This window comes from Litchfieldella anticariensis FP35 = DSM 16096, from assembly GCF_000409775.1.
GTDB classification, from domain to species: Bacteria; Pseudomonadota; Gammaproteobacteria; order Pseudomonadales; family Halomonadaceae; genus Litchfieldella; species Litchfieldella anticariensis.
The window spans coordinates 1-55913 of the sequence record NZ_KE332397.1; the positions used below are offsets into that span (position 1 = coordinate 1).

A 55913-nucleotide genomic window follows, 5' to 3' on the forward strand; every position below is an offset into this window, starting at 1 on the left:
GTCATCGTCAGGCACTTCTTCCGACCCCCCAGCCTTACAGAGGCTGGGGGGTTTTGCGTTGGGCCGAAGATTTTCAGGCGGATTCGAGTCCCTGCAAGCCGCCACTTTGGTCGCGAGCGTTCCCGGCGTTGGCTTCCATCCGCTAGAATAGGGCTTTTCCCGGCTGGGGCAATTGTCATGACCATCGGTGACCTGATTCGCTTGCTGAGCGATGGTGACTTCCACTCTGGCGAGCAGTTGGGGGAGCGCCTTGGCGTATCGCGTACAGCGATATGGAAGCAACTCAAGAAGCTCGAGGCCATGGATATACCGCTGGAGGCTGTCAAGGGACTTGGCTATCGGTTGGCTGAGCCTCTTGAGCTGCTTGACGGACCAGCGATCGTTTCCAACTTGTCACGTGATGGGCGTCGTCATTTGGCCAGGCTGTTCGTTGAGGAGGCCTTACCTTCGACCAATCTGTATCTGCGTGAACGCTTCGAGCAAGGTGCTGGCCATGGTGAAGTTTGCCTGGCTGAGAGTCAAAGCGCCGGCCGTGGGCGCCGAGGTCGAGGCTGGGCCTGCCCTTGGGGGCACGGCTTGCTGCTGTCCATTGGTTGGCGTTTCGAGAGCGGTGCGGCCGCTTTGGAGGGGCTGAGCCTGGCAGTGGGGGTTGTCGTTGCCGAGGTGCTGGAACGACATGGCATGCAAGTGGCATTGAAATGGCCAAATGACATCTTGGTGGAGCGGCACCACTCTTATCGGAAGCTGGCTGGCATCTTGCTGGAAATAAGTGGAGATGTAGCAGGCCCCTGCGAAGTTGTGGTGGGATTAGGGATCAATGTCTCGTTACCGGAGGCCATTCGTGCACAGATCGACCAGCCGGTTGCGGCTGTGCACGATGAACTGCCGGAACTCTCGCGCAATCAGTTAGCGTCCGAACTTGTCGAGGCGTTGCTGACATTGTTGGCTCGTTTCGAGGCAGAGGGGTTCGCTCCCTGGCAGTCACCCTGGAACCAGCGAAACGCTCATGCCGGAAAAGAGGTGGAGGTCATCCAGGGGCCAAGCCGATACACGGCAGAGGTCGACAGTGTGGATGCGGCAGGTAATCTGCTGGTACATACCCGTGCAGGCGTTGAACGGCTTGCCGGTGGAGAGATTAGCTTGCGTGGACGCTCATGATTCTGGATCTCGACATTGGCAATACGCTGTCGAAATGGCGTCTCAAGGATACTGCCAGCAGCGAGATTCGCTCTCGTGGAGCGGTCTGGACGCGTGAGGAATGGCGTCCCGGGTCGGATATTCCTGATCTGGATGTCGTCGAAGCGGTTCGCATATCCAGTGTGGCGCGACAGACGGTGCTGCGTGAAACGGTAGGGCTGTTGCGCCGCCAGGTCGGGGCGGTCTACGTGGCCCGCTCCACAGCCGAGGCTCTCGGTGTCACCAATGGCTATGAAGAACCGAGTCGCTTGGGGGTGGACCGCTGGATGGGGGCTTTGGCCAGCTATCAGTTGGCGGGTGGGTGTTGCAGTGTGGATTGTGGCAGTGCGATCACCATCGACTTTGTCCTCCCCGGTGGTCGACATCTGGGGGGGTATATCCTGCCGGGTTTGCGTTTGATGAAAGAGAGTCTCCAGTTGGGGACGCGCAATGTGGCGATCGACCCAGACAGCGAAGCTGATGAACTTCTAGCGCCTGGCAAGAATACCGTCGAGGCGGTCAATCATGGCATTTACATGGCGGCAGTCAGCGCCGTCAACCGTATCTACAGCGAGGTGTGCGACCGTGAGGGCGTAGCCTTGCCGTTATTATTGACCGGCGGTGACGCCAGGGTCGTGTCTCGAGGCATTCGGGTACCTCATGCGGTATGGCCGGATATGGTCTATGGCGGCCTTGAAGCTTGCTTTCCGTTGACTGCTGCCGAACGTGCTGGACGTATGTCGGGAGCGCCACGGGTGCCGGCTCCAGTGGCGCTGGAAAAAATTCGCGCCGGGCTTGCATTCTCGATGATGCTTTGACACAATTTCGCGCGTTCGCAGCAGTAGTGCCGCCGGGAATGATTCCGGGAAGTTGAGATAAGCGCTTGACAGTGCTGTGAAAAGCGGTAGAATGTGCCGCCAGTTGGAGGGGTTCCCGAGTGGCCAAAGGGAGCAGACTGTAAATCTGCCGCGAAAGCTTCGAAGGTTCGAATCCTTCCCCCTCCACCAGTTTTGCCGAGACGCTTTTGCTAGTTCGGCTGCGGAAGTGGGTAGGCGGGTATAGTTCAATGGTAGAACCTCAGCCTTCCAAGCTGATGATGCGGGTTCGATTCCCGCTACCCGCTCCAGATCTTGCAAGGTGTTGCGCTCATGTAGCTCAGGGGTAGAGCACACCCTTGGTAAGGGTGAGGTCGACGGTTCAAATCCGTCCATGAGCTCCAAATTGAAAAAAGGCGAGCGGTGGCTCGCCTCAGACTGCTGACGAACCCCGCATTTTTTGCGGGGTTTGTGTTTCTACGCTCGCGTTCTTTGCTCGCGACGGAAGGGAGCGCTACAACACGATTTATCTCTCGAGAGGCAGAAAATGGCGCTCTCAAGCGAGTATGGGGCTTCCTGAAGGTGTCGCTGGAAGGAAAATTCGACGACCGGGCCCCTCTCAGGCCGCCAAGGCCATTTTCTTGAGGTTCTGCGCTGCCGCACAGAGCAAGGCCTGCTCTCGCATTCCAGCGATTCCCCGCATGCGAGCATAGCGGTACCCATGGAGTTGCTTGGCATCTGCGAAGCTGCGCTCCACCGTCTCCTTGCGGCGCTCGTAAATTCGTTTGCCTACCGGCTCCAGCCGGCGGCTCCCCACCCGCTCCTTGGCGTCTTCCCAGACGTGGCGAGTCACCGTCTTGCGGTAGTGTTGATTGCGTGTGCAAGTCGCTAGGCGTGGGCACTCCCGGCACCAGACCGGGTCCGAGTGGTAATGACGATAGCCTTCCCGGTTGGTAGTCGCATAACGCAGCGTCTGGCCTTCTGGACAGCGGTAACCGTCCTGATCGGCGTCATACACGAAGAGGCGTTTCGGCATCATGCCTTTCGGCTTGCTGGGCCGACAATAACCGATCACACCGTAAAGTTGGCGCTTCTCCAACCCTTGGCAAATCGCGGCGGTAAAGTAACCGGCGTCCACCCCAACGGCGGCCAAATCGAATCCAAAGCGTCGGCGTTGGCGATCCAGCCGCTCCAGGTAGGGCACGCTGTCGTGCACGCTCGCGGGCGTGATGTGCACATCGGTGATGATGGCGTGCCTGCCATCCACCGTTCGGTGATCCAGGTAGAAAAACCCCTTGGGCTTGCCCTCCCGCACCATGTAGCCGCTGTCGGGATCGGTATCACTGATCTTCTTGGCGGTGGGCTCGGGTTCCGCCTCTCGACGAGGCGGCAGCGGCTTTTTTCCGTGAGCCTCCCGATCGGCGACCACCGCCTCTTCCAGCTCTGCCAGATAGGCCTGCGGTGTCGTCTCCACCTCCTGCATCGTGAAACGACGGCGATTGGCATTGGCCTTGATGTGGGTGCTGTCGGTGTACAGGACACGACCGCCCACCAGGCCCTGTTGCATCGCCTGCTCCACCACATGATCGAACAGTCGCTGCGCGATATCGCTGTCACGGAACCGCCGGCGCCGGTTCTGGCTGAAGGTCGAGGCGTCCGGCACCTTGTCGGTCAGACGCAAGCCCAGGAACCAGCGATAGGCCACGTTCACCTGAAGCTCGCGGACGAGCTGGCGCTCGCTGCGAATGCCGAACAGGTAGCCGATGAACAGCGCCTTGAACAGGAGAACGGGATCCAGCGCGGGGCGACCGTTGTCCTCGCAGTACAAGTGACGGGTCTCGTCGCGGATAAAGGAGAAGTCGATGATGGCATCGATGCGCCGGAGCAGATGATCGGAAGGCACCAGCTCTTCCAGCGTGACCATCTCCAGCTCGTGTTGGGTAGGACCGGGATCTTTTAGCATTCCCTAATAACAACAAAGTCCTGGCCGAAGGGCCAGGACTTTGTCAGCAATCTGAGGCGAGCGGTGGCTCGCCTTTTCTCTTTCCCGGTACTGCCGGGGTTGTCAGTGGGGCGTGTATCCGCTATGATAGCGCCCGCTGTTGCGCGGGTTGCCTGCAAAAGGCGTGCGCAGGCGTTGTATAGGCCAGTAGCTCAATTGGCAGAGCAGCGGTCTCCAAAACCGCAGGTTGGGGGTTCGATTCCCTCCTGGCCTGCCAGTCTTCCCCAGGCTGGCGAGATCTCATATACTGTCATGTTTCGATTGCTGCACCCTGAGGAGTCTCGTTTTCATGAAACATAACGCCGAGGTGCAGGAGTCGCGCCACGACGGGCTCAAGTGGGTGGTTGTCGTCACTCTCCTGGTGGTTGCTGTCGTCGGTAATTCTTATTTTGCCGATCAGGCCATTCTCTACCGTGTGCTGGGAGTGGTGGCAGTATGCGCTCTGGCCGCCGTGGTGGCGCTGACCACTGCCAAGGGGCGTAGTCTGGTTGAGCTGGCTCGTAGCGCGCGCAAGGAAATTCAGCGTGTTGTGTGGCCGACCCGTCCTGAGACTGTGCAGACCACCGCTATCGTGCTGGTGGCCGTGCTAGTGGTCGGTCTTATGCTATGGCTAATCGACACCCTTCTTGGCTGGGCGATGTCCGGCGTCATTGGTTAGGAGATTCCATGTCCAAGCGATGGTATGTCGTGCATGCCTACTCTGGCTTCGAAAAGCATGTCATGCGCTCTCTCATTGAGCGCGTGAAGATGTATGGCATGGAAGATCGCTTTGGCGAGATTCTGGTGCCTACCGAAGAAGTCGTCGAAATGCGTGACGGCAAACGCCGCAAGAGTGAGCGCAAGTTCTATCCCGGCTATGTATTGGTCGAGATGGAGATGGATGATGCTACTTGGCACTTGGTTAATGAAACACCTCGCGTCATGGGGTTCATTGGTGGGACCAAGGAAAAACCGGCACCGATTACCCAGAAGGAAGCCGATGCCATTCTGCGCCGTGTTCAGGATGGTACAGACAAGCCACGCCCGAAGACCGTGTTCGAGCCAGGGCAGTCTGTGCGTGTCGTTGATGGCCCCTTCGCTGATTTCAATGGTGTCGTCGAAGAGGTCAACTACGACAAGAATCGTCTACAGGTCAGCGTGCTGATCTTCGGGCGAGCGACGCCCGTCGAGTTGGAGTTTTCTCAAGTCGAGAAAGAGTGAGTCTGGGCTTGGCATAACGCAATTCATCACTCGAGTCGCCGAGGCGGCTCGATTAATCCGGGGAGCCGAAAGGCGCTACTACCCAACTGGAGTCCATCATGGCCAAGAAAGTACAGGCTTATATCAAGCTGCAGGTTGCAGCGGGTAAAGCCAACCCGAGTCCCCCCGTCGGCCCCGCACTGGGTCAGCACGGTGTCAATATCATGGAGTTCTGCAAGGCGTTCAACGCAGCAACCCAGGAGATTGAGCCCGGTCTACCGACGCCGGTGGTGATCACTGTCTATTCAGACCGTAGTTTCACCTTCGTCACCAAGACGCCGCCTGCAGCTGTCCTGCTTAAGAAAGCCGCTGGTATCAAGTCCGGCTCGGGTGAGCCGAACAAGAAGAAGGTCGGTACTGTCACTCGCGAGCAGCTCGAGGAGATCGCCAAGACCAAGGAGCCGGATCTCACGGCTGCCGATCTCGATGCTGCCGTGCGTACCATCGCCGGTAGTGCCCGTAGCATGGGCCTCAACGTGGAGGGCCTCTGATCATGGCTAAATTGTCCAAGCGCGCTCAGATGATCCGCGAAAAGGTCGATGCCTCCAAGGTCTATCCTATCGATGAGGCCGTTGCTTTACTCGCTGAGATTTCCAAGGTCAACTTCAAGGAGTCCTTGGACGTTGCTATCAATCTCGGCGTCGATCCGCGGAAATCCGATCAAGTCGTGCGTGGCGCTACCGTGATGCCCAATGGTACCGGTAAGGATGTGCGCGTGGCCGTATTTACCCAAGGCGCCAATGCCGATGCCGCCAAGGAAGCCGGTGCTGATATCGTCGGCATGGACGACTTGGCCGAGCAGGTCAAGAAAGGGCAACTCGACTTCGACGTGGTCATCGCTTCACCGGATGCCATGCGTGTCGTCGGTCAGTTGGGGCAGATCCTTGGGCCGCGCGGCCTGATGCCGAACCCCAAGGTCGGTACCGTGACGCCCGATGTGGCAACCGCGGTCAAGAACGCCAAAGCAGGCCAGGTACGTTTCCGTACCGACAAGAACGGTATCATTCATACCACCCTGGGTAAGGTCGACTTCGATGCGGCTGCCATTCGCGGCAACCTGGAGGCGCTGGTAAGCGACCTCAAGAAGCTCAAGCCGAGCACTTCCAAGGGCATTTACTTCAAGAAAATGACCCTGTCCACTACCATGGGTCCGGGTATTACCGTCGATCACAGCGCTTTTGTGTGATTGGTGGGCAATAGGCAGTAACTTTGCGGTCCCCGTGCGCTGTTTTGACAAGTGCAGGCGGGGCACCGTCAAAGACCGCAGGTGCCGCCCTTCCAAAGGCAGGGTGGCTTAATCTTCCCTCTGGGGAATGCCTGCGCAGATGGTGTGGCCGCCAGTGCGCTGGTGTGCACCATCACCCAAGAGTCCTTCGCCGCGTGGTGAAGGGCAGATGGTAACCACCGGGGTTTGCAGTGTATTCGTTACGCAGTTGCCCCGGCACGAAGGAGTGAACACAGTGGCACTAGCTCTCGAAGGCAAGAAGGCAATCGTTGCCGAGGTCAGTGAAGCCGCCAAGGACGCTCTCTCCGTTGTAGTTGCCGATTCTCGCGGTGTGGCCGTTGGCGCAATGACCGACTTGCGCAAACAGGCTCGCGAGAATGGCGTGCAGATCCGTGTTGTCCGCAACACATTGGCACGCCGCGCCCTGTCAGGTACTCCTTGGGAGTGCCTGGACGAGACTTTCTCGGGTCCGACGATGTTGGCTTTCTCTTATGAGCATCCGGGTGCTGCCGCCCGTCTGTTCAAGGAATTTGCCAAGACGCAGAAGGACTTCGAAGTCAAGGCGTTGGCCTATGAAGGTGAGTTCATCCCGGCGTCCGATCTTGATCGGCTGGCAACTCTGCCGACGTACGATGAGGCGATCGCCAAGCTGATGTCCGTCATGAAGGAAGCTTCTGCCGGCAAGCTGGTTCGTACCCTCGCTGCGTTGCGCGACCAGAAGCAGGAACAAGCCGCCTGAGCGGCGGAAGATTGCTTCAGCGCACGCGCTACTGATACACCGAGCCCTTGCCCTTCAGGCTGCAAGGCTCCGCAAAGTTTAGGAATACGAAAATGGCACTGACCAAAGAAGACATCATCAACGCCGTCGCCGACATGTCCGTGATGGAAGTCGCTGAGCTGGTTTCTGCGATGGAAGAGAAGTTCGGCGTTTCCGCCGCTGCCGCCGTCGTGGCTGGTCCGGCTGCCGCTGGCGAAGCTGTCGAGGAACAGACCGAGTTTGACCTGGTGCTGACCGCCGCTGGCGACAAGAAGGTCAACGTGATCAAGGTGGTTCGTGAGATCACTGGCTTGGGTCTGAAGGAAGCCAAGGGTGCCGTCGACGGTGCTCCGGCGACCATCAAGGAAGGCATGTCCAAGGACGATGCCGAGGAAGCCAAGAAGAAACTGGAAGAAGCTGGCGCGTCTGTGGAGCTCAAGTAACCCTTGTGTCCCAAGGCTTTGCGCGCTGCGTAAGCTTCCACGGCTGGTGGCGGGATGCCCGCTGCCGGCCTTTTTCTGTTGTTACTAGCCGGCGACCATTGTGGTCTAGCCGCTAGTCGAATTCCGACGGCGAGCTCTCAAAGAGGGCTTGCCGTCAGCGCCTGACGGAGTCGAATCCGTTCGGTGGCGCCGACACGCATCGGTCACCCATGGTGAACAAGCTGGGGAATACAGATGGCTTACTCATACACTGAGAAAAAACGCATCCGCAAGGATTTCGGCAAACTGCCCCAAGTGATGGATGTGCCTTACCTGCTGGCCATCCAGCTTGATTCCTACTACGACTTTCTCCAGCAGGATCGTGCGCCGGAAGAGAGGCTCGAGGTCGGTCTGCATGCCGCCTTCAAGTCCGTGTTTCCGATCGAGAGCTTTTCAGGCAATGCCGCTCTCGAGTATGTCAGCTACCGCTTTGGCACCCCGGCGTTCGACGTCAAGGAGTGCCAGTTGCGGGGCGTCACCTACTCGGCACCACTGCGGGTCAAGGTTCGCCTGATCATCTACGACAAGGAGTCGTCGAACAAGGCGATCAAGGACATCAAGGAGCAGGAAGTCTACATGGGGGAAATCCCCCTGATGACCGAGAACGGCACCTTCGTTGTTAACGGGACCGAACGCGTCATCGTTTCTCAGCTGCACCGCAGCCCGGGTGTGTTCTTCGATCATGACAAGGGCAAGAGTCACTCTTCCGGCAAGCTGCTCTATTCTGCTCGCGTGATTCCTTACCGCGGCTCCTGGCTGGATTTTGAGTTCGATCCGAAGGACAACGTCTTCGTGCGTATCGACCGTCGCCGCAAGTTGCCGGCTACGGTGTTGCTGCGTGCGTTGGGCATGAGCGCCGAGGAAATCCTTGACACCTTCTTCGACACCAGCACCTTCCATGTCGAGCAGTCTGGTTTTTCGGTGGATCTGGTCCCGTCACGCCTGCGTGGCGAAACGGCGACGTTCGATATCAAGGACGTCGATGGTGAAGTGATCGTCGAGGAAGGTCGCCGTATCACCCAGAAGCATATCCGGCAGATGGAAAAGTCGGGCCTCGAGCGCCTCGAGGTGCCGATGGAGTACCTGTTCGGCAAGATCTTGGCGAAGGATCAGGTCGACCCCAATACCGGCGAGTTGATCTGTGAATGCAATACCGAGGTCACCCCCGACCTGCTCGAAAAGCTGGCCAAGGCGGGGATCACTACGCTCGAGACGTTGTACACCAACGACCTCGACTGTGGGCCTTTCGTCTCCGATACCCTCAAGCTGGATACCACGCGTACCCAGTTGGAATCGTTGGTGGAAATCTACCGCATGATGCGCCCTGGCGAGCCCCCGACCAAGGAGGCTGCCGAGACGCTGTTCAATAATCTGTTCTTCACCGAGGATCGTTACGATCTCTCCGGTGTCGGTCGCATGAAGTTCAACCGCCGTCTGCGTCGTGAGAGCGACACCGGCTCGGGGGTGCTGGACAAGCAGGACATCCTCGATGTGCTCAAGGAACTGATCGCGATTCGCAACGGTTTCGGTGATGTCGACGATATCGACCATTTGGGTAACCGCCGCATTCGCTGCGTCGGTGAAATGGCCGAGAACCAGTTCCGTGTGGGCTTGGTGCGCGTCGAGCGTGCGGTCAAGGAACGTCTGTCCATGGCCGAGAGCGAAGGCCTGATGCCGCAGGACCTGATCAATGCCAAGCCGGTAGCAGCGGCGGTCAAGGAGTTCTTCGGTTCCAGTCAGCTTTCTCAGTTCATGGACCAGAACAACCCGTTGTCCGAGGTCACCCACAAGCGTCGCGTCTCGGCGCTCGGTCCGGGTGGCTTGACCCGTGAGCGGGCGGGCTTCGAGGTGCGTGACGTGCACGCCACGCACTATGGGCGCCTGTGCCCCATTGAGACCCCAGAAGGGCCGAACATCGGCCTGATCAACTCGCTGGCTACCTACAGCCACACCAATAGCTACGGCTTCCTCGAGACCCCGTATCGCAAGGTCGTGGATCGCCAGGTGACGGATGATGTCATGCACCTGTCGGCCATTGAAGAAGGTGACTTCGTCATCGCTCAGGCATCGGCCACCGTTGACGAAAGCGGTAAGCTGGTCGATGACTTGGTACAGGTCCGTCACCGCGGTGAGACCACCTTCATGACGCCGGACAAGGTCACCTTGATGGACGTGTCACCGCGTCAGGTGGTGTCGGTGGCTGCGGCGCTGATCCCGTTCCTCGAGCACGATGACGCCAACCGCGCGTTGATGGGCTCGAACATGCAGCGCCAGGCAGTGCCGACTCTCCGCGCCGACAAGCCGCTGGTCGGTACCGGCATGGAGCGTTTCGTGGCGCGTGACTCTGGTGTCTGCGCCGTGGCGCGCCGCGGCGGGGTCATCGATTCGGTCGATGCCAAGCGTATCGTGGTGCGGGTCAACGAAGACGAGATCATCGGCGGTGAAGCTGGCGTCGATATCTACAACTTGACCAAATATGTGCGGTCCAACCAGAACACATGCATGAACCAGCGCCCCATCGTGCGCCCCGGTGATGCGGTGGCGCGCGGCGATATTCTCGCTGACGGTCCGTCCGTCGACATGGGCGACCTGGCTCTGGGTCAGAACATGCGTATCGCGTTCATGCCGTGGAACGGCTACAACTTCGAGGACTCGATCCTGGTGTCGGAGCGAGTGGTGCAGGAGGATCGCTTCACCACCATTCACATTCAGGAACTGACCTGTGTGTCGCGCGACACCAAGTTGGGGGCCGAGGAGATTACCTCGGATATTCCCAACGTGGGTGAGTCTGCGTTGTCCAAGCTCGACGAGGCGGGTGTGGTTTACATCGGTGCCGAGGTTGGGCCTGGTGACATTCTGGTAGGCAAGGTCACGCCCAAGGGCGAAACCCAGTTGACTCCGGAAGAGAAGCTGCTGCGTGCCATCTTCGGCGAGAAGGCTTCCGACGTGAAGGATACCTCGCTGCGTGCCCCAACCGGCATGCGTGGCACCGTGATTGACGTACAGGTGTTCACCCGCGATGGGGTGGAGAAGGATTCTCGGGCTCTGGCCATCGAGCAAATGCAGCTCGACGAAGTGCGCAAGGATCTGCAGGAAACCTATCGTATCGCTGAAGATGCGACCTTCGAACGTCTCAAGCGCACCCTGTCCGGACAGGCGGTCAATGGCGGTCCTCAGCTCAAGAAGGGCGATGTGCTCAGCGACGAGTACCTTGAGGAACTGCCGCGTCAGCAGTGGTTCAAGCTGCGTCTGCAGGACGAGTCGCTCAACGAGCTGCTGGCCCAGGCTGATGAGCAGCTCGAGAACCGCCGCAAGGAAATGGACGAGCGCTTCGAAGACAAGAAGCGCAAGCTCACCCAAGGCGATGATTTGGCGCCGGGCGTGCTCAAGATCGTCAAGGTCTACATGGCGGTCAAGCGTCGTATTCAGCCAGGCGACAAGATGGCTGGTCGTCACGGTAACAAGGGTGTTATCTCGGCCATCATGCCGGTCGAGGATATGCCTTTCGATGAAAACGGCGAGCCGGTTGATATCGTCCTCAACCCGCTGGGTGTGCCATCACGGATGAACGTCGGTCAGGTACTCGAGACCCACTTGGGGATGGCGGCGCGTGGCCTAGGCATGAAGATCGAGCGCATGTTGCGTGAGGCTCGTGAGCAGCAGGTGGGTGAGATTCGTGAATTCCTGGGCAAGATATACAACTCGCCCGGTACACGCATCGAGGATCTCGACTCGCTCTCCGATGACGAGATCATTGCCCTGGCGAAGAACCTGCAGGGTGGTGTGCCCATGGCTTCACCGGTGTTCGATGGTGCCAAGGAGCATGAGATCAAGCAGCTGCTCAACCTGGCCGAGCTGCCGGAGTCCGGGCAGATGGCCCTGTACGATGGCCGTACCGGCGAACCGTTCGACCGTCCAGTGACGGTGGGCTACATGTACATGTTGAAGTTGAACCATCTGGTCGACGACAAGATGCATGCGCGTTCCACTGGCTCTTACTCGCTGGTTACCCAGCAGCCGCTGGGTGGCAAGGCGCAGTTTGGTGGCCAGCGCTTCGGTGAGATGGAGGTTTGGGCCCTGGAAGCTTATGGCGCAGCCTACACCCTTCAGGAGATGCTCACGGTCAAGTCCGACGACGTGGAAGGTCGTACCAAAATGTACAAGAGCATCGTCGATGGCGACCACACCATGCAGGCGGGCATGCCGGAGTCCTTCAACGTGCTAGTGAAGGAGATCCGTTCGCTGGGCATCGATATCGAGCTGGAAAGCTGAGCGCCCGACGTACTTGTGAATGACGGTCCGCGGGGGTGGAGCTGTTCCCACCCCCGCCCATGACAACTCCGCTACGGAGCCGACCCATGAAAGATTTGGTGAAAGTCCTCAAATCGCAGGCACAGTCCGAAGAGTTCGACGCGATCAAGATCACGCTCGCGTCACCGGACATGATTCGCTCCTGGTCTTACGGCGAGGTCAAGAAGCCCGAGACCATCAACTACCGTACCTTCAAGCCGGAGCGTGACGGCCTGTTCTGTGCCAAGATCTTTGGCCCGGTAAAGGACTACGAGTGTCTGTGCGGCAAGTACAAGCGCATGAAACATCGCGGCATCATCTGTGAGAAGTGTGGCGTAGAGGTGACCAAGGCCGCGGTGCGTCGCGAGCGTATGGGCCACATCGAGCTGGCTTCTCCAGTGGCGCACATTTGGTTCCTCAAGTCGTTGCCGTCGCGTATCGGTATGTTCCTCGACATGACGCTGCGCGATATCGAGCGCGTCCTCTACTTCGAGAGCTTTGTGGTCATCGATCCGGGCATGACCACCCTTGAGCGTGGTCAGTTGCTCAACGACGAGCAGTATTTCGAGGCGCTGGAAGAGTTTGGTGACGACTTCGATGCACGCATGGGCGCTGAAGCCGTCCAGGCACTGCTCAAGGACATCGATCTGGATGAGGAGATCGATCGGCTGCGCGAGGAGATTCCGCAGACCAACTCCGAGACCAAGATCAAGAAGCTGTCCAAGCGCCTCAAGCTGTTGGAAGCTTTCAGCAAGTCCGGCAATGACCCGGCATGGATGGTCATGGAAGTGTTGCCGGTGCTGCCGCCCGATTTGCGTCCGCTGGTACCACTCGACGGTGGCCGTTTTGCGACCTCGGATCTCAACGATCTGTATCGCCGGGTGATCAACCGCAATAATCGTCTCAAGCGGCTGTTGGACCTCAATGCGCCGGACATCATCGTGCGCAACGAGAAGCGCATGCTGCAGGAATCCGTCGATGCCCTGCTCGACAACGGGCGTCGTGGTCGCGCGATTACCGGCTCCAACAAGCGTCCGCTGAAGTCGTTGGCCGATATGATCAAGGGCAAGCAGGGGCGTTTCCGTCAGAACCTGCTGGGTAAGCGTGTCGACTATTCCGGCCGCTCGGTGATCACTGTAGGGCCGACCCTGCGTCTGCATCAGTGTGGTCTGCCCAAGAAGATGGCACTGGAACTGTTCAAGCCGTTCATCTACTCCAAGCTGCAGACCACTGGCCAGGCGTCGACCATCAAGGCCGCTAAGAAGATGGTCGAGCGTGAGTTGCCGGAAGTGTGGGATATCCTCGCCGATGTCATCCGCGAGCACCCGGTATTGCTCAACCGTGCGCCGACCCTGCACCGCTTGGGTATCCAAGCCTTCGAACCACTGCTGATCGAAGGCAAGGCCATCCAACTGCACCCATTGGTGTGTGCCGCGTACAACGCTGACTTCGATGGTGACCAGATGGCGGTCCACGTGCCGCTGACCCTGGAAGCGCAGCTCGAAGCCCGGGCGTTGATGATGGCCACCAACAATGTGCTGTCACCGGCTAATGGCGAGCCGATCATCGTGCCGTCCCAGGACGTGGTGCTGGGTCTGTATTACATGACGCGCGAGAAGATCAACGCCAAGGGCGAGGGTATGGTGTTCGCCAACCTCAATGAGGTCGAGCGTGCCTTTGGTACCCAGAGTGTATCGCTGCACGCTCGGGTCAAGGTGCGTTTGACCGAGTATCTGCCCGACGAGGAGGCCGGTGAGCTGGTCGAGAAACACTCGATCTTCGACACCACCGTTGGTCGTGCGCTGCTGTTCCGTATCCTGCCCAAGGGTGCGCCCTTCGAGTTGGTCGATCAGCCGATGAAGAAGAAGGCGATTTCCAGGCTGATCAATGAGGTCTATCGCCGCGCCGGTCTCAAAGAGACGGTGATCTTCGCCGACCAACTGATGTACACAGGCTTCCGCTTGGCCACGTGGTCTGGTGCTTCCATCGGCGTTAACGATTTCGTCATCCCCGAGTCCAAGAAAGGCATCGTCGATGCCGCCGAGGATGAAGTGAAGGAAATCGAGGATCAGTTCTCCTCCGGCCTGGTGACAGCGGGCGAGAAGTACAACAAGGTCATCGACATCTGGTCCAAGGCCAACGACAAGGTCGCCAAGGCGATGATGGCGGGTATTTCCAAGGAAACCGTCATCGACCGCGAAGGTAAGGAGGTAGAGCAAGACTCCTTCAACAGCGTGTTCATCATGGCTGACTCCGGGGCGCGTGGTAGTGCCGCTCAGATCCGTCAGTTGGCGGGGATGCGTGGCCTGATGGCCAAGCCTGATGGCTCGATCATCGAGACACCGATTACCGCCAACTTCCGCGAGGGGCTGAACGTACTGCAGTACTTCATTTCCACGCACGGGGCGCGTAAGGGTTTGGCGGATACTGCACTCAAAACCGCTAACTCCGGTTACCTGACTCGCCGCTTGGTTGACGTGGCCCAGGACTTGGTGATTACCGAGACCGATTGTGGCACCGAAGAGGGCTTGACGCTGCACCCCATCATCGAGGGTGGCGACATCATCGTCTCCTTGGCGCAGCGCGTGCTGGGGCGTGTCGTGGCCCAGGATGTCATCGATCCGGCTACTGACGAGGTGCTGATACCCAAGGGCACCTTGCTTGATGAGGCTTGGTGCGCTGACCTCGACACCATGGGTGTCGATGAGATCGTCGTGCGCAGTACCATTACCTGTGACACCGCTCATGGCGTGTGTTCGTCCTGTTACGGTCGCGATCTGGCGCGCGGGCATCAGGTCAATATCGGCGAGGCCGTAGGTGTCATTGCTGCCCAGTCGATCGGGGAACCGGGTACCCAGTTGACCATGCGCACGTTCCACATCGGTGGTGCGGCATCGCGTGCCTCTGCGGTGGATAGCGTTCAGGTCAAGCATGGCGGCAGGGTGCGTCTGCACAACATCAAGTCAGTGGAGCGTGCCGACGGCAAGTTGGTGGTGGTATCTCGCTCCAGCGCCTTGGCAGTGGCCGACGAGCATGGTCGCGAACGCGAGTATTACAAGCTGCCCTACGGTGCCGAGCTCTCTGTCAAGGATGGTGAGGCGGTTGACGCAGGTCAGGCAGTGGCCAAGTGGGATCCGCACACCCACCCGATCGTCGCCGAAGTCGAGGGCAAGGTGCAGTACATCGACATGGAGGAAGGTATCTCCATCCACCGTAGTGTGGACGAGATGACTGGCCTGTCGTCGATCGAGGTGATCGAGTCGGGAGCCCGCCCTGCAGCGGGGCGCGACAAGCGGCCGATGATCATGCTCGCCAACGAAGCCGGCGAACATGTAGCGCTGCCGGGCTCCAACACGCCTGTGCAATATCTATTGCCCGGCAATGCCATCGTTTCCGTCGACGACGGTACGAAGATCGGCATCGGCGAAATCATCGCCAGGATTCCGGTCGAAGCGTCCGGTACCAAAGACATCACCGGGGGTCTACCGCGTGTTGCCGATCTATTCGAGGCACGCAAACCCAAGGAGCCAGCGATTCTCGCTGAGGTTAGCGGTGTGGTCAGCTTCGGTAAGGAGACCAAGGGTAAGCGGCGTCTGACGATCACCCCTGAGTCCGGTGATCCGTTCGAGATGCTGATCCCCAAATGGCGTCAGATCGCGGTATTCGAAGGTGAGACGGTCGAGCGTGGTGAAGTGATCTCCGACGGTCCGAGCAATCCTCACGACATCCTGCGTCTGCTGGGTGTCGCGGAGCTCGCCAAGTACATCACAGCTGAAGTGCAGGAGGTTTACCGTCTGCAGGGTGTGGGCATCAACGACAAGCACATCGAAGTCATCGTGCGTCAGATGCTGCGCAAGGTCGAGATCACCGATGCGGGAGACTCGAGCTTCATCACTGGCGATCAGATCGAATTGGTGAGAGTGCTGGAGGAAAACGCGCGACTGGTCCAGGACGAAAGGTTCCCGGCCAAGTACGAACGCCTGCTGCTGGGTATCACAAAGGCGTCACTCGCCACTGAGTCCTTCATCTCGGCGGCTTCCTTCCAGGAGACCACACGAGTGTTGACCGAAGCGGCGGTGACCGGCAAGCGTGACTACCTGCGCGGTCTGAAGGAAAACGTGGTGGTGGGACGTCTGATCCCAGCCGGTACCGGCCTGACCCACCACGCGGAGCGCAAGCGTAAGCGTGAAGACGCCGAGCGCACGCTCCAGCCGTCGGCTTACGACGTCGAGCAGGAGCTGGGCGCCCAGCTTACTGCGCTCGATGCCGATGACGACGATATCTAAACGATTGTCATCTTGGCCGGTGCCCCTGGGGCGCCGGCCTTGACGGCGATTGCGACGAGACAGTAGAATGCGCAGCCTTTAATAGTGGGGTGGGTACGTCCATGCCCATTATAAAAGGCTAAGGCAACCATTGGAGTCAGCTACAGACCATGGCAACGATCAATCAGCTCGTGCGCAAGCCGCGCAAGCGCCCTGTCGTCAAGAGCGACGTGCCGGCGCTGCAGGCCTGCCCGCAAAAGCGCGGTGTCTGCACCCGCGTGTACACTACCACCCCGAAGAAGCCGAACTCGGCGTTGCGTAAGGTATGCCGTGTGCGCCTGACCAACGGTTACGAGGTGTCTTCCTATATCGGTGGTGAAGGCCACAACCTTCAGGAACACTCCGTGGTCCTGATTCGTGGGGGCCGTGTCAAGGATTTGCCGGGTGTGCGTTATCACACCGTCCGCGGTGCTTTGGACACTTCTGGTGTTCAGAACCGTAAGCAGGGCCGTTCCAAGTACGGCACCAAGCGTCCCAAGGCATAAGCCGGGGACCTCTCGTTCAATTCAGTATCGAAACGGTCAGATAAGAGTAAGGTCGAGCGTCGTCCAAGTGCAGTGCTATCAGAGGGCGGGAGTCTCGGGTTTACCTGAAGGACCCTTTAACTGAGGGCTTATCATGCCTAGAAGAAGAGTTGCTGCTAAGCGCGAAATCCTTCCGGATCCGAAGTTCGGAAGCGAGCGTTTGGCCAAGTTCATGAACCACCTGATGATCAGTGGCAAGAAGTCCGTAGCTGAGCGCATCGTCTATGGTGCGCTGGATAGGGTTGCCGAACGTAGCAAGGAAGAGCCGCTGGACATCTTCGACAAGGCGTTGGAAGCCATCCAGCCGATGGTCGAGGTCAAGTCACGCCGTGTCGGTGGTGCCACCTATCAGGTGCCTGTGGAAGTCCGTCCTTCACGTCGTCAGGCGCTGGCCATGCGCTGGCTGGTGGACGCTGCCCGCAACCGTGGTGAGAAGACCATGGTGCAGCGTTTGGCCGGCGAGATGCTGGACGCCGCCGAAGGCAAGGGCGCTGCTGTGAAGAAGCGTGAAGACGTGCACCGCATGGCAGAAGCCAACAAGGCTTTCTCACACTACCGCTTCTAATCTACGGGGAGTTCCAACGTGGCACGCAAGACTCCACTCAAGCGTTACCGCAATATCGGTATCGTTGCCCACGTCGACGCCGGGAAGACCACCACTACCGAGCGTGTCCTGTTCTATACTGGCCTGTCTCACAAGGTTGGCGAGGTTCATGATGGTGCTGCCACCATGGACTGGATGGAGCAGGAGCAGGAGCGTGGCATCACCATCACCTCCGCGGCGACGACCTGCTTCTGGCAGGGTATGAACAAGCAGTTCGATGAGCACCGCATCAACATCATCGACACTCCGGGGCACGTCGACTTCACCATCGAGGTCGAGCGTTCGCTGCGCGTGCTCGACGGTGCCGTGGTGGTGCTGTGCGGCAGCTCGGGCGTGCAGCCGCAGACCGAAACCGTTTGGCGTCAGGCTAACAAGTACGAAGTTCCGCGCATGGTGTTCGTCAACAAGATGGACCGTGCCGGCGCCGACTTTTTCATGGTCGTCGATCAGCTCAAGGAGCGGCTCAACGCCAATGCGGTGCCGATCCAGATCAACTGGGGTGCCGAGGACGAGTTCAAGGGCGTGGTCGACCTGATCACCATGAAGGCCATCCTGTGGAACGAAGACGACCTGGGCATGACCTATGACTTGGTCGAGATTCCCGACGAGCTGCGCGAAACCGCCGAGCAGTATCGTGAAGAGATGGTAGAAGCCGCCGCCGAGGCGTCCGAAGAGTTGATGGACAAATACCTCGAAGGGGGCGAGCTGACTGCCGAGGAGATCAAGGCAGGCCTGCGTCGTCGCACGCTGGACAACGAGATCGTGCTGGTCACCTGCGGCTCGGCGTTCAAGAACAAGGGCGTGCAGGCCGTTCTGGATGGTGTGATCGAGTACATGCCATCACCCACCGAGGTCAAGGCCATCGAGGGTGAGCTGGACGATAAGGACGGCACTATCGAAACCCGCGAAGCGGACGATAGCGCTCCCTTCTCGGCGTTGGCATTCAAGATCGCCACCGATCCGTTCGTTGGCACCCTGACCTTCATTCGCGTCTACTCCGGGGTGCTGAAGTCCGGTGACAGCGTCTACAACTCCGTCAAGCAGAAGAAGGAGCGCGTCGGCCGTATCGTGCAGATGCATTCCAATTCGCGCGAGGAGATCAAGGAAGTCTACGCTGGTGATATTGCCGCTTGTATCGGCCTCAAGGACGTGACGACCGGCGATACCCTGTGCGACATCGAGAACAAGATCGTTCTCGAGCGCATGGAGTTCCCGGATCCGGTCATCTCGGTGGCTGTGGAGCCGAAGTCCAAGGCCGACCAGGAGAAGATGGGCGTGGCACTGGGTAAGCTCGCTCAGGAAGACCCGTCGTTCCGCGTCAAGACCGACGAGGAAACCGGCCAGACCATCATCTCCGGCATGGGCGAGTTGCACCTTGACATCATCGTCGACCGCATGCGTCGCGAATTCAAGGTCGAAGCCAACATCGGCAAGCCGCAGGTGGCGTATCGCGAAACCATTCGCGGTAGCGTCGAACAGGAAGGCAAGTTCGTGCGTCAGTCGGGTGGTCGTGGTCAGTTCGGTCACGTGTGGCTGCGTATCGAGCCGCTGACCGCGGCAGACAAGGGCGACGACGAAGACATGCACTTCAAGTTCGCGTCCGAAATCGTCGGTGGCGTGGTTCCCAAGGAATACGTGCCGGCCGTCGAGAAAGGAGCCTATGAGCAGCTGCAGAACGGTGTCATCGCGGGTTACCCGATGATCGACGTCAAAGTCACGCTGTACGATGGCTCCTATCACGACGTGGACTCCAACGAGACCGCGTTCAAGATCGCCGCTTCCATGGCGATCAAAGAAGGTGCCAAGAAGGCCAAGGCCGTGCTGCTGGAGCCGATGATGAAGGTCGAAGTCGTGACCCCCGAGGATTTCATGGGTGACGTCATGGGCGACCTGAACCGTCGTCGCGGTCTGGTGCAGGGCATGGATGACTCGTCTTCGGGCAAGGTCATCCGCGCAATGGTGCCGCTGGGCGAGATGTTCGGTTATGCAACCGATCTACGTTCTCAGACCCAGGGCCGCGCAAGCTACTCCATGGAGTTTGCGAAGTACGACGAGGCGCCCTCCAGCGTCGTTGAAGCCGTCATCAACCAGAACGGATAACCGTTAGCTAACGTAAAGAGGTTATAGCAGTGGCTAAGGAAAAATTTGAACGTTCCAAACCGCACGTCAACGTCGGCACCATCGGTCACGTCGACCACGGCAAGACCACTCTGACTGCGGCCCTGACCCGTGTCTCCGCCGAGGTGTTCGGTGGTGAGTGGCGCCAGTTCGACTCCATTGACAACGCGCCGGAAGAGCGTGAGCGCGGTATCACCATCGCCACCGCTCACGTCGAGTATCAGTCCGAACAGCGTCACTATGCGCACGTCGACTGCCCGGGGCACGCCGACTACGTCAAGAACATGATCACTGGTGCCGCCCAGATGGACGGCGCGATCCTGGTCTGTTCCGCCGCCGATGGTCCCATGCCGCAGACTCGTGAGCACATCCTGCTGTCTCGTCAGGTCGGCGTTCCCTACATCGTCGTGTTCCTGAACAAGGCCGACATGGTCGACGATGAAGAGCTGCTCGAGCTGGTCGAGATGGAAGTCCGCGAACTGCTGTCCGAGTACGACTTCCCGGGCGACGACACTCCGATCATCATCGGCTCTGCCCTGATGGCTCTGGAAGGTAAGGACGACAACGGCATGGGCACCACCGCCGTTGCTAACCTGATCAAGGCCCTGGATGACTACATCCCGGAGCCGGAGCGTGCCATCGATCAGCCGTTCCTGATGCCGATCGAGGACGTCTTCTCTATTTCCGGTCGCGGTACCGTAGTCACCGGTCGTATCGAGCGTGGCATCATCAAGAGCGGTGAAGAAGTGGAGATCGTGGGTATCCGCGATACCACCAAGACCACCGTTACTGGTGTCGAGATGTTCCGCAAGCTGCTCGATGAAGGTCGTGCCGGTGAGAACGTCGGTGCCCTGCTGCGTGGCACCAAGCGTGACGAGGTCGAGCGTGGTCAGGTTCTGGCCAAGCCAGGCACGATCACTCCGCACACTGTGTTCGAAGCGGAAGTCTACGTGCTGTCCAAGGAGGAGGGTGGTCGTCACACCCCGTTCTTCAAGGGCTATCGTCCGCAGTTCTACTTCCGTACCACCGACGTTACCGGTACCTGTGAACTGCCGGAAGGCGTCGAGATGGTCATGCCTGGCGATAACGTCAAGATGACCGTCACCCTGATTGCGCCGATCGCCATGGAAGATGGCCTGCGCTTCGCCGTGCGCGAAGGTGGTCGTACCGTGGGTGCTGGCGTCGTCTCCAAGATCATCCAGTAAGCCTTAGGCTCGCCCGATGATCGAAGGGGGCTCCAGTGGGAGCCCCCTTTTCTGCGCATGTTTTCCCCATGTGTTTGACTCGGGGGGCAGGCATGCCTATAATGCGCATCCTTTGAATGCGTGGGTAGACGGCTCGCGCCGTCGACATCCATTGGAGTTTAGGGCAAATGCAGAACCAGAAGATTCGCATTCGGTTGAAGGCGTTCGACCATCGCCTGATCGACCAGTCCGCTGCGGAAATCGTTGAGACCGCCAAGCGGACGGGAGCTCAGGTGCGCGGTCCGATTCCGCTGCCGACCAACCGTGAGCGCTACACCATCCTGATTTCGCCACACGTCAACAAGGACGCGCGCGATCAGTATGAGATTCGCACTCATAAGCGTGTGCTCGACATCGTCGAACCCACGGAAAAAACCGTCGATGCACTGATGAAGCTCGACCTCGCCGCTGGCGTGGACGTGCAGATTAAACTCGACTGATATCACACTAGACACTTGCGGCAAACTGCCTGGCAGATGCCGCCGCGCCGGGATGGCGCCACACAATGTGCTAGTGGAATGCTCTGGAAAGGGCAGCCATAGCGGGTGATAGCCCCGTACACTATAGGAGACTGAGCATGACTATCGGTTTGGTCGGTAAAAAGGCCGGGATGACCCGTGTCTTTACCGAAGATGGCGCATCCGTGCCCGTAACCGTGATCGAGGTTGAGCCTAACCGCGTGACTCGCGTCAAGACCGTCGAAAGCGACGGCTACAGCGCGGTGCAGGTAACAACCGGTTCCCGCAAGGCCAAGCACCTGACCAAGGCGCAAGCTGGTCAATTTGCCAAGGCAGGTACCGAGGCCGGTCGTTCATTGATGGAGTTTCGTCTGGCTGAAGGCGAAGAAGCTCCGGACGTGGGCGGCGAACTCACCGTATCCCTCTTTGAAGCTGGTCAGAAGATCGATGTGACCGGCACCTCCAAGGGCAAGGGCTTCCAAGGCGCTGTCAAGCGCTGGAACTTCCGCACCCAGGACAACAGCCACGGTAACTCCCTGTCGCATCGCGCGCCAGGTTCCATCGGCATGTGTCAGACCCCGGGTCGTGTCTTCAAGGGCAAGAAAATGGCCGGTCAGATGGGTAACGTCCGCTGCACCGTGCAGAGCCTGGAAGTCGTCCGTGTCGATGCCGAGCGCAACCTGCTGCTCATCAAGGGAGCTGTCCCTGGTGCGCAGGGTAGCGACGTCGTCGTGCGCTCTGCCGTGAAAGCTCGCTGAGGGGGTTGACCGATGAATCTGAATCTTGCAGGCGCTGGTGCCGGTACTGTCGAAGTGTCCGATGCCACCTTTGGCAAAGAATTCAACGAGGCGCTGGTACACCAGGTCGTTACCGCCTATCTGGCTGGTGGTCGTCAGGGTACACGAGCCCAGAAGAATCGTTCCGACGTGCGTGGTGGTGGCAAGAAGCCGTGGCGTCAGAAGGGTACTGGTCGTGCGCGTGCCGGTACCATCCGTTCTCCGCTGTGGCGTAGTGGCGGTGTGACTTTTGCGGCCCGTCCCCAGGACCATTCGCAGAAGGTCAACCGCAAGATGTATCGCGCGGCAATGCGCTCGATTCTCTCTGAGCTGGTGCGTCAGGAGCGTCTGGTGGCGGTCGACGAGATTTCCGTCGAGGCGCCGAAGACCAAGCAGCTCGTTGCCAAGCTCAAGGAGCTCGGTCTGGAGAAAGTGCTGATCGTTACCGAGGAAGTCGACGAGAAGCTGTATCTGGCTGCCCGCAACATTCCCAACGTGGATGTGGTGGACGTCGCTGCCGCCGATCCGGTGAGTCTGGTTGCCTTTGACAAGGTGCTGGTCACCGTCTCCGCTCTGCGCAAATTCGAGGAGAAGCTGGCATGAACCAGGAACGCGTATTCAAGGTTCTGCTTGGTCCGCACGTGACCGAGAAGGCCGCCTTCGCCGCCGAGAACAACCAGTACGTTTTCAAGGTGGCTAGTGACGCGACCAAGCCGGAAATCAAGCAGGCCGTCCAGGCCTTGTTCGGCAAGAAGGTCGATCGTGTGCAGGTCTTGAACGTGAAGGGCAAGACCAAGCGCACCGCACATGGCGTCGGTCAGCGCAAGGGTTACCGCAAGGCATACGTGACCCTGGCCGCGGGCGAGACGCTCGAAGACTTCTCTGGCGCCGAATAAGGGCAGGAGTACGGATCATGGCAGTAGTTAAGACCAAACCCACATCCGCCGGTCGTCGCCACGTTGTCAAGATCGTTAGCGACGAGCTCTACAAGGGCCGGGCCTATGCGCCGCTGCTTGAAAAGCAGTCCAAGTCCGGTGGGCGTAACAACAACGGTCGTATCACCACCCGTCATGTGGGCGGTGGTCACCGTCACCATTATCGTCTGGTCGATTTCAAGCGCACCAAAGATGGCGTTCCCGCCATTGTCGAGCGCATCGAATATGACCCGAACCGCAGTGCCCATATTGCGCTGCTGAAGTATCTGGACGGCGAGCGTCGTTACATCATCGCGCCCAAGGGCGTGAGCGCTGGCGACACACTCGAGTCCGGTGTCAACGCGGCGATCAAGCGGGGTAATACCCTGCCGCTGCGCAACATCCCGGTGGGTTCCACCGTGCACTGCATCGAGCTCAAGCCCGGTAAGGGTGCGCAGATCGCTCGTAGTGCCGGGGCCAGTGCCCAGTTGGTTGCACGTGAAGGAAACTATGCCACCCTGCGCCTGCGCTCTGGCGAGATGCGCAAAGTGTTGGCCGAGTGCCGTGCGACCCTCGGTGAAGTGAGCAACTCCGAGCACAGCCTGCGTCAGCTTGGTAAGGCCGGTGCAAAGCGCTGGAGAGGTGTGCGCCCGACCGTTCGTGGTGTCGCCATGAACCCGGTGGACCACCCGCATGGTGGTGGTGAAGGTCGCACCAGTGGTGGCCGTCATCCGGTCACTCCGTGGGGCGTGCCCACCAAGGGTCACAAGACCCGCAAGAACAAGCGCACCGATAAGCTGATCGTTCGTCGCCGCAAGGCCCGGAACTGAGATCCAACGCCAAGACATTAAGAGGTAACGGCTGTGCCACGTTCACTGAAGAAAGGTCCCTTCATTGACCTTCATCTGCTGAAGAAGGTTGAGGCTGCAGTGGAAAAGAACGACCGCAAACCGATCAAGACCTGGTCGCGTCGTTCGATGATCCTGCCCAATATGGTCGGGCTCACCATTGCGGTCCATAACGGTCGCCAACACGTCCCGGTGCACGTCTCCGAGGAAATGGTTGGCCACAAGCTGGGCGAATTCGCTGCTACCCGCACCTACCGCGGCCATGCGGCGGACAAGAAAGCCAAACGGTAAGCCAGAGAGGATTGAGAGATGGAAGTCACAGCTAAGCTGCGTGGCGCTCGTTTATCCGCCCAGAAGGCCCGTTTGGTGGCTGACCAGGTGCGCGGTAAACCTGTCGCCGAAGCGCTCGACCTGCTGACCTTCTCACCGAAGAAGGCTGCCAAGCTGGTCAAGAAGGTGCTGCAGTCCGCTATTGCGAACGCGGAAGAAAATAACGGCATGGACATCGACGAGCTGCGTGTCTCGACCATCTGCGTCGATGAGGGCATGACGCTCAAGCGCATCCAGCCGCGCGCCAAAGGCCGCGCGGACCGTATCTTGAAGCGCACCTGCCACATCACCGTCAAGGTAGCCGAGAAGTAGGAGTCGACCAGATGGGTCAGAAAGTCAATCCAACAGGCATTCGGCTGGGTATTGTCAAGGATCACACTTCGGTGTGGTACGCCGAACGCGGTGCCTATGCCGACAAGCTGAATAACGACCTCGAAGTGCGTCGCTTCCTCGAGGAGCGCCTCAAGAATGCGTCCGTAAGCCGCATTCATATCGAGCGTCCGGCAAACAATGCACGTATCACCATTCACACTGCTCGTCCGGGCATCGTGATTGGCAAGAAGGGTGAGGATGTCGACCGTCTGCGTCGCGACGTCACCCAGATGATGGGCGTGCCAGTACACGTCAACATCGAGGAAGTCCGCAAGCCGGAACTCGATGCCCAGCTCGTCGCGCAGAACATTGCCGGCCAGCTAGAGCGTCGCGTGATGTTCCGTCGTGCCATGAAGCGTGCGGTGCAGAACTCCATGCGCCTCGGCGCCGGCGGCATCAAGGTGATGCTTTCCGGACGTCTCGGCGGCGCGGAAATCGCCCGTACCGAATGGTATCGCGAAGGCCGGGTGCCGTTGCACACTCTGCGCGCGGATATCGATTACGCCACCTACGAGGCTCACACCACCTACGGCGTCATCGGCGTCAAGGTGTGGATCTTCAAGGGTGAAATCCTCGGGGGCATCGAAGAGGTCCGCGCCAAGGCTAAACAGCCGCAGGCCGCGCCCTCCAAGAAGAAAGGTTCCAGGTAAGGGGAGAGCGAATCGATGTTACAACCCAAGCGTATGAAATTCCGCAAGATGATGAAGGGCCGCAACCGTGGCCTGGCACATCGCGGAAGCAAGGTGAGCTTCGGCGAATACGGCCTGAAAGCCACTGGGCGCGGTCGCGTCACCGCCCGCCAGATCGAAGCTGGTCGCCGTGCCATCACCCGTCACGTCAAGCGTGGCGGCAAGATCTGGATCCGGGTGTTTCCGGACAAGCCGATCTCCAAGAAGCCCCTGGAAGTCCGTATGGGTAAAGGGAAGGGCTCTGTGGAGTACTGGGTCGCGCAGATCCAGCCAGGCCGTGTCCTTTACGAGATCGAAGGCGTTTCTGAAGAGCTGGCGCGTGAGGCATTCAGCCTGGCCGCTCAGAAGTTTCCGGTCTCCACCACCTTTGTGAAACGGACGGTGATGTGATGAAAGCCCAGGAAATTCGTGATAAGTCGGAAGGGGAACTGCGTGAGCAGCTCTTCGAACTCCTCCGCGAGCAGTTCAACCTGCGCATGCAGAAGGCCACCGGCCAACTGAGCCAGACTCATCTGCTCAAGCAGGTCCGTCGGGATATCGCCCGTGTGAAGACTGTGCTCAACGAGAAAGCAGGTGATTGAGATGGCTGAAGAGAAGAAAGCCCGTATGCTCACCGGCAAGGTGGTGAGCGACAAGATGGACAAGTCCATCGTCGTGATGATCGAGCGCCGTGAGCGTCATCCGATTTACGGCAAGTACGTGAAGCGCTCTACCAAACTGCATGCCCATGACGCGCAGAATCAGGCGAAGGCCGGCGACACCGTTTCCATCGCGGAATCGCGTCCCCTGTCCAAGAAGAAAGCCTGGACACTGGTCGAGGTGGTCGAGCAGGCCAAAGGCTGAGCTCGATCCCCTGCAGAACCAGTGTGGTCAGATTAGGTTTGGAGAAAACCGATGATTCAGACACAGACAATGCTGGATGTCGCCGACAACAGCGGTGCGCGCCGGGTGCAATGCATCAAGGTGCTGGGCGGTTCTCACCGTCGCTATGCCCGCGTGGGCGATATCATCAAGGTCACGGTGAAGGAAGCCATTCCGCGAGGTAAGGTCAAGAAAGGCCAAGTCCTCAAGGCGGTGGTGGTTCGCACTCGTAGTGGCGTCCGTCGTGGTGACGGCTCGCTGATCCGCTTCGACGGAAATGCGGCGGTTCTGTTGAACAACACCAACGAGCAGCCGATCGGCACCCGTATCTTCGGACCGGTGACCCGTGAACTTCGGACCGAGAAGTTCATGAAGATCATTTCCTTGGCGCCCGAAGTGCTGTAAGGAGCGAGGCGGATATGCAAAAGATCAAACGTGACGATGAAGTGATCGTCATCGCCGGCAAGGACAAGGGCAAGCGTGGCACGATCAAGCGCGTCCTCAAGGACGACCGCTTCGTCGTGTCCGGTGTGAACATGATCAAGCGTCACACCAAGCCCAACCCCATGGCGGGCAATCAGGGCGGTATCGTCGAGCGCGAGGCTCCGATTCACGCGTCCAACGTAGCCATCTTCAATCAGGAGACCGGTAAGGCGGATCGCGTCGGCTTCCAGGTGAAGGAAGACGGTACCAAGGTACGTATCTACAAGTCGACGCAGACGCAGATCGACGCCTAACGCGAGTCGGGTAGCAAAATGGCGAACTTGAAAGAACGTTATCAAAACGAGGTGGTGGCTCAACTCAAAGAGCAGTTCAGCTACGCCAACGTGATGCAGGTACCCCGGATCACCAAGGTGACTCTGAACATGGGTATCGGTGACGCGACCAGCGACAAGAAGCTGATCGAGAATGCCATCGGCGATCTGGAGAAGCTCTCCGGTCAGAAGCCGTTGGTGACCAAGGCACGTAAGTCCATCGCGGGCTTCAAGGTGCGTGAAGGCTGGCCCATCGGGATCAAGGTCACACTGCGCAGTGCGCGCATGTGGGAGTTCCTGGACCGCCTGGTGAACATCGCGATCCCCCGCGTGCGTGACTTCCGTGGTCTCAACCCGAAGTCCTTCGACGGTCGTGGCAACTATTCCATGGGGGTGCGTGAGCAGATCATCTTCCCGGAGATCGAATATGATAAGATCGACCGGATTCGTGGTCTGGATGTCACTATCACCACCACTGCCAATACCGACGAAGAAGGTCGTGCGCTGCTGAGCGCGTTGAACTTCCCGTTCAAGAAATAAGGGTGGGATCATGGCAAAGAAGAGCATGGTTGAGCGCGAACTGAAGCGCACCAAGCTGGTCGAGAAGTATGCTGCCAAGCGTGTAGCACTCAAGGCCATAATCAACGACGTGAACGCTTCCGACGATGAGCGCTTCAACGCGCAGCTCAAGTTGCAACAGCTGCCGCGCGACTCTAGCCCAGTGCGTCAGCGCAATCGCTGCCGCATCACTGGTCGTCCGCACGGCTTCTACAACAAGTTCGGGCTGGCCCGTAACAAGCTGCGTGAAGCCGCCATGCGTGGTGACGTTCCTGGTCTCAAGAAGTCCAGCTGGTAACGGCCACGTAGAATTATCAGGAGCGTAACGTAATGAGCATGCAAGATACGCTGGCGGATATGTTCACCCGCATCCGCAATGCGCAGATGGCTACCAAGGAGACGGTCACCATGCCGTCCTCCAAGCTCAAAGTCGAGCTGGCCCGCGTGTTGAAGGAAGAGGGTTACATCAATGACTTCGCCGTCACCGAAGGTGCCAAGCCCGAGCTGACCGTCAGCCTCAAGTACTTCGAGGGTAAGCCGGTCATCGAGCACATCCAGCGAGTTTCCAAGCCATCCCTGCGCCAGTACAAGGGCAAGGACGCGCTGCCGAAGGTCGCCGATGGCCTGGGGATCGCGATCGTTTCCACCTCCCAGGGCGTGATGACCGATCGTGCGGCCCGTCATGCCGGTGTCGGTGGTGAAGTCATCTGCACCGTATTCTAGGAGTTTGGAATGTCCCGCGTAGCCAAATATCCGGTTAAATTGCCTAGCGGCGTCGAGGTCAAGCTCGACGGCGACCAACTGACCGTCAAGGGCGGCCAGGGCTCGCTCGCCATGACCGTTCACTCTGATGTGGTGATCGGCCAGGAAGAGGGTCAGTTGACCTTTACTCCGAGCGAGACCGCCAAGAGCTGGGCAATGGTCGGAACTACCCGTGCACTGGTCCAGAATCTGGTCACCGGTGTAAGCGAGGGCTTCACCAAGACCCTCGAGATCAATGGCGTCGGCTATCGTGCCCAGGCAAGTGGCAAGACGCTCAACCTGACACTGGGCTTCTCTCACCCGGTCGAGTACACACTGCCCGAGGGTGTCACGGCGGAAACGCCGAAGAACACCACCATCGTGCTGAAGAGCGCGGATAAGCAGCAGCTCGGCCAGGTAGCCGCGGAAATTCGCGCCTTCCGTCCGCCTGAACCCTATAAGGGCAAGGGAATTCGGTATGGCGACGAACAGGTCCGCCGCAAAGAAGCCAAGAAGAAGTAAGGCAGGGTTATGAACGCGAAGAAAGAATCTCGTCTCCGTCGTGCCCGCCGCGCTCGCGCCAAGATTCGCGAGCTGGGCGTGTATCGCCTGTGCGTCAACCGTACCCCGCGCCACATCTATGCGCAGATCATCTCGCCAGATGGTGGCAAGGTCCTGGCCAGTGCATCCACGCTGGACAAGGCACTGCGTGAGGGTGCAACCGGCAATGCAGACGCCGCTGCCAAGGTGGGGGCACTGATTGCCGAGCGCGCTAAGGAAGCGGGCATCACTCAGGTGGCCTTCGATCGTGCCGGTTTCAAGTACCATGGCCGCGTCAAGGCCCTGGCCGATGCCGCACGTGAAGGCGGTCTGAAATTCTAAAGGGTTTTACGATGGCGAAGAATGAACAGAACGGCGGCGATCTGCAGGAAAAGCTCGTGCAGGTCAACCGCGTCGCCAAAGTGGTCAAGGGCGGCCGTATTTTCGGTTTCACCGCGCTGACCGTCGTTGGCGATGGCAATGGTCGCGTTGGCTTCGGCCGCGGCAAGGCGCGTGAAGTGCCGGTCGCGATTCAGAAGGCTATGGATCAGGCGCGTCGCAACATGATCAAGGTGAGCCTCAGTGGTAGCACACTGCAGTACCCGGTCAAGGCCCGTCACGGTGCCTCCAAGGTGTACATGCAACCGGCTTCCGAAGGTACCGGGATCATCGCTGGCGGCGCCATGCGCTCCGTGCTCGAGTTGGCTGGTGTACACGACGTGCTGGCCAAGTGCTACGGCTCTACCAACCCGGTGAACGTGGTGCGTGCGACCGTCAAGGGGCTCGCCGCCATGCAGGCGCCGGAAGACATCGCCGCCAAGCGCGGGTTGTCAGTCGAAGCGATCACGGGGTAAGACACCATGGCAGCAACGATCAAGGTTACCCAGACCCGCAGCACCATCGGCGTCCTGGCCAAGCACAAGGCCACTATGAAGGGCTTGGGTCTGCGCCGCATCGGTCATACGGTCGAACTGGAAGACACCCCTGCCGTGCGCGGCATGATTCACAAGGTCAATTACCTTGTGCGTGTTGAGGGAGAGTAATCCATGAAACTCAATACTTTGAGTCCGGCACCGGGCTCCAAGCACGCCGAGAAGCGCGTCGGTCGTGGTATCGGTTCCGGTCTAGGTAAGACCGGTGGCCGTGGCCACAAGGGTCAGAAGTCGCGTAGTGGCGGTACGGTCAAGCCCGGTTTCGAGGGCGGCCAGATGCCGTTGCAGCGCCGTCTGCCCAAGTTCGGCTTCACTTCCATGAAGTCGCTGGTCTCCGAAGAGGTGCGCCTGGCCGAGCTGGCCAAAGTCGAGGGTGATGTTACCCTGGACAGCCTCAAGAAGGCCAACGTGCTAAAGGACGCCACGCAGCATGCGAAGGTGATCCTCTCTGGCGAACTGAACAAGGCGGTCACTGTTCGTGGTCTCAAGGTCACTAAAGGTGCCCGTGCCGCGATCGAAGCCGCTGGCGGCAAGGTAGAGGACTAAATGGCTAAGTCAGGTAACATGCCGGCGATGGGTAGCGGACTGGGCGAACTCTGGGCGCGTCTGCGTTTCGTGTTCCTTGCCATCGTGGTGTACCGCATCGGTGCCCACATCCCCGTTCCCGGTATCAATCCTGACCAGCTTGCTGCCTTGTTCAGGGAGCAGCAGGGCACCATCCTGGGACTGTTCAACATGTTCTCGGGTGGTGCGCTGGAGCGCATGAGTATCTTCGCCTTGGGCATCATGCCGTACATCTCGGCGTCGATCATCATGCAGCTTCTCACCGCGGTCTCACCTCAGCTCGAGCAGTTGAAGAAGGAGGGTGAGTCCGGTCGTCGCAAGATCAGCCAGTACACTCGTTATGGCACGGTGGTCTTGGCCTTTGTCCAGGCGGTTGGTATGTCCGTCGGTCTGGCGGGTCAGGGTATCGCCTATACTGCTGACTTCAGCTTCTATTTCACCGCCGTGATCACCTTCGTGTCGGGTGCGGTGTTCCTGATGTGGCTGGGGGAGCAGATCACCGAGAAGGGCATCGGTAATGGTATTTCGTTGCTGATCTTTTCGGGGATCGTGGCGGGGCTGCCGGGCGCTGTGGGTCAGTCGTTCGAACTGGCTCGCAACGATGGAGCCTGGAACGTGTTGCCGCTGTTGGCACTCTCCGTGCTGGGGATCGCCACTGTGGCGTTCGTGGTATTCATCGAACGCGGCCAGCGCCGCATCACGGTGAACTATCCACGCCGTCAGGTGGGCAACAAGATGTACGCCGGTCAAAGCAGCTATTTGCCGTTGAAGGTCAACATGGCGGGTGTCATCCCGGCGATCTTCGCGTCCAGCATTCTGTTGTTCCCCGCTTCCCTCGGCCAATGGGTCGGTGCCGGCGAGGGCATGGAATGGCTGCAGACGGCTTCCCTGGCTCTGGGGCCAGGGCAGCCACTGTACATCTTGCTTTTCGGCGCGGCGGTGATATTCTTCTGCTTCTTTTACACAGCGCTGGTCTTCAACCCCAAGGATGTCGCTGACAACCTCAAGAAGTCAGGGGCCTTCTTGCCGGGTATTCGTCCGGGCGAGCAGACCGCTCGCTACATCGACAAGGTGATGACCCGTCTGACCCTGTTCGGTGCCCTGTACATCACTGCGGTTTCCCTGATGCCTCAGTTCCTGATCGTGGCCTGGAATGTGCCGTTTTTCTTTGGCGGTACTTCCCTGCTGATCGTGGTAGTGGTGATCATGGACTTCATGGCTCAGGTGCAGTCACATCTCATGTCGCACCAATACGAGTCAGTGATGAAGAAGGCCAACCTGAAAGGCTACGGTAGCGGCGGCATCATGCGCTGAGGCGCGCCGTCCGCGATTTGGAGAGAACGATGAAAGTTCGAGCTTCCGTAAAGAAAATGTGCCGCAATTGTAAGATCATTCGTCGCAATGGCGCCGTGCGTGTCATCTGCACCGAGCCGCGGCACAAGCAGCGCCAGGGCTGAATTTCTGGCAGTTGTCATGAACCGGTGCCGGCATACCCCTTGCCCTTGGCTGGGTAAAGGGGTATGCTGTTGCGCCTTTTGTAGTTGATCCAACGAGCAAGCCGCTCAAATTTCGGAGTAAGCTGATGGCCCGTATTGCAGGCGTCAATATCCCGGACAACAAGCATGCGGCGATCTCGCTGACCTATATCTTCGGGATTGGCCGTACTCGTGCACAGAGCATCTGTGCCGCTTCCGGCATTGCGCCGACCACCAAGATTCAGGATCTGTCCTCTGAAGAGCTGGACACCCTGCGTGCTGAAGTCGGCAAGTATACCGTGGAAGGTGACCTTCGTCGTGATGTGACGCTGAATATCAAGCGTCTCATGGACCTGGGTTGCTATCGTGGTCTGCGTCATCGTCGTGGTCTTCCGTTGCGCGGTCAGCGCACCAAGACCAACGCGCGTACCCGTAAGGGGCCGCGTAAGCCGATTCGCAAATAACACGCATGTTCTGGCGTTAAGACAGGAAGAAACATCAACATGGCTAACCCGCGTAGTAACCGTAAAAAGGTGAAAAAGCAGGTGGTGGATGCGGTCGCCCACATCCATGCCTCTTTTAACAATACGATCGTGACGATCACAGACCGCCAGGGCAATGCTCTCTCTTGGGCAACTGCCGGTGGTTCGGGTTTTCGTGGTTCTCGCAAGAGCACCCCGTTCGCTGCTCAAGTGGCAAGCGAGCGTGCAGCGACTGCTGCAGCCGAGTATGGTGTGAAAAACGTCGACGTGCTGGTCAAGGGCCCTGGTCCTGGCCGTGAGTCCGCCGTGCGCGCACTGAATGCCGCCGGTTTCCGCGTGCAGAGCATCACCGACGCGACGCCCGTTCCCCACAACGGCTGCCGTCCGCCGAAGAAACGCCGCGTTTAAGGAGACAGACTCATGGCTCGTTATATTGGACCGAAGTGCAAACTGTCTCGTCGTGAAGGTACCGATCTCTTTCTCAAGAGCGGTGTCACTCCCTTCGAGAAGAAGTGCAAATCCGAGCAGATCCCGGGTGTGCACGGCCAGCGCCGTCAGCGTCTTTCCGACTACGGCTTGCAGCTTCGCGAGAAGCAGAAAGTGCGTCGTATCTACGGCGTGCTTGAGAAGCAGTTCCGCAACTACTACAAGGAAGCAGCCCGTCTGAAGGGTGCGACCGGTGAAGTGTTGTTGCAACTGCTCGAATCCCGACTGGACAATGTCGTCTACCGCATGGGCTTTGGCACCACACGTGCTGAAGCACGTCAGCTGGTGAGCCACAAGGCGATCGCCGTCAATGGTCGTACCGTCAATGTGGCCTCTTATCAGGTCAAGCCGGGCGACGTGGTGTCCGTTCGCGAAAAGGCCAGGAACCAGGCCCGTATCCAGAATGCGCTGGGCATTGCCGCACAGCGTGGCGATGTGGCTTGGGTCGAGGTCGACGCCAAGAAGATGGAAGGCACTTTCAAGGCTCTGCCTGAACGCGGCGACTTGTCTGCCGACATCAACGAAAACCTGATCGTCGAGCTGTACTCGAAGTAATTGCCCTCAAGGTGATGTCGGACCCCGCGAGTGGGTCCGATACAGAGTACCGAGTATCCGTTTGGCAGCCTAAAGGTGTTCATCATGCAGCGTTCAGTGACAGAGTTTCTCCGTCCTCGCGATATCAAGGTCGAAGAGATCAGCGCGCACCACGCGAAGATCGTGCTCGAGCCATTCGAGCGCGGTTTCGGTCACACACTGGGGAATGCGCTGCGTCGCATCCTGCTCTCTTCCATGCCCGGTTGTGCCGTGGTGGAAGCTGAGATTGCCGGTGTCGACCACGAGTACAGTGCGATCGAAGGGGTTCAGGAAGACGTCATCGAAGTCCTTCTGAATCTCAAGGACGTGGCCATCAAGATGCATAGCCGCGACGAGGCGGTGCTCACGCTGAACCAGCAGGGCCCGGCCGTCGTGACTGCGGGTGACATCGTCACCGATCATGATGTGGAAATCGTTAACCCCGAGCACATCATCGCCCACGTCAACGAAGGTGCCGAGCTGAAGATGCAGCTCAAGGTGGCCCGCGGCCGTGGTTATGAGCCGGCGGATACCCGCGATGGCGCAGATGAAGAAACTCGTGCCATCGGCCGCCTGCAGCTGGATGCGACCTTCAGCCCTGTGCGTCGCGTTTCCTATGCTGTTGAGGCCGCGCGTGTCGAACAGCGCACTGACCTCGACAAGCTGGTCATCGACCTGGAAACCGACGGCACCCTGGATCCGGAAGAGGCGATCCGTCGCAGTGCTACCATACTGCAGGAGCAGTTGGGTGCATTCGTCGACCTGGAAGCCGACAAGGAGCAGGAAGTCGAGGAGGAAGAGGATCATATCGATCCCATCCTGCTGCGCCCCGTAGACGATCTCGAGTTGACCGTCCGCAGCGCCAATTGTCTGAAGGCCGAGAATATCTACTACATCGGTGATCTGATTCAGCGTACCGAAGTCGAGTTGCTGAAGACGCCGAACCTCGGCAAGAAGTCTCTGAATGAGATCAAGGACGTGTTGGCGGCGCGTGGTCTGTCCCTTGGCATGCGGCTGGAAAACTGGCCGCCGGCGAGCCTGAAGGACGACAAGGCCTCTGCGTGAGCGTCGACTCGAGTCCCAGTTTGGTAAGGAATCACAACCATGCGTCATCGTAAGAGTGGTCGTCATCTGAATCGTACCAGCTCGCACCGTCAGGCCATGTTCAAGAACATGTGCGTGTCGTTGGTCGAGCACGAAGTCATCAAGACAACCCTGCCCAAGGCCAAGGAACTGCGTCGCCATATCGAGCCGCTGATCACCCTGGCTAAGCAGGACAGTGTCGCCAACCGTCGTCTGGCCTTCAGCCGTACCCGTTCAAAGGAAGCGGTTGGCAAGCTCTTTAATGAGCTGGGTCCGCGTTACGTCGAGCGTCCGGGCGGTTACGTCCGTATTCTCAAGTGCGGTTTCCGCACTGGCGACAACGCGCCCATGGCCTACGTCGAACTGGTCGACCGTCCGGTCGTCGAGGAAGCTGCTGGCGAGGAGTGATCCTCGGACAGGTGCTTCCGACTCGACAAACAAAACCGGCTCCGAAAGGAGCCGGTTTTTTTGTGAGCTTGAAGAGCGGCGCTGCGCGCCTGGAAGAGTGAAGAGGAAAGACGTCGCTTCGCGACTTGAAGACGGAAGAAAAAGCGAGACACTGCCTTCCTTCTTCCTTCTTCCTTCTTCCTTCTTCCTTCTTCCTTCTTAGTCAGGTCTCCGCCATGCTCGTGGCTCGTGTCTCTCGACTCGCTGGTTGCTTCTCCAGCAACGACTTGAGAAAACGTCCTGTGTGCGATGTGTCCATTCTCGCCACTTGCTCTGGAGTGCCCTCGGCGATGATACGTCCACCACCGGAGCCGCCCTCGGGGCCAAGATCGATGATCCAGTCGGCGGTCTTGATCACGTCAAGATTATGCTCGATGACCACGATGGTATTGCCATGGTCGCGTAAGCGATGAAGTACCGTCAGCAACTGACGGATATCCTCAAAGTGCAGTCCCGTCGTGGGCTCGTCGAGAATATAGAGGGTCTTCCCGGTATCGCGCTTGGCCAGTTCGCGGGCCAACTTGACACGTTGGGCTTCCCCGCCGGAAAGAGTGGTGGCGCTCTGCCCTAAGCGGATGTAGGAGAGCCCTACATCCATTAAGGTTTGCAGGCGTCGCGCGATGGCCGGCACCGGGCTGAAGAATTCCAGTGCTTCCTCCACGGTCATCTCCAGCACCTCGTGGATGTTCTTGCCCTTGTACTGGATATCCAGCGTCTCGCGGTTGTAGCGCTTGCCCTTGCACACATCGCAGGGCACATAGATATCAGGGAGGAAGTGCATCTCGACCTTGATCACACCTTCGCCCTGGCAGGCTTCACAGCGTCCGCCCTTGACGTTGAACGAGAAACGCCCTGGCTTGTAGCCACGCGAGCGAGCTTCCTGAGTGCCGGCAAACAGTTCGCGGATCGGAGTGAAGATGCCGGTGTAGGTTGCCGGGTTGGAGCGGGGTGTGCGGCCGATAGGGCTCTGATCGATGTCGATGATCTTGTCGAGGTGATCGAGGCCTTCGATGCTGTCATATGGCGCCGGAGTCAGGGTGGTGGCTTTGTTGAGCTCGCGTGCAGCTATTGGCATCAATGTCGAATTGATCAAGGTCGATTTTCCGGATCCCGACACGCCGGTGACACAGATGAACAGACCCAACGGCAGTTCGAGGGTAACATCGAGCAGGTTGTTGCCTCGAGCTCCGGTCAAACGCAGGGTCTTTTCCGGATTGCCGGGGATCCGCCAGGGCGGCACCTCGATGCATCGGGTGCCGGCCAGATATTGACCAGTGAGTGACTCAGGATGTGCCTCGACGTCGGCGGGTGTGCCTTGGGCGACGATGCGCCCGCCGTGAACCCCAGCTCCGGGGCCGATATCGAGCACATGATCGGCGGCACGGATGGCATCCTCGTCATGCTCGACGACGATAACGGTGTTGCCTAGGTCACGTAGGTGTTCGAGGGTCTTGAGTAGCCGGTCGTTGTCGCGCTGATGCAACCCGATGGAGGGTTCATCGAGGATATACATCACGCCCACTAGGCCGGCGCCGATCTGGCTGGCCAAGCGGATGCGCTGGGCTTCACCTCCAGAGAGTGTTTCAGCACTGCGCTCGAGATTGAGATAATCGAGACCGACGTTGACCAGGAATTCCAGCCGCGCGTGGATCTCGCGGATGATCTTGATGGCGATCTCGCCCTTGCGTCCGGGTAGCGATAGCGTCTTGAAGTATTCCCAGGCTTCGCCGATCGGCAGGCGCACGATATCAGGCAGTGCGCGTTCATCAATGTAGACGTGCCGCGATTCCTTGCGTAGTCGCGAGCCGTGACAGGTTGGGCAGGGTTGCACGGCGAGGTAGCGGGCCAGATCTTCGCGCACCATGTTGGACTCGGTCTCGCGATAGCGCCGCTGCATGTTGGGCAACACGCCCTCGAAGGGGTGCTCGCGAGTGACCTTGCGGCCACGATCGTTGACGTAAGTAAAGGCGATGTCGTCGTCGCCACTACCATGCAGAACGATATCGCGCTCATGGCGTGCCAGGTCCAGCCAAGGCGTTTCCAGCGCGAAGCGGTAGTGTTGCGCAACTGCCTGGAGTTGGTTGAAATAGTAAACGCTGCGCCGATCCCAGCCCTTGATCACACCTTCGGCCAGTGACAGTTCAGGATGGCTGATCAGTTTGTCGGGGTCGAAGAACTGCTGTGCACCCAAGCCATCGCAGGTGGAGCAGGCTCCGGCTGGGTTGTTGAACGAGAACATGCGTGGCTCGAGTTCGGCGATGGAATAGCCGCATATAGGACAAGCAAAGCGAGACGAGAAGGTCATGTCTTCGTGCTCGCCATCCATGAAGTGGATCACGGCGATACCATCGGCCAATCCCAACGCTGTTTCGAAGGACTCAGCCAGGCGCTGTTGCAGGCCTTCACGCACCTTGATGCGATCGACCACCACGCTGATATCGTGTTTCTTGTTCTTGTCCAGCGGGGCAATGTCATCGAGTTCAAGCGCTTGGCCATCGACCATGGCACGCACAAACCCCTGTGCTCGCAACTCGCTAAGCAACTGCAAGTGTTCGCCCTTGCGTCCTTTGACCACCGGGGCCAGCAGCATCAGTTTACTGCCTTCCGGCAGCGCCAGGACTTGATCAACCATCTGCGAGACAGTCTGAGCCTCGAGGTCCTCGCCATGCTCGGGACAGCGTGGCGTGCCGGCGCGAGCGAACAGCAGGCGTAGATAGTCGTAGATCTCGGTGATGGTGCCGACCGTAGAGCGTGGATTGTGGGATGTGGACTTCTGTTCAATGGAAATTGCCGGAGACAGTCCCTCGATATGGTCGACGTCGGGTTTCTCCATCATCGACAGGAACTGGCGGGCATAGGTCGATAGCGATTCCACGTAACGGCGCTGTCCCTCGGCATAGAGGGTGTCGAAGGCCAGCGAGGACTTGCCCGAGCCGGACAGACCAGTGACCACGATCAGTTTGTCGCGGGGCAACTCGACATCGATTTGCTTGAGGTTGTGGGTGCGGGCACCCCTGACCAGGATCCTGTCCATTGCCACCTCGTGCCGTAGGCAAAAGGCCAATTATACGGCGTCGTTCCATGCCACAGCAAAGCGAAGCTGGCTTTCGTGTGGAATGTCTCCTTTCCCTGTGTGGCACCGAGCCGGTAGAATATAGAGTTTCTTCGTTGGACGTCCTATCCGCATGGTCTCTCGTCTGTTATTACCCACCGAGCGCCGTGCCATCATCGGTCTGGCTGGCCTGTACGCTTCGCGTATGCTGGGGCTGTTCATGGTGCTGCCGGTATTGGCGCTGTATGCCGAAGGGCTCGCCGGTGCGACTCCGCTGTTGGTGGGGCTAGCCTTGGGGGGCTATGGCCTGACCCAGGCGCTATTGCAAATTCCTTTCGGCCTGCTGTCCGACCGCATCGGTCGCAAGGTAGTGATCTCTTTTGGGTTGTTGCTGTTTCTGCTCGGTAGTGTAGTGGCCGCTCAGGCTGACAGCATCGGTGGCGTCATCGCGGGACGCTGCCTGCAAGGCAGTGGCGCAGTGGCAGCGGCAATCATGGCACTGGTTGCTGACCAGACTCGTGAACAGGTGCGCACTGCCGCGATGGCAACCATCGGCCTGTCGATCGGCGTAGCCTTTGCCGTAGCTATGGTACTGGGGCCGCTACTGGCCTCGTCATTCGGATTGGCGGGCGTGTTCTGGTTCTCTGCCGGTCTTGCAGCCTTGGGGCTGGTGGTACTGTGGCAACTGGTGCCTAAGGCACCGAAGCGAGTGTCACGTCATCGAGATGTGGTCCTGGATCGTCGTCAATTGAAGGCCATGCTGGGGCGCAGTGATCTGCTACGCCTGGATTTTTCGATCTTCGCCCTGCATCTGGTGCTGATGGCTATCTTTGTCGCCGTGCCTTTCCGTTTGTTGGAGGCAGGGATCGCCGTGGAGCATCATGGCAGTGTTTACCTGGCGATCATGGCATTGGCTTTCGTCGGCATGGTGCCATTGGTCATCGTGGCCGAGAAGAAGCGGCGAATGAAGACTGTTTTTCTGGTGGCTGTCGCAAGTATGGCTGTATGCCTGATGGTACTGGGGTTCGTCAGCACATGGTGGGCATTGGCTGCCTTACTGCTGGGATTCTTTACAGCATTCAATCTGCTCGAGGCGACATTGCCATCCATGATCAGCAAGTTGGCGCCGGCGGGTGCCAAAGGAACTGCCATGGGGGTTTACTCAACCAGTCAGTTTCTTGGCGCCTTCCTGGGAGGTGTGCTGGGAGGGACGCTGGCACAACACTTCGGGAATGATGCGGTATTCTACGGCTGTAGCCTGGTTGCCCTGGTCTGGCTGGTGGCAATCTGGGGCATGCCGACACCGCGTCACTTGGCCAGCGAAGTGGTGGCGCTCGATGAGGGAACCCATGGCGATGCTTTGGACACCTTGATGGAGCGTTTCGCCGAGGTGGCGGGCGTGGAAGATGTGCTGGTGGTTCCCGAGGATCGCGTCGTCTATCTGAAGGTGGATCGGCAGCGGCTGGACAGCGACGCCTTGGCACGAATTGCCAGGACACGGCACGATCACAAGGGCGCTTGAGGGCGTCCATACATACTCATACAAGCTTTATTTTGGTAGAGAGCATAAGGAGACCGGCATGGCCCGCGGCGTAAACAAAGTTATCTTGATCGGCAATCTGGGGCAGGATCCGGAAGTGCGTTTTACGCCCTCCGGTACTGCTGTCGCCAACCTCAACCTGGCGACCACCGACACTTGGACCGACCGTCAGAGTGGCCAGCGCCAGGAGCGCACCGAATGGCATCGTGTGGTGCTGTTCAACAAGCTGGCGGAAATCGCTCAGCAGTATGTCAAGAAGGGATCGCGACTGTATATCGAAGGTCGCCTGCAGACTCGTAAGTGGCAGGATCAGAATGGACAAGACCGTTATAGTACTGAGATCGTCGCCAGCGACATGCAAATGCTCGACAGTCGAGGGGCTCAAGGCAGCGACTTCCCGGCGCAGGGCAACTATCCCCAGCAGGGCAATTATGGCAATGCGCCGCAGTCGGGTAACTATGGCCAACCGCAAGGTGGCCAGTCGGCTCGTCCCGCTCAGCAACCCCCCGCCCAGAACGGCCAGCAGGGTAACAACTATGGTGCACCGAACCCAGGCAGTTTCGATGACTTCGATGACGAGATTCCTTTCTGATGGTGTTACACATCGTCATTTCATGTAGGGAGCCATCGTGAAGTTGCTGATTCTGGATGCTGGGCACTGTCTGAGCCTGGCATTGGCCCGTGAGGCTAGCCGGCGTAGCGATTCTGAGCTGGTGATCGAAGCAGGGTTGGATCTGGCGCCGAACCGACTCGATGAGATCGCACCGGATGCCTTGGTGATTCCACCGCTGACCCAGCCGATCAGTGCCGAGCCTGCGGCGGTGGTTGCCCATGCCGAGGCCGTAGAGGCTTGTCTGACGGCCTGCTATCAGGCACGTATTCCATTGGTCTGGTGCGTGTCGGATCAGCTCTATGAAGATGGCTTTGATGAGCCCATCGACGAACATGTGATTCCAGCACCGCGCGACGAAAGCTTGCGGCGTCTGATCCTGACTGGCGACAGGATTCGTGAGCGGCATCCCCGGCATCTGATCGTGCGTTTAGGCCCGCTATTTGCCTTGGAGGGCGCCGAAGCCTGGTTGAGTGAGCTGCTCGATAGTTTGATGGCCGGTGATGAAGTGCGCGCTGCCGAGGATATTATCTTTTGTCCTACGTCGGCCGATGCTGCCGCCATGGCTTTATTAGGGATGTTGCATCAATTGCATTGCGGTGCTGATGCCTGGGGAGCCTATCATCTGGCAGGTACCGAACCAGTTAGTGCCTATACCTTTGCTTCCATGGTGCGCACACAACTGGCTACTCGTCTGGAAGGGGCGGGTGAGGCAGTTGAACTCGGAACTCTCAAGGCTCTCAAGCATCACCATGGCCACCCGTTACGCCGGGTGCTCAATTGCCGTCGCGTGTTGGAGGCTTTCGGTGTACATCAGAAACCCTGGCGACTGGAGGTTGGTCGAATGCTGGATGCCTGGTGTCGCGACCGTACCGAGGAGCCGGCATGAATCTGGTGCGTAGCCTACTGTTCTATGTAGGATATTTTTTGGCGATGTTGATCTGCGGTGTGCTGTTCCTGCCGGTGGCCCCCCTCTTGCCGCTCGGTGAACGCTACCGGTTACTCAACCTCTACAACCACTTCATCATCGCCTGGTTTCGCGTTACTTGCGGGGTGCGGTATACGATCCAAGGCCGTGAGCATCTGCCGGCCGGCCCCTGCGTGATTCTTGCCAACCACCAGTGCGAGTGGGAGACCATTTTCCTGCAGTTACTCAAGCCACCCGTGTGCACGGTACTCAAGCGAGAATTATTGAACATTCCTCTGTTCGGCTGGGGGCTGCGCTTGCTCAAGCCAATCGCCCTCGATCGTTCGAAGCCGGCACGTGCCATGAAACAGGTGCTGACTCAGGGCAAGGAGCGTTTGGAAGAGGGGTTGTCGGTACTGATTTTTCCCGAGGGCACTCGTGTTGCACCTGGCCAACGTCGACGCTACAACAAGAGTGGGGCGGTGATAGCCTGTCGTGCCGGGGTTCCGGTCTTGCCGGTGGCTCACAACGCTGGTGAGCGTTGGCCCGGTCGCCACTGGGTCAAGAATGGTGGTTTGTTGAGCGTAGTGGTTGGTGAGCCGATCGCCACTAGCGGGCGTAGTCCTGAAGACGTGTTGGGTGAAGTCGAAGCCTGGATCGAAGCGCGGCTTGCTGAGATTTCTGAAGTGCCTCGACCGCTACGCGAAGCTGAGCAGACAACTGAGAGGCTGCCGGGTTAGCTATATCGGTAATATGAATGAAACGGCGCCCTATGCAGGCGCCGTTCTTCATGGCTGGGCCGGCCGATAGCATTAGCGGCGCTGCTTTTCCAGTACCAGGCAGGCATTGGTGCCACCGAAGCCGAAGCTGTTGGATAGCACGCGCTGGATACCTGTACCGTCACGTCGCTGAGTGACGATATCGAAGCCTTCGGCCTGATCGTCGAGCATCTCGACATTGGCCGAGGCGGCGATGAAGTCGTGCTCCAACATCAACAGCGAATAAATGGCTTCCTGCACCCCGGTCGCGCCCAGTGAGTGACCGGTCAGCGACTTGGTGGAACTCATCGCCGGTGTCTGGCTGCCAAATACCTCACGGATCGCCTTGAGTTCAGCGACATCGCCTACCGGAGTGGAGGTGCCATGAGTGTTGATGTAGTCGATACCACCATTGACAGTGGCAAGCGCCTGACGCATGCAGCGCGCGGCGCCTTCGCCTGAAGGAGCGACCATGTCGTAGCCATCGGAAGTGGCTCCGTAGCCGACGACTTCGGCATAGATCTTGGCTCCGCGAGCCTTGGCGTGCTCGAGTTCCTCAAGCACCACCATGCCACCGCCGCCGGCGATCACGAAACCATCACGCGCTTTGTCGTAAGGGCGCGACGCTTTGTCAGGGCTATCGTTGTAACTGGTGGACAGGGCTCCCATGGCATCGAACAGGCAGGAAAGTGTCCAGTGCTCTTCCTCGCCGCCACCGGCGAAGACTACATCCTGCTTGCCGAGTTGTATCTGCTCCACGGCACTACCTATGCAGTGAGCCGAGGTGGCACAGGCGGAGGAGATCGAATAATTCACGCCTTTGATCTTGAAAGGCGTCGCCAGACAGGCAGATACCGTGCTGCCCATGGTGCGAGTCACGCGATAGGGGCCGACACGGCGCAATCCTTTCTCACGCATTACATCTGCGGCTTCCACCTGATTGGCGCTGGAGGCGCCTCCCGAACCGGCGATCAGGCCGGTGCGCTCATGGGAAACCTGCTCCGGTGTGAGGCCAGCATCCTCGACTGCCTGGACCATGCTGATATAAGCATAGGCAGCGGCGTCCCCCATAAAGCGGCGCAACTTTCGATCGATCAACGAATCGAGATCTATATCGACTACACCGGCCACCTGACTGCGGAAGCCGAGCTCGGCATATTCATCCTTGAAGCGGATGCCGGAGCGCCCGGTCTTGAGCGCTTCGAGAACTTGGTGTTGGTCGTTGCCGAGGCAGGATACGATGCCCAGGCCGGTGACTACCACTCGTCGCATGGGAGCCTCCTGGTCAGAAATTCGCAGTGGAGGTAAACAGGCCGACCCGCAGGTCTTTGGCCTGGTAAATCTCACGCCCGTCGACGGCCACAGTGCCGTCGGCGATGCCCAGAATCAGGCGCCGGGTGATGATGCGCTTCACATGGATATGGTAGGTGACCTTCTGAGCTTTGGGCAGAATCTGGCCGGAAAACTTGACCTCACCGCATCCCAACGCACGACCTCGACCCGGATGGCCGAGCCAGCCCAGATAGAAGCCTACCAATTGCCACATGGCATCCAGGCCCAGGCAACCAGGCATGACGGGGTCGCCAGGAAAGTGGCACTCGAAGAACCAGAGGTCGGGTTTGATATCGAGTTCGGCGATCAGTTCGCCCTTGCCGTGATCGCCGCCCTCCTCGTGGATACGAGTGATACGGTCGAGCATCAGCATGTTAGGAGCCGGCAGTTGGGCATTGCCGGGACCGAAGAGTTCGCCTTGGCTGCATGCCAGCAGCTCGTCACGGCTAAAGGAGTGTTGCTTGGTCACTGAGTCGTTCCGAGAGTCGAAATTTTTGTGCTCCGCATCTGTCGCGGACCCCGTGCATTCTACTGTCAGCCAGCAATGATTGCACACGGGACTTCGGCTGGCCACCAATGACCGATAAACCAATGGTCGGCAAGTTGCTGTTCGTGCACCCATTGCTTGCGCAGGGCTCAAGTGCCGGGGCATGATGCCGATAATGTTTCCAATGATGACATTGTGTAAATTTGTCGAACAATCAACAGACTTCATACCAAGCCGATGAAACCACATGTGGCCACCGTTTTCCCTTAATCGCCCACTGATATGGATGGGGCTCTCCGCACTGGCCGCGATCGGCTGGTTGCCCAGCGTGTGGTTGCGCCTCATGGCATTGGTCTTCGTGGGAGCGGGAGTGGCGGATGCTTGGCGCCAGATGCAACATGAGCATCGTCGCCGGCGACTTTCGGAAGAAGCCCTGAAACTCTCCGCCGATGGAGTAGTGATCAGCGATGCCCGCAACCGCATCGTTGCCGTCAACCCTGCCTTTACCCAAATCACCGGCTATACATTGGAGGAAGTCAAGGGGCAGGATCCCTCGGTGCTATCGTCGGGCCGCCATGACAAGGCATTTTACGATCGTTACTGGCAGACCCTGCAAGCCACCGGCTGCTGGGAGGGTGAGATATGGAATCAGCGCAAGCATGGCGACCAGTTCCCCGAGTGGTTGCGGGTGCAGGCTTGTCCGGACAGCAAGGGGCGATTAAGTCACTACGTCGGGCTGTTTACCGATATTTCACGACACAAGGCGCGTGAGCAGGACTTGCGTCGTATCGGTTTCGAGGATCCTCTGACCGGGCTACCCAACCGGCGTCGCCTACACGACCTGATGACCTCACGCCTGCGACATTTGCGGGCTGGCGAGGGGCTGGACATGGCGCTCATTGACATCGACACCTTCAAAGCCATCAACGATGCCATGGGAGTCGACTGTGGCGATCGCCTGCTGGCACGCTTTGGTCAGCGTCTCGCCGGTCATGTCGCCGGCGGTGTGGTGGGGCGTCTGGGAGGTGATGAGTTCATGGTGATTCGCACTACCACCTTCGACGACCACGACAAGTGGGTGAGTGGGTTGCGTGATCATCTCAGTGAGCCCTTCGAGTTGGATGGCCACTCACTGCGCCTCGGGTTGACCATTGGGAGCTGCCGAGCGCCTGAAGATGGCAATGACTCGGGGGTGTTGTTCCAGCGCCTGGAATCGGCGCTCTATAGTGCCAAGCGACATGGCCGCAATCATGATCAGCGTTTCCGCCCTTCACTGGATGTGGCTGGAGATCGTCAGCTTGCCTTGGTCAACGAGTTGCGCACGGCTCTGGCCAAGGGAACCCAGCTCGAACTGCACTACCAGACCCAACACACTCTGGGGAACGGCGCTCTGGTGGGAATGGAAGCGTTATTGCGTTGGCGCCACCCCGAGCACGGGATGATTTCTCCAGGCGACTTCATTCCGCTTGCCGAACGGCATGGCCTGATGTCGTCTCTAGGCAGTTGGGTGGTCGAGCGGGCGATTGCCCAACTGGCAAGCTGGCGCATAGCGGGTATGGCCGAGATCCCGGTGTGGGTCAACATATCCGCGTTGCAGTTGATCCAGGGAGATCTGGAGGCCCGCTTGGCGGCCTGCCTGGCACAGCACCGTGTGCCGGCTCGTCTGCTTGGGCTAGAACTGACCGAATCGGTGCTGCTTGATGAACGAGCTGGCGATATCTATCCGCGTCTTGAGGCATTGCGGGCCTTGGGCCATCAGATTGCCATTGATGATTTTGGCACTGGCTATTCCTCGTTGAGCTATCTCAAACGACTGCCGATCGATAAGTTGAAACTCGACCGTGCTTTCGTGCGTGCGTTGCCGGAGGATAGTGCCGACGCCGCCATCGTCGGTGCAGTATTGACCATGGCGCGTGGTTTGTCTCTGGAGGTGATTGCTGAAGGGGTGGAAACGACGGAGCAACGAAACTTCCTGCTGCATCATGGTTGCCCCTTGGTGCAAGGGTTCCTGTTCTCGCGTCCGGTACCCGCCGCTGAACTTGAAGCACGGCTACTGAAAGAGCCTCAACCGATCTGAGTCCGGGCTCGGAGAGAGGTTAGTCAATAGGTATCTTTTTCAGCTCAAGATGGCAGCGACTTGAATGCGTTCAAGGTGCGTTGACGCGCTGCGCGGTGATCGACGATAGGGGCAGGGTAGGAGACGGTATCGAGCAGATCGCGGGGCGGTGCATGGCGTACCTTGGCCGGAATCTTCGACAACTCGGGGACAAAGTCCGCGATGAACTTTCCCTCCGGGTCAAAGCGGCGAGACTGGGTGGTGGGGTTGAAGATGCGGAAGTAGGGAGCGGCATCGGTGCCGGTGGACGCTGCCCATTGCCAGCCACCATTGTTGGCGGCGAATTCACCATCGACCAAGTGATGCAGAAAAAAGGACTCACCGCGTCGCCAGTCGATCAGCAGGTGCTTGGTGAGAAACATGGCTGCCACCATACGCAGGCGGTTGTGCATCCAGCCGGTCTGAGTGAGTTGGCGCATGGCGGCATCGACAATCGGATATCCCGTGCGACCTTCGCACCAAGCTCGAAAACTTGGGTCGTCATCGCGCCAAGGCAGAGCCTCGGTATGCTGCTGGAATGCGTGATAACGGCATACCCGCGGGAAGCCCACTACGATATGTTGGTAGAATTCGCGCCATATCAACTCATTGCCCCAGGCTACTAAGCCAGGGTGTCCTTCGATCAAGCTCCCCTCGTTCTCGGCGAGTACCGCCTGCAGGCACTGACGATGCGAGATCATCCCCAGAGCCAGATAGGGGGACAGTTCACTGGTGCCACGGAGTACAGGGTAATCACGCCGCTCGTGGTAGTGTCTGCTCCGGTAATGCAGAAAACGTTTCAACCGCTCTGCCGCACGCCCTTGTCCTGCCGGCCACAGGCATGCATCGACTGGAGACGTGTCGAGCCTGGGCGGCGGTGGCAGTGGATCGGAGAGGATGGTCAGTCGAGTTTGAGGGCGCGGAGCATCGTGTAGAGCAAGATGGTGCGATTCGAGTTGGCGGTGCCAGGCTTTGGCGAAAGGGGTGAATACACGGTAGTAGTCGCCTTGGCTGGTGAGCAATTCTCCGGGAGCGAAGGCCACGGCGTCGGTATGGGCCTTAACCTCCAGGTTCGTCTTCTGAAAGGTGCCAAGTACCGCCGCATCGCGCTGCCATTCGTTGAGCGGGTATTCGCGGTTGAAATGCAGTCCGCTGGCGCCGTATTCGCGAGCGAGTGCCAGCAATGCGTCGGGAGCCTCATCGAAACTGTCAATATCACGATGCAGCAGAGGGATATTGAGCTTGGCAAGATCCTCGCGTAGCGCTGTTACTCCGCGTGCCCAAAAGTCCAGTTTGTTGGCGCCATGGCCATGGTGCTGCCACTGCTTCAGGCTGCGCAAAAAAACGGCGATTACCGGCCCTTGTGCCGCAGCCGCACTCAGGGCGCTATTGTCGTGGGTGCGCAGGTCACTGCGAAACCATACCAGCTTGGGCGCCATGCGACCTCCACTTCTCGCCTGGATTCTCAGGCACTGATGAGGGAAGCGAGTTTGGTGATCGCTTTAGGTGGATCGTCGCCGAGAATCGCCACCTGGCTATCCTGGAGGTCATGCTGACGGATCCGCGCCACGGGGCCGCATAGGCCCACGGGTACGTCAAGCTGATCAGCCAGACGTGGCAACTGGCGTCGAATCATATCGGCTCGCTCGGCCTGACCACTGCATAGCAACAAGGCGGCAGCTTTGAAGCGTTCCACTGCCAACGGCAGTTCGCTGAAAGGTAGTGGGGCATCGAAGAAATGTACTCGATACCTGGCTTGGGAAGCCGCCAGGGCGATCAGCAGACTCCATAGCATCCCTTGGTCTTCAGGGAGTCGGCCGATCAGTAGCACGGGGCCAGGGTTTACCAGGTTGGCATGGTAGAGTCGGGTTCCGGTCCGCGTTCGCAGAAAGGCTTCCAGTGTGCGACGTTGCAAGGCAGCGCCGAGGTGGCTATCCCAGCGTTCTTCCAGTTCGTCTACCAGTGGCTTGAACAACTCGCTGAGACAGGTTTCGACTGGATAGAGCGCCATGCACTGGTTGAACAAGGCGTCCAGGCGTGACAGGTCCAACGATTCCACGGCGGCCACTAATTGATAGCGCTGGCTGGGCCAGTCGCCGGCAATGGGGTCGGGAGTCTCGGCGACGTGGGGCTGGTCAAGTAATTCGCGCACTTGGCTGACGGGTACGCCGCGATTCAGCCACTGTAGGATATGCTCGATGCGTTCGATATCATCGGAAGCATAGAGCCGATGGCCCTTGGGGGTGCGCTGGGGGCGAATCAGGCTATAACGGCGCTCCCAGGCACGCAGTGTCACCGGGTTAACACCGGTCAGGCGTGAAACCTCACGTATCGGATAAAGTGGCGCATTGGTCGGGTGAGTCGCATTGTCACTCATGCGCACTGTTGCCTCTTGAGGATTCTGCGGAAGGTGCTGGGTGGTGTCCGTGATCCCCGACTCCACCAGCAGCCGTATCATGATCGGGTTGTGCGTTCATCGATGATGCTGGCCAAGGCCTCGACGAAGGCTGGGTGCTCCCCTACCGGGGCCAGAAGTGTCAAGCGGATGTTAGGGTGAGTCCGATGCAGAGCCTCGATCTGACCGGGAACATCCTCTCGCAGGTGGCGGCCGGCAGCGAAGAACAGCGGAAGGATGTCGGCGCGTGTCGTACCCTGTGACTGGAGTTCTGTAATGGTGGCTTCCAGTGAAGGGTCGCAAAGCTCCATGTAGGCCAGGCGTAGTGGGGTTGGAGAACGCTGTGCCAAGGACATCGCCAGGTGGTCGAAAGGCGCGCGCCAGTTCGGATCACGCGAGCCGTGAGCGAGTAGTATCAGCGCGTGGGACATGGTGCGTTCGCCTCCGCTGGTAAATCCGGCGCTGAGGTGGAGGTAGAGTGGTTTGCCAACAGTGCCACCTGAGCGCTGATATGAACTGTCATCTAGACTACCAAAAGCGTACAAGCGCTGTATAACTCATTGCGATGCCACGTCTCACTGGCAGTCAACGCTCTCGAGTCCGTACGGCGGGTCGGGTCGATGCGGGGCATCAGCGATAGTGGAGGGAACCATGCGCGTCTTGATCACGGGAGGCTCCGGGTTTGTCGGTCGTCGGCTGTGTGAACGTCTGGCCAAAGCGGACCACTCACTTCTGGTCGTGTCCCGCGACCCCACCAGAGCGCGTCGTGTCTTACCCGCCGGAACCGATGTCGAGACGTCGGTGCTGGCTTTTACTGATCGAGCACCCGAGGCGATCGTCAACTTGGCGGGAGAGTCAATTGCCGATCGGCGCTGGAGCGATGAGCAAAAACGACGTCTGATCGACTCCCGGGTCAATATCACTCGTGACCTGGTGATGCTTTGCCAGCATCTCGAAAGTCCGCCTGCGGTAATGGTGTCGGGCTCCGCCATGGGGTATTACGGCGACCAGGGCGAGCGGGAGGTCGCCGAGGACACACCTCCCCACGATGAGTTCGCGCATCGACTGTGCGAGAGCTGGGAACAAGCGGCGCGTGAGGCGGAGGAGTATGGCGTGCGGGTGGCGTTGATCCGAATCGGCCTGGTACTGGAGCAGGGCGGCGGTACGCTGGCCAAGATGTTGCCCCCTTTCAAGCTAGGATTGGGGGGACGTTTCGGGAGTGGCCGTCAATTCATGCCTTGGGTACATCGCGAAGATCTGGTACGCATCATCGAGTTCCTGCTCGAACGAGACGATTTGCGGGGCCCCTTCAACGGTTCCGCTCCACACCCGGTGACCAACGCCGAGTTCTCACAAGCGTTGGCGCGACACTTGCGACGCCCGGCAATGTTGCCGGTACCGGCCTTCGTATTGAAGGCCGGTTTTGGCGAGATGTCTCGATTGTTGCTGACCGGAGCGGATATGCGCCCGGCTCGCTTGCAGGCGGCCGGGTTCGAATTTCGCTATCCGACCTTGGATGAGGCATTGGCAGCGATTCTGCGCCAATAGATAGCGCAGAGGGTCGTTCAGCGGCTGTCCTTGTCCACCGTGACGATCACGCGCACAGCGTCGAGGCGCAAACGGGTATTCTCGATGGCGGTATCCAGCGTGGTGCGCTCGTCTTGCAGCGCCTGCAGCTCATCCTCGCGCACCGCAGGGTTGTGCCGTGATAGCGCCTGCAGGCGTGCCAGCTCGGCATTCAGGCTATTGCGCATACGAAACTGGGCTGCCTCGACGATACTTGGCAATTCGCGCTCGGCTTCCGTCTCACCGACACTCAGCAACTCGCGAAGCCGGTCGTGGCGGGTCTTGATCAGGTCGCGAGCCACTGCCTTCTTGACCTTCTGCAGGTTCTTCGACAATCCGCTGAAGGAGACTTTGTCGGAGAGATTGGCGCCCGACTCGTCGAGCAGTACCCGTATCGCCGTGGGTGGCAGGAAGCGGTTAATGTGCAGTCGTTTAGGGGCTGGGCAATAGGTGCGGAACACCAACTCGACCATCACCCTGCCGGGCGGAATTGCTGGATGCTTGAGCAGAGCCAGGGCGGTATTGCCCATGGTGCCACTCAGGATGCGTCCCATCATCTCGCGCAGCAAGGGGTGCTCCCAGGACAATCGCTGGACATCGTCACGGGCTAGCGCGCGAGAGCGTAACAAGGTCGCCGTGAATCCTTCTTCGCCTTTCACCAATCCTGGCAGGCCATCGAGCATCTGAGGGCTAGGCTGAAGCAACATCAGGTCACTGCCGAGCTCCTGACTGTCGACCCCGAAGATGTCCAGCGCCTGGTCGAGATAGCGGGGCAGTGCTGGGTCGTCGTCGAGCTCATGGATAGCCTGAGCCACTTCCTCGGCACGATCATGGCGGCAGGCATTGAGTTCCAGCAGGCGATTGCGCCCGGCATCGCGTTCGGCGAGCTTGGTGGCAAACAGTGCTCGTGTTTCCTCAATGATTTCGTCGAGCCCGTTGGTATCGAGCAGGGCGTCGGCCAGAACATCGCCGAAGGCATCATAAAGTTCGCTACCAACTCCGTGTGGGGCACTGAACGCATCCATGCCTTCGTCGTACCAGCGCAAAAGCCGCGCGCCGGGACTATCCTCGAAGGTTGCTATGTACAGTTCGATGGCGTGCTGCTGGCCGATACGATCGAGCCGTCCAATCCGCTGCTCGAGCTGATCGGGGTGCAGGGGTAGATCGAACATCACCAGGTGACGGCAGAACTGAAAGTTGCGCCCTTCGGAGCCGATCTCCGAGCATATCATCACTTGGCAGCCTTCCTCCTCATCAGCGAAGGCGGCAGCGGCGCGGTCGCGCTCGACCAGGGTCATTCCCTCGTGGAATAGCGGTGCATGCACGCCGCCCAGCACTCGCAACCCTTCGGCCAAACCAGCAGCAGTGTCGCGATGATGCGCAATCACCAGCACCTTGTCGTGGCCAACGTCGGTGAGTAACTCCAATAGCCAGGTGACGCGCGGGTCGAACTGCCACCAGGGTTCGGCATTCAACGGGTCATCCGCCAGCGCGCGATACATAGTGTCGAGGTGAAGTATGACCTCGGGATGGTCGAGGCCGGTCTCGATCAGCAATTCATCGAGATAGTCTTCGTCGCGCGCCAAGCGACGAAGCACGCGACGGTAGGGCGAGGGCAGTTCTAGAGTCGTTAGGTGCAGATGACGTTCGGGAAAGCCACCGACATGACGTCGGCTGTTACGAAACATCACTCGGCCAGTGCCGTGGCGGTCGAGCAACTGCTCGCGAAGTTGGGCCTTGGCTGATTCGCGCTGGGGGGGGCCACTCTCCGAGTCGAGCAGAGTATCGAGCAGTGCCTGACTGTCGGAATCGTCGATCACTGCACCAATGCAATCACGGTCATCGCTGTTGCTCCTGTTGTCGCCGGACAGCCGTTCCAAGGCATCGATGGCTTCGGCGACACGGACATAACCTTGTTCTTCCGTCTTGAAGCGCTCTAGGCTCTGGTAGCGGTCTGGATCGAGCAGGCGCAGACGGGCGAAATGGCTTTCCATGCCCATCTGCTCTGGCGTGGCGGTCAGCAACAATACGCCAGCAGTGGTCGCGGCCAGACGTTCTACGCAGGCATAGCCGGGACCGCTGTGCTCCGGTGTCCAGTCCAGGTGGTGAGCTTCATCGACGATCAGCAGATCCCAATCACAGGCCTGGGCTTGTGTCTGGCGATGGGGGTTGGCGAATAGCCACTGCTGGCTGGCGAGGATCAACTGACCGGACTCGAAAGGATTGGTCTCTGCCTGGGCCTGACTCTGGTGCTCGTCGAGCAGGGTGACGTCGAGTGCGAAGCGGCGCAGTAGCTCCACCAGCCACTGATGGGTCAAACTGTCGGGTACCAGGATCAACGCACGCTCGGCACGGCCAGTAAGCAGTAAACGATGCAGAATCAGCCCGGCTTCGATAGTCTTGCCCAATCCCACTTCATCGGCCAGTAGTACCCGCGGTGCGTGGCGGCTGGCCACCTCATCAGCGATATACAACTGGTGGGGAATCAGGTCGATCTTGGGACCCGCCAGGCCCAGTGCCGGATTCTGCTCGATACGATGATGATGGTGCAGGGTGCGGAAACGCAGGTCGAACCAGTCATTGCGATCGACCTGACCGGTCAGCAAACGGTCACGGGCTTGGTCGAACTGCATGGTGTCGGCGAGGCGGGCTTCGGGGAGCTCGTGGATCTGGCCTTGGTCATCCTCGCCGATGTAGACGATCAGACCATCGATTTCCTTGCTGTCGTCGACGATCATCTGCCAGCCTTCGGCGGATTGAATACGGTCGCCACTGCCAAAGGCGACTCGGGTCAACGGGGGTTGGCGAACGCTATAGGTTCGGGTTTCCTGGCTGGCGCTGAAGAGTACGGTCACAGTGCGGAAATCGCAATTCAAGACGGTGCCCAGGCCCAGCTCGGCTTCGCCGTCGCTGATCCAGCGCTGACCGGGAGAAAATTCGCTCATGATGCCTCGGATGATCAACAGATGCTGCGCAAGTCAGTGGCCGCTCGCCCACGAGCCGCTTTACGAGCGGTCCTGAACGTCGGCAGGGCGCGGTATGGTACCGGAAAGTGTCGCGTCGCTTAAGGGGAACTCCGCATAAAAACATGCATGGCCCCGGTTCGCCTACCGTCCCGTTGCTGCGCTACCCTTCATCGATCTCTTCGGCATTTTCCCGAGAGGCAGCGTTCCCCCGCAAGCCGTCTCGGAGGTCAGCGGCTACCGAGCCAAGCTTCGAGCTGGGTGCGTGACAGCTCACCAACATGCCGCTCGAGAGCCTGACCGTCAGCATCGAACAGTAAGGTCGTTGGCAGCCCTGGCGACTCGGTCAACGCCATTAGCTCTTGATGAGGGTCGAGCAATGGATAGCGGAATTCGAGTCCCTGCTCGTCAAGATAGCGGACGACTTGCATCAGATCCTCGCCTTGGTTGGCGACCACGACGGTGACACCATCGCGAGCGCTAGCCTCCGCGAGCATTGGCATCTCGCGCAGGCAGGGTGGGCACCAGGTGGCCCACAAGTTGATCAATACGCGCTCACCACGCAGGTCTTGCAGGTTGACGCTGTTGCCCTCAAGGTCTGTGAGGGCCAGGTCGGGCAGTTCCTGCAGTGTCATGTCGTTGCCAAGTGGGTTCTGCATCATCAGTACGAGCCACAAGGTCGAGGCTCCTCCCAGCAGGGCCACTCCTCCAATCAGACGCAGGAAGTGGTCGCGTAGGGCCCAGGCGGTCCAGATCGCCGCCGCCAATAACCCCCACAAGCCGTGAAAGCCGGGCTGCCAGAACTTGAGTATATCCAGAGGTGCTTGTGCATAGATTTCGGCATGGGTCAGTGCATGGCCTAGCCGGGCACCCACTAACCAGACGATCAGCAGAATACTGAACCAGCGCACATGGCGTTGGCGGGGCAGCCCCAGCAACAACAGGCTGGTCAGCAACAACAATAGCGCTGCAGCAAAAGCATACAGGCGCGGCAAGGAGATCAGTACCGGTCCCAGGGCAATGGCATCCATGATGAGAGAGTCGCTCCAAGTGGTTCAGGGTCGGCGCGTGCGGCCGATCAGGCTACAATGCCACGATTTACCGCTAGCCTAATGTTGCCGTCACGGGCTGTCACTTACCGGTTTGGGAGCCTATATGGCCAAACCTACCTTCGATGTACTGCGGGCTCTGGCCATTGCCAGCCAGGCACTGGGGTTCATTACCATCATCACATTGGAAACGCTGATGGGTGATGCCGCTCGCTTCTGGCAAGGGTGGACGCTGGCGCTGATGGTAATCGCAGCGTTGTGGATTGCGCTGGTGCGACTCTACCGCCGCAACAAGGCCCGTAAGACGTGGGTGGCGCGCCAGCGAGCAGCTAGAGAGGAAGAGGATGAAGCCTAGCTGTGATCAGGTGTGGCGAATCGCAGGTTCGATAATGCGCAGCGGCGAGGGTCGATAGTGATTACCTGCAGGTGATGCCCTTCAGGCATTCGGCAGTGCAATACGCGCCAGGCACAGCCAGGAGCACTGCTACCCTCGCTTTCGAACAGCGTTGCGCCATGACGTCGTAGATGATCGCAGGTAGTGGGGAATTCGGTGTCGCTGACCTCGAGCGTCATGCGCCGGGGAGGGGAGGGATCATTGGCGGCCAGGAGCATCAAGATTTGTGTGTGGCCGCGTTCATCGGTGCCCAGTTCGAAGGTGGCACCGTTGGATGTGCGTAGCAGTAGCGGTAGTGCCAGAACGTCGAAGCAGAAGCGGACCATCGCGTCCAGGTCGCGTACTTGGAGTACGGCTCTGTCGAGTGAGAGGCGTTGCATCGTGAGCATCCTTGGTCAGGGTGTTGTTGTATCGCCCAGTGTGAACCAAGTCTTTGCCTGTCGCCGCTGGATTCTTTTGATGCTCTTGATTGAGCGAGGCTATTCTCTTTCCCTTCGTACCGCCGTTATGTCAGAAATCCTTTTGTGGCAGATGAGGCTATTACACGCTTTCTCGCATTTGGGGGTGAACGACAAAAGCAACTAGCCTTGTAGGTAAGGAGGAAGAGATAGAGAAAACCTCCTGCATGGACTGGCTACAGGTGAGCGGCGGTCTGTTGGCTGAGTAGTGGGAAACTCGCGTTTCCACACTGATGTAAGGATCGCCTTGATGGATCAAGCATGAATGTATCGTTATCAAGGAGGCCCACCCATGAGAGTCAGCGAAGCCATGTATCGTGGTGTCGAATGGTCTGGTCCCGATGTGTCGGTGAGAGAAATTGCTCGCATCATGCGTGACAAGGATATTGGCGCAATTCCTATTGGTGAGAACGATAAGCTGATCGGTATGGTCACTGATCGGGATATCGTTGCGCGTGGAATCGCCGAACAAGGAGATGTCTCCAATTTGACAGCAAGAGATGTCATGAATGAGGGCATCGTTTACTGCAAGGATAGCCAGGAGCTTGGTGAAGCGGCCAGACTCATGGAAGAGAAGCAAGTGAGGCGTCTCGTTGCCATTGACGAGAACAAGCGTATGGTGGGTATTTTGAGTTTGGGCGATATTTCCCATCGCGCATCATCGTCAATGGTTGCCGAGTTCGCGGAGAAGGTTTCCGCTCCTCACTGACCTGCCGGTGGCATGCATATGCCGCCCTTTATTTGCCATATGAGTGTTGTCATTCGCGGTGCGCTTAGCGCACCGCGTGTCGCTAAGACAACCTTCAGCTCATCAATATCTATCAATGCATAATGTCGGCGAGGGATCACCCCATGAGATAGGGGGTATCGTATGCCACTGCATAATCGTGATATCGCCGGACAATTCGATGAAGTGGCCGACCTGCTGGAAATCCAAGGTGCCAATACCTTCCGCGTGCGTGCCTATCGCAATGCGGCACGTACGTTGCGAGATCTACCGCATAGCATCATTGATATGGTCGAAGCCGGTGAGAAGCTGACGGAGCTGCCAGGCATAGGAAAGGATCTGGCAAGCAAGATCGAAACCATCGTGAAAACCGGCAAGTTTCCACAACTCGACAAGTTGAAAAAGAAAGTGCCGGCGGGGCTCACCGAGATCAAGGGAATTGCCGGACTCGGACCAAAACGAGTCGAGAAGCTTTATGAAGCACTGGGCGTGGAGGACTTGAAAGGGCTGAAAAAAGCCGCCGAGGATGGTCGAGTTCGTGAGCTGTCAGGTTTCGGAAGGAAAACTGAGGAGAATATCCTTCACGAGTTGGAAACTCGTGGTAGCGGTACGCGGAGAAGCTTGCTTTCTGAAGCCGAAAGTCGTGCCGAGCCACTCGTCGATTATCTCGACAGTATTGATGGAGTCGACAAGGTGGTGGTTGCTGGCAGTTACCGTCGTCGGAAAGAAACGGTCGGTGATCTCGATGTTCTGGTGTCCTGCACCAAGAACTCGCGGGTCATGCAGCGCTTCATCGACTACGAAGACGTCGAGGAGGTGGTTTCTCAAGGCGAGACGCGCGCTAGTGTGATCCTCAGGGGCGGTCTGCAGGTCGACCTTCGCGTGGTAGCGTCAA

At 59.0% G+C, this 55913-nt stretch carries 61 protein-coding genes and 4 tRNA genes (1 of these 65 running past the window's edge); 55 read left to right on the forward strand and 10 right to left on the reverse strand.

Translation table 11 applies throughout. The annotated features are described in order from the left end of the window. Positions 1 to 177: 177 nt before the first annotated feature. The 5 genes from L861_RS22970 (at position 178) to L861_RS22990 (ending at position 2395) form a co-directional block, all read left to right on the forward strand. Entirely contained in the window at positions 178 to 1158 is a 981-nt protein-coding gene (locus L861_RS22970) for a biotin--[acetyl-CoA-carboxylase] ligase (RefSeq protein WP_016419066.1), read from the forward strand. Continuing rightward, on the forward strand, positions 1155 to 1994 hold the full coding sequence (locus tag L861_RS22975) for a type III pantothenate kinase (protein WP_016419067.1): 840 nt from the start codon (positions 1155 to 1157) through the stop codon (positions 1992 to 1994). The genes L861_RS22970 and L861_RS22975 overlap by 4 nt, the downstream gene beginning before the upstream one ends. A gap of 105 nt (positions 1995 to 2099) precedes the next feature. Further along, a tRNA-Tyr gene (locus tag L861_RS22980) sits at positions 2100 to 2183 on the forward strand. A 45-nt stretch (positions 2184 to 2228) separates the two neighbouring features. Beyond that, positions 2229 to 2302 (forward strand) — tRNA-Gly (locus L861_RS22985). 18 nt (positions 2303 to 2320) lie between these two features. Beyond that, a tRNA-Thr gene (locus tag L861_RS22990) sits at positions 2321 to 2395 on the forward strand. A gap of 215 nt (positions 2396 to 2610) precedes the next feature. On the opposite strand, the gene L861_RS22995 is transcribed toward L861_RS22990, so the two are convergent. Then, a complete protein-coding gene (locus L861_RS22995; RefSeq protein ID WP_035568093.1) occupies positions 2611 to 3954 on the reverse strand; it encodes an IS1182 family transposase in 1344 nt (447 codons plus the stop codon). 180 nt (positions 3955 to 4134) lie between these two features. Here L861_RS22995 and L861_RS23000 point away from each other — a divergent pair. The 41 genes from L861_RS23000 to rplQ all read left to right on the forward strand — a co-directional run bounded on the left by L861_RS23000 (position 4135) and on the right by rplQ (position 34646). After that, a tRNA-Trp gene (locus tag L861_RS23000) sits at positions 4135 to 4210 on the forward strand. 72 nt (positions 4211 to 4282) lie between these two features. Continuing rightward, positions 4283 to 4651: a preprotein translocase subunit SecE gene (gene secE, locus L861_RS23005; RefSeq protein WP_016419068.1), complete on the forward strand. Its 369-nt coding sequence runs from the start codon at positions 4283 to 4285 to the stop codon at positions 4649 to 4651. An 8-nt stretch (positions 4652 to 4659) separates the two neighbouring features. Further along, positions 4660 to 5193 (forward strand): transcription termination/antitermination protein NusG, encoded by a 534-nt coding sequence (nusG, locus tag L861_RS23010; protein WP_016419069.1) that lies wholly within the window; start codon positions 4660 to 4662, stop codon positions 5191 to 5193. A gap of 98 nt (positions 5194 to 5291) precedes the next feature. After that, a complete protein-coding gene (rplK, locus tag L861_RS23015) occupies positions 5292 to 5723 on the forward strand; it encodes a 50S ribosomal protein L11 (RefSeq protein ID WP_016419070.1) in 432 nt (143 codons plus the stop codon). Positions 5724 to 5725: 2 nt separating this feature from the next. Beyond that, positions 5726 to 6418: a 50S ribosomal protein L1 gene (rplA, locus tag L861_RS23020; RefSeq protein WP_016419071.1), complete on the forward strand. Its 693-nt coding sequence runs from the start codon at positions 5726 to 5728 to the stop codon at positions 6416 to 6418. 274 nt (positions 6419 to 6692) lie between these two features. Next, a complete protein-coding gene (rplJ, locus tag L861_RS23025; RefSeq protein WP_016419072.1) occupies positions 6693 to 7196 on the forward strand; it encodes a 50S ribosomal protein L10 in 504 nt (167 codons plus the stop codon). Positions 7197 to 7288: 92 nt separating this feature from the next. Further along, positions 7289 to 7657: a 50S ribosomal protein L7/L12 gene (rplL, locus tag L861_RS23030; protein WP_016419073.1), complete on the forward strand. Its 369-nt coding sequence runs from the start codon at positions 7289 to 7291 to the stop codon at positions 7655 to 7657. Positions 7658 to 7891: 234 nt separating this feature from the next. Continuing rightward, positions 7892 to 11968: a DNA-directed RNA polymerase subunit beta gene (gene rpoB, locus L861_RS23035; protein ID WP_016419074.1), complete on the forward strand. Its 4077-nt coding sequence runs from the start codon at positions 7892 to 7894 to the stop codon at positions 11966 to 11968. 86 nt (positions 11969 to 12054) lie between these two features. Then, positions 12055 to 16272 carry a DNA-directed RNA polymerase subunit beta' gene (gene rpoC / locus L861_RS23040; RefSeq protein ID WP_016419075.1) on the forward strand — a complete coding sequence of 1406 codons (4218 nt, stop codon included), beginning with the start codon at positions 12055 to 12057 and terminating at the stop codon, positions 16270 to 16272. 149 nt (positions 16273 to 16421) lie between these two features. Then, on the forward strand, positions 16422 to 16796 hold the full coding sequence (rpsL, locus tag L861_RS23045; protein ID WP_016419076.1) for a 30S ribosomal protein S12: 375 nt from the start codon (positions 16422 to 16424) through the stop codon (positions 16794 to 16796). Positions 16797 to 16929: 133 nt separating this feature from the next. Then, positions 16930 to 17400 (forward strand): 30S ribosomal protein S7, encoded by a 471-nt coding sequence (rpsG, locus tag L861_RS23050; protein WP_016419077.1) that lies wholly within the window; start codon positions 16930 to 16932, stop codon positions 17398 to 17400. An 18-nt stretch (positions 17401 to 17418) separates the two neighbouring features. Beyond that, a complete protein-coding gene (gene fusA / locus L861_RS23055; protein WP_016419078.1) occupies positions 17419 to 19539 on the forward strand; it encodes an elongation factor G in 2121 nt (706 codons plus the stop codon). A gap of 29 nt (positions 19540 to 19568) precedes the next feature. Beyond that, a complete protein-coding gene (gene tuf / locus L861_RS23060; protein ID WP_016419079.1) occupies positions 19569 to 20762 on the forward strand; it encodes an elongation factor Tu in 1194 nt (397 codons plus the stop codon). Positions 20763 to 20929: 167 nt separating this feature from the next. Then, positions 20930 to 21241, forward strand: a complete 312-nt coding sequence (gene rpsJ / locus L861_RS23065; RefSeq protein WP_016419080.1) for a 30S ribosomal protein S10 — start codon at positions 20930 to 20932, stop codon at positions 21239 to 21241. A 137-nt stretch (positions 21242 to 21378) separates the two neighbouring features. Further along, positions 21379 to 22017 (forward strand): 50S ribosomal protein L3, encoded by a 639-nt coding sequence (rplC, locus tag L861_RS23070; RefSeq protein WP_016419081.1) that lies wholly within the window; start codon positions 21379 to 21381, stop codon positions 22015 to 22017. Between the two features lie 12 nt (positions 22018 to 22029). Further along, positions 22030 to 22638, forward strand: a complete 609-nt coding sequence (gene rplD / locus L861_RS23075; protein ID WP_016419082.1) for a 50S ribosomal protein L4 — start codon at positions 22030 to 22032, stop codon at positions 22636 to 22638. Beyond that, positions 22635 to 22931 (forward strand): 50S ribosomal protein L23, encoded by a 297-nt coding sequence (rplW, locus tag L861_RS23080; protein WP_016419083.1) that lies wholly within the window; start codon positions 22635 to 22637, stop codon positions 22929 to 22931. The genes rplD and rplW overlap by 4 nt, the downstream gene beginning before the upstream one ends. 17 nt (positions 22932 to 22948) lie before the next feature. Further along, entirely contained in the window at positions 22949 to 23779 is an 831-nt protein-coding gene (gene rplB, locus L861_RS23085) for a 50S ribosomal protein L2 (RefSeq protein WP_016419084.1), read from the forward strand. A gap of 33 nt (positions 23780 to 23812) precedes the next feature. Continuing rightward, the gene (gene rpsS / locus L861_RS23090) at positions 23813 to 24088 is read left to right on the forward strand and encodes a 30S ribosomal protein S19 (protein WP_009098993.1); all 276 of its coding nucleotides are present in this window, start codon (positions 23813 to 23815) and stop codon (positions 24086 to 24088) included. A gap of 18 nt (positions 24089 to 24106) precedes the next feature. Further along, positions 24107 to 24439: a 50S ribosomal protein L22 gene (gene rplV, locus L861_RS23095; RefSeq protein WP_016419085.1), complete on the forward strand. Its 333-nt coding sequence runs from the start codon at positions 24107 to 24109 to the stop codon at positions 24437 to 24439. An 11-nt stretch (positions 24440 to 24450) separates the two neighbouring features. Next, positions 24451 to 25149 carry a 30S ribosomal protein S3 gene (gene rpsC, locus L861_RS23100; protein ID WP_016419086.1) on the forward strand — a complete coding sequence of 233 codons (699 nt, stop codon included), beginning with the start codon at positions 24451 to 24453 and terminating at the stop codon, positions 25147 to 25149. A 15-nt stretch (positions 25150 to 25164) separates the two neighbouring features. Continuing rightward, positions 25165 to 25578 (forward strand): 50S ribosomal protein L16, encoded by a 414-nt coding sequence (gene rplP, locus L861_RS23105; RefSeq protein ID WP_016419087.1) that lies wholly within the window; start codon positions 25165 to 25167, stop codon positions 25576 to 25578. Then, complete coding sequence (gene rpmC / locus L861_RS23110; protein WP_016419088.1) at positions 25578 to 25769, forward strand: 50S ribosomal protein L29; 192 nt, start codon at positions 25578 to 25580, stop codon at positions 25767 to 25769. The genes rplP and rpmC overlap by 1 nt, the downstream gene beginning before the upstream one ends. 1 nt (position 25770) lies before the next feature. Further along, positions 25771 to 26031 carry a 30S ribosomal protein S17 gene (gene rpsQ / locus L861_RS23115; RefSeq protein ID WP_027947895.1) on the forward strand — a complete coding sequence of 87 codons (261 nt, stop codon included), beginning with the start codon at positions 25771 to 25773 and terminating at the stop codon, positions 26029 to 26031. A gap of 51 nt (positions 26032 to 26082) precedes the next feature. Continuing rightward, the gene (gene rplN / locus L861_RS23120) at positions 26083 to 26454 is read left to right on the forward strand and encodes a 50S ribosomal protein L14 (protein WP_016419090.1); all 372 of its coding nucleotides are present in this window, start codon (positions 26083 to 26085) and stop codon (positions 26452 to 26454) included. A gap of 14 nt (positions 26455 to 26468) precedes the next feature. Continuing rightward, positions 26469 to 26786: a 50S ribosomal protein L24 gene (gene rplX / locus L861_RS23125; RefSeq protein WP_016419091.1), complete on the forward strand. Its 318-nt coding sequence runs from the start codon at positions 26469 to 26471 to the stop codon at positions 26784 to 26786. Positions 26787 to 26804: 18 nt separating this feature from the next. Beyond that, on the forward strand, positions 26805 to 27344 hold the full coding sequence (rplE, locus tag L861_RS23130) for a 50S ribosomal protein L5 (RefSeq protein ID WP_016419092.1): 540 nt from the start codon (positions 26805 to 26807) through the stop codon (positions 27342 to 27344). A gap of 10 nt (positions 27345 to 27354) precedes the next feature. Beyond that, positions 27355 to 27660, forward strand: a complete 306-nt coding sequence (gene rpsN, locus L861_RS23135) for a 30S ribosomal protein S14 (RefSeq protein WP_016419093.1) — start codon at positions 27355 to 27357, stop codon at positions 27658 to 27660. A 32-nt stretch (positions 27661 to 27692) separates the two neighbouring features. Continuing rightward, complete coding sequence (rpsH, locus tag L861_RS23140; protein WP_016419094.1) at positions 27693 to 28085, forward strand: 30S ribosomal protein S8; 393 nt, start codon at positions 27693 to 27695, stop codon at positions 28083 to 28085. Between the two features lie 9 nt (positions 28086 to 28094). Continuing rightward, positions 28095 to 28625 (forward strand): 50S ribosomal protein L6, encoded by a 531-nt coding sequence (gene rplF / locus L861_RS23145; RefSeq protein ID WP_016419095.1) that lies wholly within the window; start codon positions 28095 to 28097, stop codon positions 28623 to 28625. Between the two features lie 9 nt (positions 28626 to 28634). Continuing rightward, entirely contained in the window at positions 28635 to 28985 is a 351-nt protein-coding gene (rplR, locus tag L861_RS23150) for a 50S ribosomal protein L18 (RefSeq protein WP_016419096.1), read from the forward strand. A gap of 11 nt (positions 28986 to 28996) precedes the next feature. Beyond that, entirely contained in the window at positions 28997 to 29497 is a 501-nt protein-coding gene (gene rpsE / locus L861_RS23155) for a 30S ribosomal protein S5 (protein ID WP_016419097.1), read from the forward strand. 6 nt (positions 29498 to 29503) lie between these two features. Next, entirely contained in the window at positions 29504 to 29686 is a 183-nt protein-coding gene (rpmD, locus tag L861_RS23160) for a 50S ribosomal protein L30 (protein WP_016419098.1), read from the forward strand. Between the two features lie 3 nt (positions 29687 to 29689). Next, on the forward strand, positions 29690 to 30121 hold the full coding sequence (rplO, locus tag L861_RS23165) for a 50S ribosomal protein L15 (protein ID WP_016419099.1): 432 nt from the start codon (positions 29690 to 29692) through the stop codon (positions 30119 to 30121). Beyond that, on the forward strand, positions 30122 to 31453 hold the full coding sequence (gene secY / locus L861_RS23170; protein ID WP_016419100.1) for a preprotein translocase subunit SecY: 1332 nt from the start codon (positions 30122 to 30124) through the stop codon (positions 31451 to 31453). A 29-nt stretch (positions 31454 to 31482) separates the two neighbouring features. Then, positions 31483 to 31596: a 50S ribosomal protein L36 gene (gene rpmJ / locus L861_RS24390; protein WP_031384759.1), complete on the forward strand. Its 114-nt coding sequence runs from the start codon at positions 31483 to 31485 to the stop codon at positions 31594 to 31596. Between the two features lie 125 nt (positions 31597 to 31721). Further along, the gene (gene rpsM / locus L861_RS23175; RefSeq protein ID WP_016419101.1) at positions 31722 to 32078 is read left to right on the forward strand and encodes a 30S ribosomal protein S13; all 357 of its coding nucleotides are present in this window, start codon (positions 31722 to 31724) and stop codon (positions 32076 to 32078) included. 39 nt (positions 32079 to 32117) lie between these two features. After that, a complete protein-coding gene (gene rpsK / locus L861_RS23180) occupies positions 32118 to 32504 on the forward strand; it encodes a 30S ribosomal protein S11 (RefSeq protein WP_011505752.1) in 387 nt (128 codons plus the stop codon). Positions 32505 to 32516: 12 nt separating this feature from the next. After that, a complete protein-coding gene (gene rpsD, locus L861_RS23185) occupies positions 32517 to 33137 on the forward strand; it encodes a 30S ribosomal protein S4 (protein WP_016419102.1) in 621 nt (206 codons plus the stop codon). Positions 33138 to 33221: 84 nt separating this feature from the next. After that, complete coding sequence (locus tag L861_RS23190; protein ID WP_016419103.1) at positions 33222 to 34220, forward strand: DNA-directed RNA polymerase subunit alpha; 999 nt, start codon at positions 33222 to 33224, stop codon at positions 34218 to 34220. Positions 34221 to 34259: 39 nt separating this feature from the next. Next, entirely contained in the window at positions 34260 to 34646 is a 387-nt protein-coding gene (gene rplQ, locus L861_RS23195; RefSeq protein ID WP_016419104.1) for a 50S ribosomal protein L17, read from the forward strand. A 202-nt stretch (positions 34647 to 34848) separates the two neighbouring features. On the opposite strand, the gene uvrA is transcribed toward rplQ, so the two are convergent. Then, a complete protein-coding gene (gene uvrA, locus L861_RS23200) occupies positions 34849 to 37719 on the reverse strand; it encodes an excinuclease ABC subunit UvrA (protein ID WP_016419105.1) in 2871 nt (956 codons plus the stop codon). A gap of 145 nt (positions 37720 to 37864) precedes the next feature. Here uvrA and L861_RS23205 point away from each other — a divergent pair, with 145 nt between their 5' ends. From L861_RS23205 to L861_RS23220, 4 genes are read left to right on the forward strand one after another with little or no spacing between them, the layout of a single operon-like run. Beyond that, entirely contained in the window at positions 37865 to 39259 is a 1395-nt protein-coding gene (locus L861_RS23205; protein ID WP_027947894.1) for an MFS transporter, read from the forward strand. Positions 39260 to 39317: 58 nt separating this feature from the next. Then, entirely contained in the window at positions 39318 to 39869 is a 552-nt protein-coding gene (gene ssb, locus L861_RS23210; protein ID WP_016419107.1) for a single-stranded DNA-binding protein, read from the forward strand. A gap of 37 nt (positions 39870 to 39906) precedes the next feature. Further along, positions 39907 to 40776: a sugar nucleotide-binding protein gene (locus L861_RS23215; RefSeq protein WP_016419108.1), complete on the forward strand. Its 870-nt coding sequence runs from the start codon at positions 39907 to 39909 to the stop codon at positions 40774 to 40776. Next, positions 40773 to 41534, forward strand: a complete 762-nt coding sequence (locus L861_RS23220) for a lysophospholipid acyltransferase family protein (RefSeq protein WP_016419109.1) — start codon at positions 40773 to 40775, stop codon at positions 41532 to 41534. Before L861_RS23215 ends, L861_RS23220 begins: the two co-directional genes overlap by 4 nt. A gap of 72 nt (positions 41535 to 41606) precedes the next feature. Here the strand turns inward: L861_RS23220 and fabB are convergent, their stop codons facing one another. Both fabB and fabA read right to left on the reverse strand, forming a co-directional pair. Beyond that, on the reverse strand, positions 41607 to 42824 hold the full coding sequence (fabB, locus tag L861_RS23225; RefSeq protein ID WP_016419110.1) for a beta-ketoacyl-ACP synthase I: 1218 nt from the start codon (positions 42822 to 42824) through the stop codon (positions 41607 to 41609). Between the two features lie 13 nt (positions 42825 to 42837). Further along, entirely contained in the window at positions 42838 to 43353 is a 516-nt protein-coding gene (fabA, locus tag L861_RS23230; RefSeq protein WP_016419111.1) for a 3-hydroxyacyl-[acyl-carrier-protein] dehydratase FabA, read from the reverse strand. A 265-nt stretch (positions 43354 to 43618) separates the two neighbouring features. Between fabA and L861_RS23235 the strand changes: the two genes are divergently transcribed. After that, positions 43619 to 45448, forward strand: a complete 1830-nt coding sequence (locus tag L861_RS23235) for a putative bifunctional diguanylate cyclase/phosphodiesterase (protein ID WP_016419112.1) — start codon at positions 43619 to 43621, stop codon at positions 45446 to 45448. A 44-nt stretch (positions 45449 to 45492) separates the two neighbouring features. On the opposite strand, the gene phrB is transcribed toward L861_RS23235, so the two are convergent. The 3 genes from phrB to L861_RS23250 form a co-directional block, all read right to left on the reverse strand. After that, a complete protein-coding gene (phrB, locus tag L861_RS23240) occupies positions 45493 to 46905 on the reverse strand; it encodes a deoxyribodipyrimidine photo-lyase (RefSeq protein ID WP_016419113.1) in 1413 nt (470 codons plus the stop codon). Between the two features lie 26 nt (positions 46906 to 46931). After that, a complete protein-coding gene (locus tag L861_RS23245) occupies positions 46932 to 47843 on the reverse strand; it encodes a MerR family transcriptional regulator (RefSeq protein WP_027947892.1) in 912 nt (303 codons plus the stop codon). 77 nt (positions 47844 to 47920) lie between these two features. Next, a complete protein-coding gene (locus L861_RS23250; RefSeq protein WP_016419115.1) occupies positions 47921 to 48292 on the reverse strand; it encodes a sirohydrochlorin chelatase in 372 nt (123 codons plus the stop codon). A 220-nt stretch (positions 48293 to 48512) separates the two neighbouring features. Between L861_RS23250 and L861_RS23255 the strand changes: the two genes are divergently transcribed. Then, positions 48513 to 49409, forward strand: a complete 897-nt coding sequence (locus tag L861_RS23255) for a TIGR01777 family oxidoreductase (RefSeq protein WP_016419116.1) — start codon at positions 48513 to 48515, stop codon at positions 49407 to 49409. Between the two features lie 17 nt (positions 49410 to 49426). Here the strand turns inward: L861_RS23255 and rapA are convergent, their stop codons facing one another. Continuing rightward, positions 49427 to 52372 (reverse strand): RNA polymerase-associated protein RapA, encoded by a 2946-nt coding sequence (gene rapA / locus L861_RS23260; RefSeq protein WP_016419117.1) that lies wholly within the window; start codon positions 52370 to 52372, stop codon positions 49427 to 49429. A gap of 248 nt (positions 52373 to 52620) precedes the next feature. After that, the gene (locus L861_RS23265; RefSeq protein WP_016419118.1) at positions 52621 to 53421 is read right to left on the reverse strand and encodes a TlpA disulfide reductase family protein; all 801 of its coding nucleotides are present in this window, start codon (positions 53419 to 53421) and stop codon (positions 52621 to 52623) included. 124 nt (positions 53422 to 53545) lie between these two features. Between L861_RS23265 and L861_RS23270 the strand changes: the two genes are divergently transcribed. Further along, entirely contained in the window at positions 53546 to 53794 is a 249-nt protein-coding gene (locus tag L861_RS23270; RefSeq protein ID WP_016419119.1) for a hypothetical protein, read from the forward strand. Here the strand turns inward: L861_RS23270 and L861_RS23275 are convergent. Continuing rightward, positions 53791 to 54213, reverse strand: a complete 423-nt coding sequence (locus tag L861_RS23275; protein WP_016419120.1) for a VOC family protein — start codon at positions 54211 to 54213, stop codon at positions 53791 to 53793. The genes L861_RS23270 and L861_RS23275 overlap by 4 nt on opposite strands. Before the next feature lie 370 nt (positions 54214 to 54583). Here L861_RS23275 and L861_RS23280 point away from each other — a divergent pair, with 370 nt between their 5' ends. Then, positions 54584 to 55000: a CBS domain-containing protein gene (locus L861_RS23280; RefSeq protein WP_016419121.1), complete on the forward strand. Its 417-nt coding sequence runs from the start codon at positions 54584 to 54586 to the stop codon at positions 54998 to 55000. Positions 55001 to 55162: 162 nt separating this feature from the next. After that, positions 55163 to 55913, forward strand: the start of a protein-coding gene (polX, locus tag L861_RS23285; RefSeq protein WP_016419122.1) for a DNA polymerase/3'-5' exonuclease PolX. Its footprint extends 968 nt past the window's final position; the window shows 751 of its 1719 coding nt (coding positions 1–751); it begins with the start codon at positions 55163 to 55165; its stop codon lies beyond the right edge, outside the window.

Bases quoted from the DNA above. Each gene is read 5' to 3' on its own strand.
- L861_RS22970 (WP_016419066.1), top strand. From the start codon at position 178: ATGACCATCGGTGACCTGATTCGCTTGCTGAGCGATGGTGACTTCCAC.
- L861_RS22975 (WP_016419067.1), top strand. From the start codon at position 1,155: ATGATTCTGGATCTCGACATTGGCAATACGCTGTCGAAATGGCGTCTC.
- L861_RS22995 (WP_035568093.1), bottom strand. From the start codon at position 3,954: ATGCTAAAAGATCCCGGTCCTACCCAACACGAGCTGGAGATGGTCACG.
- secE (WP_016419068.1), top strand. From the start codon at position 4,283: ATGAAACATAACGCCGAGGTGCAGGAGTCGCGCCACGACGGGCTCAAG.
- nusG (WP_016419069.1), top strand. From the start codon at position 4,660: ATGTCCAAGCGATGGTATGTCGTGCATGCCTACTCTGGCTTCGAAAAG.
- rplK (WP_016419070.1), top strand. From the start codon at position 5,292: ATGGCCAAGAAAGTACAGGCTTATATCAAGCTGCAGGTTGCAGCGGGT.
- rplA (WP_016419071.1), top strand. From the start codon at position 5,726: ATGGCTAAATTGTCCAAGCGCGCTCAGATGATCCGCGAAAAGGTCGAT.
- rplL (WP_016419073.1), top strand. From the start codon at position 7,289: ATGGCACTGACCAAAGAAGACATCATCAACGCCGTCGCCGACATGTCC.
- rpoB (WP_016419074.1), top strand. From the start codon at position 7,892: ATGGCTTACTCATACACTGAGAAAAAACGCATCCGCAAGGATTTCGGC.
- rpoC (WP_016419075.1), top strand. From the start codon at position 12,055: ATGAAAGATTTGGTGAAAGTCCTCAAATCGCAGGCACAGTCCGAAGAG.
- rpsL (WP_016419076.1), top strand. From the start codon at position 16,422: ATGGCAACGATCAATCAGCTCGTGCGCAAGCCGCGCAAGCGCCCTGTC.
- rpsG (WP_016419077.1), top strand. From the start codon at position 16,930: ATGCCTAGAAGAAGAGTTGCTGCTAAGCGCGAAATCCTTCCGGATCCG.
- rpsJ (WP_016419080.1), top strand. From the start codon at position 20,930: ATGCAGAACCAGAAGATTCGCATTCGGTTGAAGGCGTTCGACCATCGC.
- rplC (WP_016419081.1), top strand. From the start codon at position 21,379: ATGACTATCGGTTTGGTCGGTAAAAAGGCCGGGATGACCCGTGTCTTT.
- rplD (WP_016419082.1), top strand. From the start codon at position 22,030: ATGAATCTGAATCTTGCAGGCGCTGGTGCCGGTACTGTCGAAGTGTCC.
- rplW (WP_016419083.1), top strand. From the start codon at position 22,635: ATGAACCAGGAACGCGTATTCAAGGTTCTGCTTGGTCCGCACGTGACC.
- rplB (WP_016419084.1), top strand. From the start codon at position 22,949: ATGGCAGTAGTTAAGACCAAACCCACATCCGCCGGTCGTCGCCACGTT.
- rplV (WP_016419085.1), top strand. From the start codon at position 24,107: ATGGAAGTCACAGCTAAGCTGCGTGGCGCTCGTTTATCCGCCCAGAAG.
- rpsC (WP_016419086.1), top strand. From the start codon at position 24,451: ATGGGTCAGAAAGTCAATCCAACAGGCATTCGGCTGGGTATTGTCAAG.
- rplP (WP_016419087.1), top strand. From the start codon at position 25,165: ATGTTACAACCCAAGCGTATGAAATTCCGCAAGATGATGAAGGGCCGC.
- rpmC (WP_016419088.1), top strand. From the start codon at position 25,578: ATGAAAGCCCAGGAAATTCGTGATAAGTCGGAAGGGGAACTGCGTGAG.
- rpsQ (WP_027947895.1), top strand. From the start codon at position 25,771: ATGGCTGAAGAGAAGAAAGCCCGTATGCTCACCGGCAAGGTGGTGAGC.
- rplN (WP_016419090.1), top strand. From the start codon at position 26,083: ATGATTCAGACACAGACAATGCTGGATGTCGCCGACAACAGCGGTGCG.
- rplX (WP_016419091.1), top strand. From the start codon at position 26,469: ATGCAAAAGATCAAACGTGACGATGAAGTGATCGTCATCGCCGGCAAG.
- rplE (WP_016419092.1), top strand. From the start codon at position 26,805: ATGGCGAACTTGAAAGAACGTTATCAAAACGAGGTGGTGGCTCAACTC.
- rpsN (WP_016419093.1), top strand. From the start codon at position 27,355: ATGGCAAAGAAGAGCATGGTTGAGCGCGAACTGAAGCGCACCAAGCTG.
- rpsH (WP_016419094.1), top strand. From the start codon at position 27,693: ATGAGCATGCAAGATACGCTGGCGGATATGTTCACCCGCATCCGCAAT.
- rplF (WP_016419095.1), top strand. From the start codon at position 28,095: ATGTCCCGCGTAGCCAAATATCCGGTTAAATTGCCTAGCGGCGTCGAG.
- rplR (WP_016419096.1), top strand. From the start codon at position 28,635: ATGAACGCGAAGAAAGAATCTCGTCTCCGTCGTGCCCGCCGCGCTCGC.
- rpsE (WP_016419097.1), top strand. From the start codon at position 28,997: ATGGCGAAGAATGAACAGAACGGCGGCGATCTGCAGGAAAAGCTCGTG.
- rpmD (WP_016419098.1), top strand. From the start codon at position 29,504: ATGGCAGCAACGATCAAGGTTACCCAGACCCGCAGCACCATCGGCGTC.
- rplO (WP_016419099.1), top strand. From the start codon at position 29,690: ATGAAACTCAATACTTTGAGTCCGGCACCGGGCTCCAAGCACGCCGAG.
- secY (WP_016419100.1), top strand. From the start codon at position 30,122: ATGGCTAAGTCAGGTAACATGCCGGCGATGGGTAGCGGACTGGGCGAA.
- rpmJ (WP_031384759.1), top strand. From the start codon at position 31,483: ATGAAAGTTCGAGCTTCCGTAAAGAAAATGTGCCGCAATTGTAAGATC.
- rpsM (WP_016419101.1), top strand. From the start codon at position 31,722: ATGGCCCGTATTGCAGGCGTCAATATCCCGGACAACAAGCATGCGGCG.
- rpsK (WP_011505752.1), top strand. From the start codon at position 32,118: ATGGCTAACCCGCGTAGTAACCGTAAAAAGGTGAAAAAGCAGGTGGTG.
- rpsD (WP_016419102.1), top strand. From the start codon at position 32,517: ATGGCTCGTTATATTGGACCGAAGTGCAAACTGTCTCGTCGTGAAGGT.
- L861_RS23190 (WP_016419103.1), top strand. From the start codon at position 33,222: ATGCAGCGTTCAGTGACAGAGTTTCTCCGTCCTCGCGATATCAAGGTC.
- rplQ (WP_016419104.1), top strand. From the start codon at position 34,260: ATGCGTCATCGTAAGAGTGGTCGTCATCTGAATCGTACCAGCTCGCAC.
- uvrA (WP_016419105.1), bottom strand. From the start codon at position 37,719: ATGGACAGGATCCTGGTCAGGGGTGCCCGCACCCACAACCTCAAGCAA.
- ssb (WP_016419107.1), top strand. From the start codon at position 39,318: ATGGCCCGCGGCGTAAACAAAGTTATCTTGATCGGCAATCTGGGGCAG.
- L861_RS23220 (WP_016419109.1), top strand. From the start codon at position 40,773: ATGAATCTGGTGCGTAGCCTACTGTTCTATGTAGGATATTTTTTGGCG.
- fabB (WP_016419110.1), bottom strand. From the start codon at position 42,824: ATGCGACGAGTGGTAGTCACCGGCCTGGGCATCGTATCCTGCCTCGGC.
- L861_RS23235 (WP_016419112.1), top strand. From the start codon at position 43,619: ATGTGGCCACCGTTTTCCCTTAATCGCCCACTGATATGGATGGGGCTC.
- phrB (WP_016419113.1), bottom strand. From the start codon at position 46,905: ATGGCGCCCAAGCTGGTATGGTTTCGCAGTGACCTGCGCACCCACGAC.
- L861_RS23245 (WP_027947892.1), bottom strand. From the start codon at position 47,843: ATGAGTGACAATGCGACTCACCCGACCAATGCGCCACTTTATCCGATA.
- L861_RS23250 (WP_016419115.1), bottom strand. From the start codon at position 48,292: ATGTCCCACGCGCTGATACTACTCGCTCACGGCTCGCGTGATCCGAAC.
- L861_RS23255 (WP_016419116.1), top strand. From the start codon at position 48,513: ATGCGCGTCTTGATCACGGGAGGCTCCGGGTTTGTCGGTCGTCGGCTG.
- rapA (WP_016419117.1), bottom strand. From the start codon at position 52,372: ATGAGCGAATTTTCTCCCGGTCAGCGCTGGATCAGCGACGGCGAAGCC.
- L861_RS23265 (WP_016419118.1), bottom strand. From the start codon at position 53,421: ATGGATGCCATTGCCCTGGGACCGGTACTGATCTCCTTGCCGCGCCTG.
- L861_RS23270 (WP_016419119.1), top strand. From the start codon at position 53,546: ATGGCCAAACCTACCTTCGATGTACTGCGGGCTCTGGCCATTGCCAGC.
- L861_RS23275 (WP_016419120.1), bottom strand. From the start codon at position 54,213: ATGCAACGCCTCTCACTCGACAGAGCCGTACTCCAAGTACGCGACCTG.
- L861_RS23280 (WP_016419121.1), top strand. From the start codon at position 54,584: ATGAGAGTCAGCGAAGCCATGTATCGTGGTGTCGAATGGTCTGGTCCC.